Raw genomic sequence first — 57,044 nt, 5'->3', positions numbered from 1 at the left:
CAACCCGCGCTTCGTCGCAGAGAAGATGGTCGATCCCGGCGCGCTCAACATGGGTGTCACGGCCGAGCGCATCTTCGATCGCTTCCCGCATCTGACCAAGGAGCGCTCCGACCGCTTCGGCATGCTGAGTCAGCACAAGGCGCAGACGGCGTACGACACCGGCAGGATCCAGCCCGATCTCGTGCCCGTCGCGATCAAGGACGCCGACGGCTCGTGGGGTCTGGCTACCGAAGACGAGGGACGGCGCCCGCAGACCACGATGGAGGATCTCGCGGGGCTCAAGACTCCCTTCCGCCCGCATGGACGCGTGACCGCGGGCACCTCCTCTCCCCTCACCGACGGAGCGACGATGTCGCTGCTGGCCGGTGGCGCAGCGGTCAAAGAGCTCGGCCTCGCCCCGAAGATGAAGCTCGTCTCGTTCGCGTTCGCCGGCGTGCAGCCCGAGATCATGGGCATCGGACCGATCCCGGCGACCGAGAAGGCGCTGCGCAAGGCCGGCCTGACGATCGCCGACATCGGACTGTTCGAGCTCAACGAGGCCTTCGCCATCCAGGTGATCTCGCTGCTCGATCACTTCGGCATCGCGGACGACGATCCCCGCGTCAACCAGTGGGGCGGTGCGATCGCCATCGGCCATCCGCTCGCCGCGTCCGGCGTGCGGCTGATGATCCAGCTCGCGGCCCAGTTCGCCGAGCGCCCCGACGTCCGCTACGGCCTGACCGCCATGTGCGTCGGACTCGGCCAGGGCGGCTCGGTCATCTGGGAGAACCCGCACTACGACGGCAAGCGGAAGAAGTAGGGGCTCGCTGGAATGACGAACTACGAAGAGATCGACTTCTCCCCCATCCAGGCACTGACCGATGGCGAGGTCGTCACGCACTCGCGCGTACGCGACATCCGGCTTCCGTCCGGCAAGGTGCTGGCGCTCATCACGCTCGACAACGGGCGCGACCACACCCGGCCGAACACGCTCGGTCCCGCCACGCTCACCGAACTCGGCAAGACCCTCGACGGCCTGCGCACGCGCGCCGGCAAGGGCGAGATCCAGGCGGTCGGCATCACCGGAAAGCAGTACATCCTTGCTGCGGGAGCCGACCTCTCCGACATCTCGAAGGTCGGCTCGAAGGACAACGCCCGCCTGATCGCGCAGCTCGGCCACCACGTGCTCGGCAAGCTGTCCGATCTCGGCGTGCCGTCCTTCGCCTTCGTCAACGGGCTCGCGCTCGGCGGCGGGCTCGAGATCGCGCTGAACTCCACGTACCGGACGGTGGATGCCTCGGCCGCGGCGATCGCGCTGCCCGAGGTGTTCCTCGGCATCATCCCCGGCTGGGGCGGCGCCTACCTGCTGCCGAACCTCATCGGCATCGAGAACGCCCTCGAGGTCGTGATCTCGAACCCGCTCAAGCAGAACCGCATGCTCAAGCCGAACCAGGCACTGGACTACGGCATCGTCGATGCGATGTTCCCCGCGGCGAACTACCTCGAGGACTCGCTCCGCTGGGCAGACGGCGTGCTGGGCGGCGCGGTCAAGGTCGAGCGGAAGCACGAACCCGGCAAGATCGAGCGCCTCACCAAGTGGCCCATCGCCGTGAAGATGGCACGCGGCATGCTCGAATCCAAGATCGGCACCGTGCCGCGCTCGCCCTACGCGGCCCTGGAGCTGCTCGACAAGGCCAAGAGCGGCACCAAGGCGGAGGGGTTCGCACGCGAGGACGAGGCGCTGGCCGACCTCGTCACGGGCGATCAGTTCGCGGCCTCCATGTACGCCTTCGACCTCGTGCAGAAGCGCGCCAAGCGTCCTGTCGGCGCTCCCGACAAGGCCCTTGCGAAGAAGGTCGCCAAGGTCGGCATCATCGGCGCAGGGCTCATGGCCAGCCAGTTCGCGCTGCTGTTCGTGCGCAAGCTGCAGGTCCCGGTGCTCATCACCGACCTCGACCAGGCTCGTGTCGACAAGGGCGTGGCGTACATCCACGATGAGATCGGCAAGCTCGAGGCGAAGGGCCGCCTGGACGGCGACGCGGCGAACCGCCTGCGGGCGCTGGTGACCGGCACCACCGACAAGGCGCTGTACGCGGACTGCGACTTCGTGATCGAGGCCGTCTTCGAAGAGGTCGGAGTCAAGCAGCAGGTGTTCGGCGAGATCGAGCAGATTGTCGCCGAAGACGCCATCCTCGCCACCAACACCTCTTCGCTGTCCGTGGAGGAGATCGGCGCCGAGCTCACGCATCCCGAGCGGCTTGTCGGCTTCCACTTCTTCAACCCGGTGGCCGTGATGCCGCTGATCGAAGTGGTGAAGACGCCGCAGACCTCGGATGCCGCCCTCTCGACCGCGTTCGTGGTGGCCAAGAGCCTCGGCAAGAACGCGGTCCTCACAGCCGATGCTCCCGGATTCGTCGTCAACCGGCTGCTCGCGAAGGTGATGGGCGAAGCGGCTCGCGCGGTGTACGAGGGCACGCCGGTGGCCGATGTCGAGAAGGCATTCGCCCCGCTCGGGCTGCCCATGGGACCCTTCCAGCTCATCGATCTCGTCGGCTGGAAGGTCGCCGCGCACGTGCAGGACACCATGGTGCGCGCCTTCCCCGACCGCTTCTACGCCAACGAGAACTTCCACGCCCTCGCGGAGCTGTCCGAGGTCGTCGAGAAGGACAAGGGCGGCCGCGTCACGGGCTGGACGAAGGCAGCCGAGAAGATCCTCAAGCCGGCGCTGGGCTCGTCTCCGGCATCCTCCGCCGTGATCCTCCAGCGCGTCCAGGACGGCCTCGCGCAGGAGATCAGGATCATGCTGGACGAGGGGGTCGTGCCCGAGGTCGAGGACATCGACCTGTGCCTCATCCTGGGCGCGGGCTGGCCGTTCATCGACGGCGGCGCATCGCCCTACCTCGACCGCGAAGGCGCCTCCGAGCGGGTGTTCGGCGACACGTTCCACCACCCCGTGATCAAGGGCATCGGCTCGTAACGCCCTCGGATCGGCGAAGGGGCACGTTCTCCGCGTGAGAACGTGCCCCTTCGGTGTCCGGACCGCTAGTCGCGGGCGTCGCGCGTGCGAGCGAGGTCGCCGATCGTGGGGATCTCGCTGGTGGGAGTCGGTTCGCCGTTCTGGGCGCCGCGTGCCACGGGGATGCGGGTGCCCAGCACCTGGGACACCACGTCCTGGGCGATCTTGGCCGGCGTGAGCCCGGCATCCTCGAGAATCTCCTCGCGGGTGGCATGGTCGATGAACTCGTCGGGTACACCCAGCTCGTCGACGGCTGTATCGACTCCGGCCTCGCGCAGCACCTGGCGCACGCGCGTGCCGATGCCGCCGACGCGGATACCGTCCTCGATCGTGATCACGAGGCGATGGGATGCCGCGAGATCGACGATCGACGGCTGCACGGGCACGACCCACCGCGGGTCGACGACCGTCGCGCCGATGCCCTGTGCACGCAGCCTGCGCGCCACATCGACCGCGATGTGCGCCATAGGGCCGATGCCGACCAGCAGCACATCCTGTGCGGTGGAACGCACCAGGACGTCCACGCCGTCGGCGAGCCGCTCGACGGCCGGCAGCTCCGGGCTGACGCTGCCCTTGGGGAATCGCACGACCGTGGGGCCGTCGTCGACGGCGACGGCCTCGTGCAGGGTCTCGCGCAGTCGCACCCCGTCGCGCGGAACCGCAATGCGCACGTGCGGCACCAGCTGGAGCATCGCGAGATCCCAGATGCCGTGGTGGCTCGGGCCGTCCGGGCCCGTGACGCCGGCGCGATCGAGCACGAAAGTCACGCCCGCCCGGTGCAGGGCGACATCCATCAGCACCTGGTCGAACGCACGGTTCATGAAGGTCGCATAGATCGCCACGACGGGATGCAGTCCCCCGAACGCGAGCCCCGCCGCCGACGCGACGGCGTGCTGCTCGGCGATCCCGACGTCGTAGACCCTGTCCGGGAACCGCTGCGCGAACGGCAGCAGGCCCGTGGGACGCAGCATGGCGGCGGTCATGGCGATGACGTCGTCGCGCTCGTCACCGATTGTGACGAGCTCGTCGGCGAAGACATCGGTCCACGCGAGGCCGCTGCCGCCGCCGACCGCCTCGCCGGTGAGGGGGTCGATCTTTCCGACGGCGTGGAACTGGTCCGCCTCGTCCTCGAGGGCCGGGGCGTACCCACGGCCCTTCTCGGTGATCGCGTGCACGATCACCGGGGCGCCGTACTCCTTGGCGAGCTCGAGCGTCTCGATGAGGGTCGGCAGATCGTGCCCGTCGACGGGGCCGAGGTACTTGATGTCCAGGTTGGAGTAGAGCGCGGCGTTGTTGGTGAAGCGCGAGAGGAAGCCGTGCGTGCCGCCGCGGACTCCGCGATAAACGGCACGCGCCGCCGGCCCCAGCTTGCGGAACAGATTGTCGGAGCCGCGATGCAGCGAACGGTACGTCTCGGCGGTGCGCACGCGGTTCAGATAGCGTGCCATGCCGCCGATCGTGGGGGCGTACGAGCGGCCGTTGTCGTTGACCACGATGATGAGGTTGCGATCGTTGTCGTCGGAGATGTTGTTCAGCGCCTCCCACGTCATACCGCCGGTGAGCGCACCGTCGCCGACGACGGCGATGACGTGGCGATCCTTGCGGCCGGTGCGCGTGAGAGCCCGTGAGACGCCGTCCGCCCAGCTGAGCGAACTCGAGGCGTGTGAGGACTCCACGACGTCGTGGGCGCTCTCGGCGCGCTGCGGGTAGCCGGCCAGACCACCCCGAGCGCGGAGCTTCGAGAAATCCTGCCTGCCGGTCAGCAGCTTGTGGACGTACGACTGGTGCCCGGTGTCGAAGATCATCGGGTCGGCCGGCGAGTCGAAGACGCGGTGCAGCGCGATGGTGAGCTCCACGACGCCGAGGTTCGGGCCGAGATGACCGCCGGTCCGCGAGACGTTCTCGACGAGGAATCCGCGGATCTCGTCCGCGAGCTGCTCGAGCTGATCGAGGCTCAGTGCGTCGAGATCGCGAGGCCCGGTGATGGACGACAACAACGACATCCCGGCTCCTTTCCGGCCCCGGAAGGGCTCTGCAAGTCTACCCGGGCATGAAGCGGGGACCGGATGCCGTGGCATCCGGTCCCCGTGAATCAGCTGTCAGACCAGCGAGCGCAGCACGTACTGCAGGATGCCGCCGTTGCGGTAGTAGTCGGCCTCACCGGGTGTGTCGATGCGCACCACGGCGTCGAACTCGACGGTCTCCTTGCCGGGCGCCGAGAACTCGCTCGGAGCCGCCGTGACGTGGACCGTCTTGGGCGTGACGCCCTCGTTGAGCTGCTCGAGCCCCGTGATGGAGACGATCTCGGTGCCGTCCAGTCCGAGCGATCCCCAGCTCTGCCCGGCGGGGAACTGCAGCGGCACGACGCCCATGCCGATGAGGTTCGAGCGGTGGATGCGCTCGAAGCTCTCGGTGATGACGGCCTTGACGCCCAGCAGGCTCGTGCCCTTGGCCGCCCAGTCGCGCGACGAGCCCGAGCCGTACTCCTTGCCGCCGAAGATCACCAGCGGAGTGCCCTGGGCCTGGTAGTTCTGGCTCGCGTCGTAGATGAACGACTGCGGGCCGTCGGACTGCGTGAAGTCCCGCGTGTAGCCGCCTTCGACGATCTGGCCGTCGTTGACGGCCGCCACGAGCTCGTTCTTGAGGCGGATGTTCGCGAACGTGCCGCGGATCATGACCTCGTGATTGCCTCGACGCGAGCCGTAGGAGTTGAAGTCCTTCTGCGCGACGCCGTGCTCGGTGAGGTACTGCGCTGCCGGCGTGCCCGCCTTGATGTTGCCTGCGGGCGAGATGTGGTCGGTGGTGACCGAGTCGCCGAGCGTCGCGAGCACGCGTGCCCCCTGGATGTCGGACACCGGGGTCAGCTCCATGGTCATGCCGTCGAAGTACGGAGGCTTGCGCACGTACGTCGAGGATTCGTCCCATTCGAAGACGTCGCCTGTCGGGGTCGGCAGGTTCTTCCAGCGGTCGTCGCCCTCGAACACGGTGGCGTACTGCTTGGTGAACATGTCCTTGCTGATCGACGAGTCGATCGTCGCCTGGACCTCGGCGGCGTCCGGCCAGATGTCCTTCAAGAAGACGTCGTTGCCGTCCTGGTCCGTGCCGAGCGGGTCGGTCTCGAAGTCGAAGTGCATCGAGCCGGCCAGCGAGTACGCGATCACGAGCGGCGGGCTCGCGAGGTAGTTCATCTTGACGTCGGGGTTGATGCGGCCTTCGAAGTTGCGGTTGCCCGAGAGGACGGCGGTCACGGCGAGGTCGTGCTCCTGCACGGCCGCCGACACCTCCTCGATGAGCGGACCGGAGTTGCCGATGCACGTCGTGCAGCCGTAGCCCACCGTGTAGAACCCGAGGTCTTCCAGGTCCTTCGTGAGACCAGCCTTCTCGTAGTAGTCGGTGACGACCTTCGAGCCGGGTGCGAGCGTGGTCTTGACCCACGGCTTGGCCTTGAGGCCCTTCTTCACCGCGTTGCGGGCAAGCAGGCCGGCGGCGAGCATGACCGACGGGTTCGACGTGTTCGTGCACGAGGTGATCGCCGCGATCGTGACCGCGCCGTTGTCGATGATGTACGGGCTGCCGTCCTCGGGGGTCACCGTGACCGGCTTGGATGCTGCGGCCGGCCCGCCGCTGGCGATGTGCACGGTACGCGTGACCGGCTCCTCCTCGCCGGGAACCGCGCCCGGGTCGGAAGCCGGGAACGAGTGCTTCGACTCGAGGTCGACGATCGAGGTCGACTCGGTCGCGTTGGCGTAGTTGACGATGTCCTTCTCGAACTGCGACTTGGCATCGGTCAGCCGGATGCGGTCCTGCGGACGCTTCGGTCCGGCGATCGACGGAACGACCGTCGACAGATCCAGCTCGAGGTACTCGCTGAACACCGGCTCGACCGCGGGGTCGTGCCACAGGCGCTGCTCCTTGGCATAGGCCTCGACGAGGGCGAGGCTCTGCGCGCTGCGCCCCGTCAGCCGGAGGTAGTCGATCGTCACGTCGTCGATCGGGAAGATGGCGGCGGTCGAGCCGAACTCGGGGCTCATGTTGCCGATGGTCGCTCGGTTCGCGAGCGGCACGGACGCGACGCCCTCGCCGTAGAACTCCACGAACTTGCCGACGACGCCGTGCTGGCGCAGCATGTCGGTGATCGTGAGGACGACGTCCGTCGCGGTCACGCCCGTCGGGATGCTGCCGGACAGCTTGAAGCCCACCACGCGCGGGATGAGCATGGACACCGGCTGGCCGAGCATCGCGGCTTCGGCCTCGATGCCGCCGACGCCCCAGCCGAGCACGCCGAGGCCGTTGACCATCGTGGTGTGCGAGTCCGTGCCGACGCACGTGTCGGGGTACGCACGCAGCACACCGCCCACCTCGCGGTCATAGATGACCTTGGCGAGGTGCTCGATGTTGACCTGGTGGACGATGCCGGTCCCGGGCGGGACGACCTTGAAGTCGTCGAAGGCCGTCTGACCCCAGCGGAGGAACTGGTACCGCTCGCCGTTGCGCTCGTACTCGATCTCGACATTGCGCTCGAGAGCGTTCTCGGTGCCGAACAGGTCGGCGATCACCGAATGGTCGATCACCATCTCCGCCGGAGACAGCGGGTTGATGCGCTTGGGGTCGCCGCCGAGGGTCTCGACGGCCTCGCGCATGGTGGCGAGGTCGACGATGCAGGGGACGCCGGTGAAGTCCTGCATCACCACGCGGGCCGGCGTGAACTGGATCTCGGTGCTCGGCTCGGCGTCGGCATCCCATGCCCCGAGCGCCTGGATCTGCTGCTTGGTGACGTTCGCACCGTCCTCGGTGCGAAGGAGGTTCTCGAGGAGCACCTTCAAGCTGAACGGGAGCCTGTCGTAGCCCTCGACGGTGTTGATGCGGAAGATCTCGTAGTCGGTGCTGCCGACCGTCAGGGTGCTCTTGGCACCGAAGCTGTCAACCGTGGACACGTGTGTCTCCTTCGTCGGCGGCGGGATCGGGCCGAGGCCCGGCATTCCCATCTTCCCCCGCCTCGGAGCCGTCGGCTAGTGAGGTCGACCTAATCCACGAGGGGAAGAATTTATCTCGATATCAAGATAAATGTATCACTTCGCGGCCGGCGGGTAGAGCGCTCGCACGGCGAGCCACGTCACCGCCACCAACGGCGCGAAGAGCGGGAGTCCCATCACGAGCTTCAATGTGCCGAGCGCGGTGATCGCACCCGGCTCCCCCGCCAGATCGGCCAGGTACAGCGGGAGCTGCACCAGAAGGCGTGCCGCGAACAGCGACGCCCACGCGATCGCGAGCCAGAAGAACACCCGCCGCTTGCGCTTGTCTGCGCGCCACGCGGTGCCTTCCCCCATCAGGAAGCCGACCGCGAGACCGATGAGCGACCAGCCCACGAGCGCCGAGATCAGGAACGCGGACCCGTACAGAGCATTCGTGATGAAGCCGGGGATGAAGTTGTTGCCGGCCTCGCCGGTGAAGGCGGCGAACGCCGCGGCCGCGCCGGCGGCCACCAGTCCGCCGATCGCGGCGGTGACCGGCTGCCGGGCGATCAGCCGCACGACGGTGAAGACCAGCGCGATGCCGACTGAGAGACCGAGCGAGAGCCACAGGTTGCCGTCGCCGGTGGCCGGATCGATCGTCACCGTGTAGACGACGATGAACACCAGACCCGGCAGGACCGATTCCAGGATGCCGCGCCACCCGCCCATCGCCGCCCACACGACATGGCCGGTGCTCTTGTGCTCGGCGGGGTCGAGGCCGGCTCGCCGCGCGGCGCCCCCGAGAGCGGCGCCGAACAGATCGGATGCCGACGGCTGCTCGGGCGCGGACTCCGGGCCGGGAGGCGAAAGGTCGGGGCGCTCGCTCACGCGGAGCCCGGGGTGGCGGGCATCCGCAGCGGGATGAGGTCGCGCGGCGGCATCGGTGATCCGCCACGCACCACGACGATCGAGCGGAAGAGATCCTCCACCTTTTCGGCGGCCTCCACGTCGCTGGTGGCGGCCCCCCCGATGACACCGCGCAGGAACCACCGCGGGCCGTCGACCCCGATGAAGCGCGCAAGGCGCTTGCCCGCGGTGCTGTCAGGACCCGAGACGACGGGGACCTCGGCGAGCAGCTCGGGACCGAGCGGGCCTTCGCGCTCCTCGACGCGGCCGCCCTGCTGGCGGATCTGCTGGCGGATCTGCTCGCGCGTCTCTTCCCAGAGGCCGGCCGATCGCGGCGCCGCGAACGGCTGTACCTGCAGAGTGGATTCTGCGTAGTCGAGGCCGACGGCCACGATCCGCTTGGTCTGCTCCTCGACCTCGAGGCGCAGGTTGAGGCCCTCGCGAGGGAGGATCTTGATCCCGCCCAGGTCGATGTAGGGCCGCACCGGATTCGCCTCGGATTCGTCGAACGGTCCGGTCTCGGTGCGGTTCGCCGGTGCCACCTTGCGCGGTGCGTCGGCGGGCGTGGGGTCGGTCATGCCAGGACTCCGTCCTTCTTGTCTCGATCGCGGGGAGCCCCCCGCGAGGACTCGCCGGCGCTGGTCGGCGGCTCCGCCGCACCCCCGTTGTAGCCGGTGGAGCCGAAGCCGCCTTCACCGCGGGCGCTCTCGGGCAGCGAATCAACCGCGATGAACCGGACGCGCGGCACCGGCATGACGATCATCTGAGCGATCCGATCCCCCGCCGCGATGTCGTGGGCGTGCTCGGTGTCGGTGTTGAGCAGGATGACCTTGATCTCTCCGCGGTAGCCGGCGTCCACGGTGCCCGGCGCGTTGACGACGGTGATCCCGTGCTTGGCTGCCAGACCGCTCCGCGGAACGACGAAGGCGACGAAACCCTCGGGAAGAGCGATGCGGATGCCGGTGCCCACGACAGCGCGCTGTCCGGGCTCGAGACGCACGGCCTCGGAAGCTACCAGGTCGGCCCCCGCGTCACCGGGGTGCGCGTAGGCGGGGGCATCGGGGGCGATAATGGGGACGTCCACCGTTTCAGTCACCCCACGAGGGTAATGCAGATGACAGCGCGCAGTGTCGGGTCCGACGTCTATCGCGAACGGCTCAGCCCGTCGCTGTGGATCCTCGGGTCCGCCGCCGTGGCTGCGCCCATGGCGGCACTGGTGTTCTCGCCCATCGACACGACGATCGCTCTCGTCGTGGGAGCCGTCGTCGGCATCGCGATCGTCGGGCTCCTGCTCGCGGCCTCGCCTGTCGTCGAGGTGCGCGACGGAGAGCTTCGAACAGGCCGCGCGCACATCGGCGTCGAGTTCCTCGGGGGTCCCGAGGTGCACCGGGGTGATGCCGCGCGGCACGCGCGCGGGGCAGGTCTGGACCCGCGCTCGTGGCACCTGATCCGAGGGGGGATCGACGGGGTGGTCGTGATTCCGGTGACGGACCCCGACGACCCGACGACGGCGTGGACGATCTCGACGCGAACGCCGGATCGCCTCGCCGCCGCGGTGAGGCGTGCTCAGGCTATGCGGAGCACTCCGAGCAGATAGGCCCGTCGGCGCTGTCGTGATCGAGCTGTGAGCGGTGCTTCACGAGGAAGCAGTTCGCACACGTGAACTCATCCTCCTGCGGAGGGAGCACCACGACGTCGAGCTCGAGATCCGACAGGTCGGCTCCGGGCAGCTCGAAGCCGGACGGGTTGTCGGCGTCCTCCACATCGACAGAGCCCGAGAGCTTGTCGGGCACGCGCTCCTTCAGAGCCTCGATCGACTCGCTGTCGTCCTCGGTCTTGCGGGGGGCGTCGTAATCGGTGGCCATGCGTGAAGGTCTCTACTTCCGGGTATCGCGGGTTGCGCTCGCCCTTGCGGGGCGGCGATAGTTTGCACGACCGCCTGTCATTTCGCAAATGCGATCCGGCGGGGGCTGTCGGTGCGTGGCGTGAAACTCGCGCCACGCGCTGGATATTCCCGGTGCACGCTACTCGCTGTGACACCATGGGGCGCACACGCAGGGATCGGAGGGGCGTTTCGCATGGAACAGCTCAAGGTCATCGGAACCGAGGACGACAAGCTCATCCTGGCGACCGACTCTGGCGAGAGGTTCTCGCTCGCGGTCGACGATGTGCTGCGCGCGGAATTGCGCCGTGCTCGCCGCGATCGCGATGCGGATCCGCAGGCGGATCGCCCCAGCCCGCGCGAGATCCAGGCTCACATCCGCGCCGGCCTGTCCGCGCAAGAGGTCGCCGATCTGCTCGGCGCCCGCGTCGAGGACGTCACCCGCTTCGAGGGGCCCGTCCTCGCCGAGCGTGAGCACATCGTCGGGCAGGCGCTGGCCGTGCCGGTGCTGCTCGGCGCGGACTTCGACACCGATGGGCCCGCGACGTTCGGTTCCGCAGTGCGGGCGAAGCTCGCCGAAGCCGGGGCCGGTGGCGAACGCTGGACCAGCTGGAAGGAGCCGACCGGCTGGGTGGTGAAGCTCGAATTCGCTTCGAACGAGGTCGAGCACGACGCGCGGTGGGGCTTCGACCCGCGCCGCAGCACGCTGTCGCCTCTCAACGCCGATGCGATTCAGCTCTCACGGCAGGGCTCGTTGCCCGAGGGGCTGATCCCGCGACTGCGCGCGCTCGACAGCGTGCAGCCCAAAGACGATTCGCGGTTCGACAGCGGGGCGTTCGGCCCACGACGTCTTCCCGACGCCGACCTCGAGTCGCCCGATCTTCCCGCGCCCGCCGCCCCTGCCGTGCAGCAGGCTGCGATCAAGCGCGCAGACGAGCCTCTGGTGACCTCGGCGGAGACAGCCGACCTGCTCGAGGCGCTGCGCCGGCGTCGCGGTCAGCGCGAGCCGCTTCCGGACGCCGAAGAGATCGCCGCAGCTCCCTCCCGAGCCACGGCACCGGTCGCTCTGTTCGACGCTCTCGAGCCCGGCTATGACGAGGTGCCCTCGGACAACGAGCCCGAGCCCTCTGACGACTCCCCCGGCTACCCCGCATCGACTCCGGCGGTCGCCGAGGCGGGTCGCCGCAAGGGCCGGACCTCGATGCCATCGTGGGATGAGATCGTCTTCGGAGCGCGCACCGAAGACTGAGCGACGCGAGCGGACGCCTCAGGCGAACGCACCGAGGCGGATCAACGGCACGATCCGCTCGTCGTGCGTCAGCGATCCATGCTGGCCGACCATGCGCTGCGGCGCCTTGTCGGCCACGCGATCGTCGTAGTACGCGATTCCCGCCCGGGGAGCGACGACCACGTGACCGATCCGCTCGATGACCTCGGGCGCCACCGCGCCCATCAGACCGGAGGTCACGACCTCGTCGCGCGCGAAGACCCACGATCGGGCGCCCTCCGCGTCGCGCCATCGCGCCAGCACGCCTGCCTCCTCCCCCGGCTCGGCGTAGAGATGCAGCATCCGGGGCTCGCCCCCGATCAGCCGCACGCCGTCGAGCCGCTCATCGCCGTCGCCGAGCAGCACGTGGCGGTGTCGCGGCACGTCGACCATGCCGTGGTCCGAGGTGACGATGACCCCGGTGTCCGGCGTCAGTGAGGCGGCGAGGGTGCGTGCGGCCGCATCGACGGTCTCGAGGGCCGAGATCCATTCGTCCGATTCCCAGCCGCGCTTGTGCCCGACCGAATCGAGATCCGGCGCGTAGAGATAGACGATCGATCCCGGATGCCGCGCCGCGAGGTCGGCGGCCACACGAACACGATCGGTCAGATCGTCGACGCCGTGGAACTCCGCCCCGCCGAGCGTCACGGCCGTGAATCCGGTGCCGGCGTACTCCGAGCGCGACACGGTGAAGAACGGACGGCCGAGCGAGTCCGCCAGCGGCGTCGCACGCTGGAAGGTCAGCGGGAGTCCGTCGGTATCCCAGCCGCGCAGCTGGTTGAGGACGTCGTCGGTGCCGGGCACGCGCGCGCGATAGCCGACGAGACCGTGCTGGCCCGGCGTCGTGCCGGTCAGCAGACTCGTGAGCGCCGCCGCTGTGGTCGACGGGAAGACGGTGCGCGCGGCATCCTTCTTCCCGCGCGCGCCGGCGAGGAAGCGCGCGTGGCCGGCCCGCGACGCCAGGTTGTGCGCGCCGAGGCCGTCAAGCACCCAGATGACCGCGCTGCGTGCCGGCGCGAACCAGTCGGAGCGACCGTCGAGCGCCGCCGAGATCTCCGGGACGACACGGGTGAGGCTCCGGGCGTGCGGCGGGTCCGCGGGTAGGCTGAGGGACATCGGGGCCAGTCTCGCACACCGCCAGAAGCCCCCCGCCGCTCCGCCGTCACCCGAGGCCCCATTCGTCTATGCCCGCTTCCCGCACCGAATCCGTACCCGCCGACCACGGCCGCATCGAGGACATCGACGTCTCGTCAGAGATGCAGACGTCCTTCCTCGAGTACGCGTACTCCGTCATCTATTCGCGCGCCCTGCCGGACGCGCGCGACGGGCTCAAGCCGGTCCAGCGCCGCATCCTCTTCCAGATGGCCGATATGGGCCTGCGGCCCGACCGTGGCCATGTGAAGAGCGCCCGCGTCGTCGGCGAGGTGATGGGAAAGCTGCATCCGCACGGCGACGCGCCGATCTACGACGCACTCGTGCGCCTTGCCCAGCCCTTCTCGCTGCGGGTGCCGCTGGTCGACGGTCACGGCAACTTCGGATCGCTCGACGACGGGCCGGCGGCCCCTCGATACACCGAGGCCAGGCTGGCGCCGTCTGCACTGGCGCTGACGGAGAACCTGGACGAGGATGTCGTCGACTTCATCCCGAACTACGACGGGCAGTTCCAGCAGCCCGAGGTGCTTCCCTCGGCGTTCCCCAACCTGCTCGTCAACGGCACCACCGGCATCGCCGTCGGCATGGCGACCAATATGGCGCCGCACAACCTCATCGAAGTCGTGGGTGCCGCCACGCACCTGCTCGACAATCCCGACGCGACGGTGGAAGAACTCATGGAGTTCGTTCCCGGCCCCGACCTGCCCGGCGGCGGCATCATCGTCGGGCTGGACGGCATCAAGGACGCGTACACGACCGGCCGTGGCAGCTTCCGCACGCGGGCGAAGGTCGCTGTGGAGCCCCTGGGGCCGCGCCGCACCGGGCTGGTGGTCACCGAGCTTCCGTACCTGGTCGGACCTGAGCGGATCATCGAGAAGATCAAAGACGCCGTGACGGCCAAGAAGCTGCAGGGCATCGCCGACGTCACCGACCTCACGGATCGGCACAAGGGCCTGCGGCTCGTCATCGGTATCAAGACCGGGTTCGATCCGCAGGCGGTGCTCGAGCACCTGTATCGCCTCACGCCGCTCGAAGACTCCTTCAGCATCAACAACGTCGCCCTGGTCGAGGGTCAGCCGCAGACCCTGGGCCTCAAGGAGCTGCTGCGGGTCTACCTCGACCACCGTCTGAGCGTCGTGACGCGTCGCAGCCAGTTCCGCCTGGCACGCCGCAAGGAGCGACTGCACCTCGTCGAGGGGCTGCTGATCGCGATCCTCGACATCGACGAGGTGATCCAGGTCATCCGCACGTCCGACGACGGCGAGCAGGCGCGTGCACGCCTGATGGACGTCTTCGACCTGTCCGATCTGCAGGCGGAGTACATCCTCGAACTGCGCCTGCGTCGCCTCACCAAGTTCTCGCGCATCGAACTCGAGGCCGAGCGCGACAAGCTCAAGGCCGAGATCGCCGAACTCGAGACTCTGCTCGCCAGTGACGTGCTGCTGCGCGCGCAGGTGGCCCGCGAACTCGATGCCACCGCCGAGCAGTTCGGCACGCCGCGACGCACCCTGTTGCTCAACGGCGGCCCCGTGGCGCCGCGCTCCCGCGCCGCCGCGGCCGCGGCCGACCTGCAGATCGCCGACGAGCCGTGCCGTGTCTTCCTCTCGGCCACAGGACGCATGGTCCGCGCGGCGCTCGCCGCCGACGCGGCGGGCGGCGCGATCGTGCCGCCGTCGCGGCGGTCCAAGCACGACGCGGTCCGCTCGGCGGTCGATTCGACCACGCGCGGCGACGTCGGCGCTGTGACCAGCGCGGGTCGCCTCATCCGCTTCTCCCCCGTCGACCTGCCCTCGGTTCCCGGCAACTCCGTCCAGCTGGCCGCGGGCACGCGTGCCGACCAGTACCTCGGGCTGACCGGCGGTGAGCATGTCATCGCACTGGTGCCCCTCGTCGAGTCGCCGCCCATCGCGATCGGCACCCAGCAGGGCATCGTCAAACGCGTCGCGGCCACCGAGCTCGGCACGAAGCACGACATCGAGATCATCGCGCTCAGGGACGGCGATCGCGTCGTGGGTGCAGCTCCCGCGTCGGACGGCGCCGAGCTGGTGTTCGTCGCCAGCGATGCGCAGCTGCTGCGCTTCGACGCCTCGTCAGTTCGGCCGCAGGGGCGATCGGCGGGCGGCATGGCGGGGATCCGCCTCAACGACCGCGCCCAGGTGATCTCGTTCGACGTGGTCGGCCCCTCCGACTTCGAGGCCGTGGTCGTCACCGTCGCCGGCTCCACCACCGCGCTCGCGGGAACGGATGCCGGCAGCGCCAAGGTCTCGCTCTTCAGCGAGTTCCCCGCGAAGGGCCGGGCCACGGGGGGCGTGCGCGCTCAGCGCCTGCTGAAGGGCGAGGACGCACTGACGCTCGCATGGGCCGGCACCGATCCGCGCGCCGTGGGCACCGATGGCGCGACACGTGCGCTGCCGTCGGCCGGTGCGAAGCGGGATGCCTCCGGGGTGCCTCTGGACGGTGTCATCGGCGCGGTGGGCACCGGCGTCCGGTAGGAGCGGCTGCGCCTCGCGCGAACAGCGTCAGGCGTCGATGCGGTCCCGTGCGAGGCGGTCACTGGAGTCGACGATGAACTCCTTGCGGGGCGCGACGTCGTTGCCCATGAGCAGTTCGAACACGGATGCCGCAGCCTCGGCATCCTGCATCCGCACGCGCCGCAGGGTGCGGCCGGCACGATCCATGGTCGTGGTGGCGAGCTGGTCGGCATCCATCTCGCCGAGCCCCTTGTACCGCTGCACCGGCTCCTGCCAGCGCTTGCCGGACCTGGTGAGCTTGGTGAGCAGCGCGTGGAGCTCCTGCTCGGAGTACGTGTAGATCGTCTCGTTCGGCTTGGTGCCCGGATTCATCACCACCACGCGATGCAGCGGCGGGACGGCAGCGTACACGCGGCCGTCGTCGATCAAGGGCCGCATGTAGCGGAAGAACAGCGTCAGAAGGAGGGTCCGGATGTGGGCGCCGTCGACATCGGCGTCGCTCATCAGGATGATCTTGCCGTAGCGGGCGGTATCGAGGTCGAAGGATCGGCCCGATCCTGCGCCGATCACCTGGATGATCGCGGCGCACTCGGCGTTGGAGAGCATGTCGCTCACGGACGCCTTCTGCACGTTGAGGATCTTTCCGCGGATGGGCAGCAGTGCCTGATACTCGCTGTTGCGCGCCAGCTTGGCGGTGCCGAGCGCGGAGTCGCCCTCGACGATGAACAGCTCGGACTCGGCCACGTCGGTCGACCGGCAGTCGGCCAGCTTCGCCGGCAGCGACGAGGACTCGAGCGCATTCTTGCGTCGCTGGGTCTCCTTATGGGTGCGCGCGGAGATGCGCGCCTTCATCTCGGAGACCACCTTGTCCAGCAGCAGCGCGGTCTGCGCCTTGTCGTCGCGCTTGGGAGAAGTGAACCGGGCCGTGAGCTCGCGGCTGACGACGTTCGTGACGATCTGGCGGACGGCCGGTGTTCCGAGGACCTCCTTGGTCTGGCCCTCGAACTGAGGCTCGGGCAGACGCACCGTCAGCACCGCGGTGAGCCCCGCGAGGATGTCGTCCTTCTCGAGCTTGTCGTTGCCCACCTTCAGGCGCCGGGCGTTCTGCTCGACCTGCGTGCGGAGCACCTTCATCAGCGCCTGCTCGAAGCCGGCCTGATGGGTGCCGCCCTTGGGCGTCGCGATGATGTTGACGAAGGACCTCGTGACCGTCTCGTAGCTCGTGCCCCAGCGCACCGCGACATCGACCTGGCACTCGCGTTCGATCTCGGTGGGCACCATCGCGCCCGTGGCCTGCAGCACCGGCACCGTCTCGGTGAAGGTGCCCGAGCCGCTCAGCCGCCATGTGTCGGTGATGGCGCTGTCGGGAGCGAGGAACTCGGTGAACTCCGAGATACCGCCGTCGAAGCGGAAGCTCGTCTCGACGGGCTCCTCGCCTCGCTCGTCGCTGATGACGATCTCGAGCCCGGGCACGAGGAACGCGGTCTGGCGGGCTCGCTGCTCGAGCTCCTGCACGTTGAACGTGGCGTCCTTGGTGAAGATCTGGGGGTCGGCCCAGTAGCGGATGCGCGTACCGGTGACGCCGCGGGCGGCCTTGCCGACGACCCGGAGCTCGGAGCTCTTCTCGAAGGGTGTGAACGCGGAACTCGGGCTGCCGTTCGCGAAGACGCCGGGCTCGCCGCGGTGGAACGACATCCCCCACGTCTTGCCTCCGCGGTCGACCTCGACGTCCAGCCGCTCGGACAGGGCGTTGACCACCGAGGCGCCCACACCGTGGAGCCCGCCCGACGCCGCATACGAGCCGCCGCCGAACTTGCCGCCGGCGTGCAGCTTCGTGAACACGACCTCCACGCCCGAGAGCCCCGTGCGCGGCTCGATGTCCACCGGGATGCCGCGCGCGCGGTCGCGGACTTCGACGCTGCCGTCGGCGTGGAGTACGACGTCGATTCGCGTGCCGAAGCCGCCCAGGGCCTCGTCGACGGAGTTGTCGATGATCTCCCACAGGCAATGCATCAGCCCGCGCGAGTCCGTCGATCCGATGTACATGCCCGGGCGCTTGCGGACCGCCTCGAGCCCTTCGAGCACCTGCAGATGATGGGCGGAGTACTCGGAGGTCACAATCTCTCATCGTAATCGCGGTCGAGGACAGCCCTGCGGCGACACGCGTCCGCGGGCGCCCACGTACGCGCTCAGCGAAATGTGAAGGCTTCCGGGCATTCTCGGAACCTGGGCGTGGTTGTATTTCATGACCGCGACGGAGTTCTACGCATACGAGGAGGCAACGAGATGAACACGCTATCGACAACCCCAGAGCAGGGCGCCCTCCTCGAGTACCGTCTCACCGCGGCGGATCGCTGCGATTCGTGCGGCGCACAGGCCTACATCGCCGCGGAGGTCAACGGCAGCGAACTGCTGTTCTGCGCGCACCACGGTCGCAAGTACGAAGAGAAGCTGCGCTCGATCGCCACGTCGTGGCACGACGAGACCGCTCGCCTGACCGAAGCGGTCTGACGTCCGTCAGGCCCCGTTGTAGTGGCGGGGCACGAGCGGCGAGACCCTGACGGCGATCTCCTCACCGATGGTGCCGATCAGTTCGGCCAGATCGGTCGCCGTGAGCTCACCCTGCAGACCCGGCCCGTAGACGGTCACGGTGTCTCCGACGGCCACACCCGGCCATGTCTCCACCACCGAGACCGATCCTCCGACGACGCGCAGAGCGCGTCGCCCCGCCGGCGTCCCGACCGTCGCGCCTCCCTGGAGCGACGACGGGAGGCCGTCCAGCGCGCCGATGCCGATCCGCACATCGCCGGCGTCGACGGCCACGACGTCGGTCTCGAGTCGAGCCGCAGGCACGAGTCCGAGGTCCGCGGCCGACGGACCCCCGGCGGAGCGGATGCCGTAGCAGAAGGCCCCGACGCGGACCATGTCGTAGCGGAACTCCGGGCGAGCGAACGCGGCTGCGCTGGCGGCGAGATGGCGCCTCGTGGGCCGCAGGCCTGCGGACGTCGCTTCGCGCAGCGCCCTGTCGTATACGGCTCGCGCCTGGTCGTCCTCGGCGTCTGACGCCTCGGCGATGTGGCTCCATACGCCCACGATCTCGATCGCGCCCTCGAGCTCGAGTTCGGCGGCCCGAGCGACGAACGCGGGCCAGGCCTCCGGACGCACGCCGTTGCGGTGCAGCCCCGTGTCGATCTTCAGATGCACGCGTGCGGTCCTATCGGCCTCGCGCGCAGCATCCGCGAGTTCTTCGAGCAGTCCGGCGTCGCCGACGCCCATGTCGAGCCGGGCGGCGAGGGCGGCATCGAGGTCGGCCCGCGACGCCGCGATCCACGCGAAGATGCGGGCATCGTCGCCCGCCGCCGCGCGCACGGCACCGCCGGTACGCACATCGAACGCGCCGAACCATTCGACCCCGGAGGCCTGAGCCCGACGCACGACCGCCTCCAGGCCGTGCCCGTAGGCGTCGTCCTTCACGACGAGCATGAGATCTGCCGGGCCGACGGTCGCGCGCACCCGGGCGATGTTCGCGGCGAGTGCCGTGAGATCGACGTGAAGTCGTGCGGTCATGGCGTGTCCTGGCGGACGGCGCGGAGCCCGACCGTCGTGATGAGCTCCATGACAGACAGCCCCGTTACCCGCGCCCAATCGCGGAGCGAAGGCTCGCCCTGGGCTGGGTCGCCGAAGAACACGACCTCATCGCCTCGCCGGACGGCGGCATCCCGGATCTCCACGACGCACACGTCCATCGCGACGCGCCCGATGACCGGATGCCGTTGCGCCCCTATGGCGACCTCCGCCGCGCCGCCGAGCGCGCGCACGACCCCTTGCGCGTAGCCGCCGGTGACAAGCGCCACGCGTGTGTCAGCGGCAGCGCGATAGGCGTAGCCGTACGAGACGCCCTCACCGGCGCGCAGGTCCTTGACCGACAGCACTGTTCCCGTCATCCGCATCACCGGCTTGGTGGGGCGAGGACCCGGCAGACCGAAGAGCGTCTGGGGCGCGATGGCTGTGCTGCGCTGTGCGGTCGGGGCTTCGACTCCGATAGCGGGTGTGCTCGCAAGCACGTCCCGCGCGGGGGCGAAGCCTTCGGTCGCGAGTACCTCCGCCACGAGGTCCGCGCCATGACCCCAGGCATCCGCCGCCATGATCGCCGGAGAGAAGAGACGGATGCCCTCGCTCCGAGCCGCGCGCGCGTTCACTGCCAGCGCGGAGCGCGAGATCCACGCCACCGGCGAACTGAGGGGTGCGGCTCCCTCCGCCCACACGTCGGGGCCAGGATCGGGGGAACTCACGCCTTTAGACTATCCGGATCCCCCGTTCCCGACCCGGAGTACGCATGCCCTCTCACGGCCTCGGCCTCGCGCCCCGCCTTCGCTACCTCGCCGGCCGAGCCCGCCGCATCGACGTGGGGTCGGTGTTCGCCCGCGCCAGAGAGAGCGCGCGTGATCACGGCCGCTGGATGCCCGCGGTGCTCGTCGACATGCTCTGGTCTGCGGGCTTTCGGCAGGTGGGATTCCAGGACTACGTCGACTACGACTTCGCGATCCTCAAGCGCGCCGAGCGCGAGACGTACATGACGCACCCGGTGTCGAATCAGCTGTCGCAGAAGTACGACCACCCCGACTTCCGTCACATCTTCCAGGACAAGATCGAGTTCGACCGCGTCTTCAGCGACTTCCTGCGCCGCGACTGGATGGTGGTCGAACCGGGCAACGCGGATGCCGTGCGCGGGTTCGTCGAGGACCACGGCACCGTGGTCACGAAGGAGCCCGTCGGCCAGGCCGGAACGGGTGTGCACCGCTATCGCGCGGCAGAGGTGGAGGACTGGGATGCCTTCCACCGCGGGCTGCTCGAGCGCGGCGAACTGCTGATCGAAGAGGTGATCCGCCAGCACGCGGACCTCGCGGCGGTCTGCCCCGGCACGGTCAACACCACCCGCGTGACGGCGTTCTTCGACGGCAGGCAGACGCACATTCTCGCCATGGCCCAGAAGTTCGGCCGAGGCGCCGTGAGCGACCAGATGACGTTCGGCGGCTTTTACACGATGCTCGACGACGACGGTAGGGCCGTCGGTCCGGGATACGACTCGCACGGTCACACTCATGAGCGCCACCCCGACAGCGGGTTCGTGATCGCGGACTTCCAGCTGCCGATGATCGAGCAGGTGCGCGCGTTCGTCGACGAGGTGGCACGCGTCGTGCCGCAGGTGCAGTACGTCGGATGGGACATCGTGGTTACCCCCGAGGGCCCCGTCCTCGTCGAAGGCAACTGGGGCGCGGGCGTCTACGAGAACAAGCCCAGCGTCACCGGCATCCGCACCGGCCACAAGCCGCGCTACCGCGCCGCCATCGGCTTCTGACGCACGTCTGAGGGGTGTCGTACCCCTGGCGGCATGCTTCGGCCGCACGTCGTGATCTACAGCGCCGTCAGCATCGACGGTCGCATCACCGGGTACGAGAACGACCCCGCGGGCCGTACTACCGCTACGGGTTCGGGAACCCGGCCGACGGCGTGATCCGCGGGACATCGGGTTCCACCGAACCGGCGCGGAACAGCTGGGTGGCGGCGAGGTCGTGCTGCGCTATGCGGCGACCGCGCGCACGACGCCGAGCGGCGTCGATTCGTGACCCTGACCGAGCGGGTTGTCTTTGAGGATCGCGACCAGCCGCTTCTCCCCCGCCTTGTCGAGCGTCGAGCCGAGGATGTTGCCGCCGAGGTCGTTGATGTCGACCACTGCGACCTCGGGGACGTCGCCGAGCAGGCTCTTCAAGTGAGCGGCGACCTCGCGCGGGCGCTCGGGGCCGAGGACGACCGCCTTGTTGTAGGGCGGGATGGTGCCGCCGGTCGGACCGTCGATGGCGCGGGCCTTGTCGCCGGCGATGCGGTAGAAGTCACCCTTGCGCCCGAACGCCTTCGTGACGGCGGACACCGCCGCAGCGAACAGGATGCGGATCGTGCCGCATTCGCGCAGCGCCATCTCCATCGTCTCGGGCATGCCGAGGCCGATGCCGTACGGAGTGCGAGTGACGTACTTGGAGAGGAAGAGCGCGAGCCGACGGGGTTTGATCTCCTCGACGAGGTACGAGCGCCCCTGCGTGATCGCCACGATCTTCTCGGTGACGAACAGCAGGTCGCCCGGAAGGACGATCTCCTCGGCGTACTCCCGCACAAAGGCATCCAGGTCGTCGCCCGGCATCACGACCCGCGTACGGATCGGGATGCGGGCGTACGACGAGCCCTCGATCGAGACGGTGAGCGCCTTGCCGGCGTTCGCCTCACTCACTCGAGGTAGTCCCGCAGCGACTGCGATCGTGACGGATGCCGGAGCTTGGCCATGGTCTTGGACTCGATCTGGCGGATCCGCTCACGGGTCACACCGAATGTGTCGCCGATCTGGTCGAGCGTCTTGGGCTGACCGTCGCCGAGTCCGAAGCGCATGCGGATGACACCCGCTTCGCGCTCCGAGAGCGAGTCCAGGAGAGACTCGAGCTGACGCTGCAGCATCGTGAAGCCCACCGCGTCGGCCGGGACGACGGCCTCGGTGTCCTCGATGAGGTCACCGAACTCGCTGTCGCCGTCCTCACCGAGAGGCGTGTGCAGCGAGATCGGCTCGCGGCCGTACTTCTGCACCTCGATGACCTTTTCGGGGGTCATGTCGAGTTCGCGGCTCAGCTCCTCGGGAGTGGGCTCGCGCCCCAGATCCTGCAGCATCTGCCGCTGCACGCGGGCGAGCTTGTTGATGACCTCGACCATGTGGACCGGGATGCGGATCGTGCGGGCCTGGTCGGCCATGGCGCGCGTGATCGCCTGGCGGATCCACCACGTCGCGTATGTCGAGAACTTGAAGCCCTTGGTGTAGTCGAACTTCTCGACGGCGCGGATCAGTCCGAGGTTGCCCTCCTGGATCAGGTCCAGGAACTGCATGCCGCGACCCGTGTACCGCTTGGCGAGCGAGACGACGAGGCGGAGGTTCGCACCGAGCAGGTGGCTCTTGGCACGCTGGCCGTCACGGGCCACCCACTGCAGGTCCAGACCCAGCTGGGACGACTTCTCGGTCGCCGACATGTGCGACAGCTTCTCTTCGGCGAACAGGCCGGCCTCGATGCGCATCGCGAGCTCGACCTCTTCGGCCGCGTTCAGCAGTGGCACCTTTCCGATCTGCTTGAGGTAGTCCTTGACCGGGTCGGCCGTCGCGCCGGTGATCTGGGTCGAGTAGACGGGAACGTCGTCCTCGTCGCTCGACGAGATGACGATCGCGCCGGTCGGGAGGGGCTCCGTGAACGCCGGCTTGGTGCTCTCCTCGTCCTCGTCGTCGTCGTCGGTCGCGCCGGCGGCATCGCCTGCGGCCTTCGCATCGCCCTTCGCGGGCTGCTCGGTGTCATCGTCCGCGGTGACCTCGGCGACGTCGTCGGCGGTCTCGAGTTCGACGTCCTCGTCGATCTCTTCGACATCGTCCTCGAACTCGTCGTCCGTCTTCGCGGCGCGCTTGGAAGCGGTCTTGGAGGTGGCCTTCCCCTTGGCAGCCGCCTTCTTGGCGGGCGCCTTGGCGGCCGTCTTGGCGGGAGCCTTCGCCACAGTGGCCGTGGTCTCCTCCGCCTCGGTGTCCTTCGCGGCCGCTCGGGCCTTGGTGTTCGTGCCTGGAGTCACGTTTCGCCTTTCACCGGTGGGCGTGCGCCTCACGCCCCGGTCGATTTCGGACACTAGTAAGACCCTTGTCAAGTCCACGTTTCGATGAGAAGCCTCACCGAGACGGTTGACAACGGGTCAGGGCATCCAGTATCTCATACTTGCCGTGCGCCGCCAGCATCACCCCTGCCGGCCCCGCGCACCTCTGTCTCTGCAGGGTGACAACGCCCGGCAGGGTCGTGGCATTCCGGATCAGATGCCGCGTTTGTCGTCGTCACCGGACCGCGTGGCCAGGAACCGTTCCAGTTCCGCGGCGAGCTCGTCCGCGCTGGGCAGATCGCCGGTGTGGATCATGGGCGTCGCCAGGGTCGATCCCGCCATGTAGGCGTCGTAGCGTTCCTCGAGCCCCTGCACCATCCGGGCGAGCTCTTCGCTGCCTTCGATCTGTTCGCTGACCTTCGCCAGGTACACGCGGTTCTCATCGCGCAGCTCGTCACCGGCGAAGACGAGGCCGGTCGCCACGGTGAGGCTGTCCAGCGCCGCCAGGGCTGCCGCCGGGTACTCGGTGTCGCCCAGATAGTGCGGCACCAGCAGCACGAATCCCGCGATGCGCACGCCCGCCGCCGAGAGGCGGTACTCGAGCAGGTGCCCCGCGGTCGCCGGAACCTGAGTGTGCGGCTGCCACACGGAGTGCGCCTCGGTGAGCTCGGCGCGCGTGCCGCTGACCGTGGTGCCGATCGGTCGGGTGTGCGGAACGGGCATGGGAATCGCGTGCACCCACGTCACCGTCGAGATGCCGTACGTGTCGACGAAATCGACGACGGCCTGCGTGAAGGCATCCCACCCGAAGTCTGGCTCGTAGCCCGCGAGCAGCAGGAACGGCTGGCCGAGCGCGTCGTGCGCGAACGACAGCTCGAGCCGTTGCGGGCGGTAGTCCGTAAGGTGATCCTTCTCGAACGAGACGACCGGGCGGCGCGCGCGGTAGTCCAGCAGTGCGTCGTTCGAGAAGACGACCAGCGGCGTCGGCGACAGTTCGTCGCGGAAGTAGTCGATCACTCGGCTCACCGCGCTCCCCGCGTCGGTGAAGCCCGTGAGCGCGATGACCAGGGGCAGCCCGCGCGGGACCGGCGGTGCAGAGGCCGAGCGCTCGAAGAGCGGACCGGGGAAGGGCATGCCTCCATGCTACGAGCAGCGGGTGCGGGGCGGGTCGCGGCCGTGGCGCTCAGAGCGAACACGTCGCGTCCCTAGGATGGACGTCATGTCGTTTCCCGACCTCGAGTACCGCACCGTCCCGATCCGAGAGACCGACGCCGACGCGCTCGTGCTGGGGCTTCCCCCGCTCGAGGGCGACGAGGCACCCGATCTTGCCGAATGGCCCGGGCTTCGCGACGCCCTGCTGGCGGTGGGCTTCACGGGGGGTGTGGGCAGCTTCGTCCGCGTCTACGCCCCGGAGATCACGACGCGACCGCTCGCCGTGGTGGGCACGGGAGCCACGCCGGATGCCTCGGCGCTGCGTGATGCGGTCGGTGCAGCGATCCGGATCCTGACCGGGTTCACGACCGTCGCCGTTGCGGCGCCCTATGCGGATCCAGAGCTGTGGACGGCCGCGGCCGAAGGCGCCGCTCTCGGCGGCTACCGCTTCGACGGCTACAAGACCGAGCCCCCGAAGGCACGCGCGTCACGCGTCGTGGTGCACGGCACGGCCCCCGCCGATGACGCGGCGCTGACCGTCGTCACCGAGACGGCGGCCGCGGTCGCGTTGGTGAAGGATCTCGTCTCCACGCCGGCCGAATGGCTGGGTCCCGCCGATTTCGCCCAGCGGGCCGCGGAATCGGTCGAGAACCTCGCAGTGACGGTCGAGGTGCTCGACGAGGTCGCCCTCCGGGAGCGGGGCTACGGCGGCATCCTCGGCGTCGGACAGGGCTCTGATCGGCCGCCTCGCCTGGTGCGACTCGAATACGCGCCGAGCGATGCTCGACGCCACATCGCGCTCGTCGGCAAGGGCATCACGTTCGACACGGGTGGCCTCTCGCTCAAGCCCGCCGCATCGATGGTCGGGATGAAGTACGACATGTGCGGCGCGGCAACGGCTCTTGCCGTCCTGCGCGGCGTCGCGGCCATCGGCGCACCCGTGAAGCTCACCGCGTGGCTGTGCATCGCCGACAACATGCCGTCGGGTCGCGCCACGCGGCCCGGGGATGTGCTGCGCATGCTCGACGGGACGACCGTCGAGGTGCTCAACACCGATGCCGAGGGACGCCTCGTCCTCGCGGACGGACTGGTCGCTGCAAGCCGTGAGCAGCCCGACCTGCTGATCGACGTCGCGACCCTGACGGGCGCGATCACGATCGCCCTCGGCACGCGCCACGCCGGCGTCATGGGCGACGACGAGGCGGTCGCCGAGTACCTCGCCGCCGCCGCCCAGGCGGGCGAGCCCGCCTGGCAGCTGCCGCTTCCGCCCCACATGGTCGACGAGCTCGACTCGCCGATCGCCGATCTGCAGAACGCCAAGATCGGCGACCCCGCGGGAGGATCGCTGTTCGCCGGCCTCTTCCTGCAGCACTTCGTCGGACGTGTCGGCGAGGACGCCGACGCTCCGCGCATCCCGTGGGTGCACCTGGACATCGCCGGGGTCGGGATGAACAAGGGCGGCGCGTACGGCTACATCGACAAGGGACCGACAGCAGCCACGGTCCGCAGCCTCATCCGCCTGGCCCTTGCAGAGGAGTCCCGATGACCGACCACAGCTTCGATCTGGTGATCCTGGGCGGCGGAAGCGGCGGATACGCTGCGGCCCTCCGCGCTGCAGAGCTGGGCAAGACCGTTGCGCTCGTCGAGAAGGACAAAGTCGGCGGCACCTGCCTGCACCGCGGCTGCATCCCGACCAAGGCGCTGTTGCACGCCGCCGAGGTCGCCGACCTGGCTCGGGATGCCTCGGCCATCGGCATCCGCGCATCCTTCGACGGCGTCGACCCGGCGGGGGTCCGCGCGTATCGCGAGGGCATCGTCGCCAAAAAGTTCAAGGGCCTGGAGGGTCTGGTCAAGGCGCGCGGGATCACCGTCGTCCACGGCGAGGGGCGGCTGGAGGCAGGACCGGCTGTCCGGGTGGGCGACGACGTCTACCGCGGCGCGGATGTCGTCCTCGCCACCGGCTCGTACAGCCGCACCCTGCCCGGTCTCGAGATCGGCGGGCGGATCCTGACGAGCGAGCACGCGCTCGAACTCGACGAGATTCCCCGCCGGGTCCTCATCCTCGGCGGCGGGGTCATCGGCGTGGAGTTCGCGAGCGTCTGGCGGTCCTTCGGCGCCGAGGTCACGATCGTCGAGGCGCTGGACCACCTCGTCCCCAACGAGGACATCGCGCTGAGCAAGGGGCTGGAGCGGGCGTTCCGCCGTCGCGGGATCGCCTCGTCGCTGGGCGTGCGCTTCCAGTCGGCGACACAGTCTGCCGATGACGTGACCGTGACGCTCGAGGACGGGAAGACGTTCGAGGCGGACTACCTTCTCGTCGCGGTCGGGCGCGGCCCGGTGACCGGCGGTCTCGGCTACGAGGAGGCCGGAATCACCCTCGATCGCGGCTTCGTCATCACTGATGAGCGCCTGCGCACCGGGGTCGACCACGTCTGGGCGGTCGGCGACATCGTGCCGGGGCTGCAGCTGGCACACCGCGGGTTCCAGCAGGGCATCTTCGTCGCCGAAGAGATCGCGGGCCTGTCCCCCGCCGTCGTGCCGGACACGCAGATCCCGAAGGTGACGTACAGCCACCCCGAAGTCGCCTCCGTCGGCCTCACCGAGGCGCAGGCAGCAGAGGCCCACGGCGAGGACGGCGTCGTGGCGTACGAGTACAACCTCGCGGGTAACGGCAAGAGCGAGATCCTCGGCACGAGCGGACTGGTGAAGGTCGTGCGCGTCAAGGACGGCCCCGTGCTGGGAGTGCACCTGATCGGCGATCGGGTCGGCGAACTCATCACCGAGGGCCAGCTCGTCGTGGGCTGGGAGGCACACCCCGAAGACATCGCACCGCTGGTCCACGCACATCCGACACAGAGCGAGGCTCTGGGCGAGGCCTTCCTCGCGCTGGCGGGCAAACCACTGCACGCGCTGTGACGCCCGGGGGCGCTCTCGCCATCACTAAGCTAGATCCGATATCCATTCCGAAGGAGACATCGTCATGAGCACTTCCGTGGTCCTCCCTGCTCTCGGTGAGAGCGTCACAGAGGGAACGGTCACCCGCTGGCTCAAGAAGGTCGGCGACACGGTCCAGGCGGACGAGGGCCTGCTCGAGATCTCCACGGACAAGGTCGACACGGAGATCCCGTCGCCCGTCAGCGGTGTGATCGAGGAGATCCTGGTCCAGGAGGACGAGACCGTCGAAGTGGGTGCAGTGCTGGCCAAGATCGGCGACGGCTCCGGTGCGCAGGCCGCGCCCGAGGCACCGGCCGCCGAAGCGGCAGAACCCGCGGCGGCCCCCGCCCCGGAGGCGCCCGCGGCCGATGCTTCAGCCCCCGCCGCGGAGACACCTGCCGCAGAAGCCCCCGCCCCCGCTGCGCAGGAACCCGCTGCGCCCGCACCCGCTGCACCCGCCGGAGGCGGCAAGGACGTCGTGCTGCCCGAGCTCGGCGAGAGTGTCACAGAGGGCACCGTGACCCGCTGGCTCAAGAAGGTCGGCGACGACGTCGCGGCCGACGAACCGCTGCTCGAGATCTCGACCGACAAGGTCGACACCGAGATTCCCTCGCCTTTCGCCGGAGTGCTCCAGGAGATCCTCGTCCAGGAGGACGAGACGATCGCCGTCGGCTCCCCGCTCGCCCGTATCGGTGAGGCGGGCGCCGCCGCTCCGGCAGCAGAGCCCCCGGCAGCAGAGACCCCGGCAGCTCCGGCACCGGCCGCGGCGGCTCCCGCGCCGGCGGCAGAGGCTCCGGCCCCGGCAGCACCCGCTCCCGCTTCGCCCGCTGAAGCGGCTCCTGCGCCTGCCCCGGCAGCAGAGGCTCCGCAGGCACCTGCTCCCGCGGCTCCGGCACCCGCCGCTTCCGCACTCGGAGCCTCTGACGACTCGGACGGCGTCGCCTACGTGACCCCGCTCGTGCGTCGACTGGCGCAGCAGCAGGGTGTGGACCTCGCGAAGGTGAAGGGAACCGGCGTCGGAGGACGGATCCGCAAGGAAGACGTCCTCAAGGCGGCCGAAGCGGCATCCGCTCCCACGCCCGCTCCGGCAGCGGCGTCCGCCCCTGCCCCCGCACCGCTCGAGGTCTCGCCGCTGCGCGGCACGACCCAGCCGATGTCGCGCTTGCGCAAGGTCATCGCCGAGCGTGCCGTGGCCTCGATGCAGGCGACCGCCCAGCTCACGACGGTCGTCGAGGTGGATGTGACGAAGCTCGCGGCCTACCGGGATGCGGTCAAGGCCGACTTCCAGGCGAAGACCGGCGACAAGCTGTCGTTCCTTCCGTTCTTCGCGGTCGCGGCCGTCGAGGCGCTGCAGGCATACCCGATCGTCAACGCCACCGTCGACGGCAACGACATCGTCTACCCCGCGAGCGAGAACATCTCCATCGCGGTGGACACCGAGCGGGGTCTGCTGACTCCGGTGGTGAAGGATGCCGCAGGCAAGAACCTCGCGCAGTTCGCTCGTGAGATCGCCGACCTGGCCGCCCGCACGCGCGACAACAAGCTGAAGCCCGACGAGCTCGCCGGAGGCACCTTCACGCTGACCAACACGGGTTCGCGCGGGGCGCTCTTCGACACCCCGATCGTGTTCCTGCCGCAGTCCGCGATCCTCGGACTCGGTGCCGTCGTCAAGAAGCCGGGTGTGGTCGTGGTCGACGGCAAGGACGCGATCTCCGTACGGTCCTACGTCTACTTGGCGTTGTCGTACGATCACCGCATCATCGACGGGGCGGACGCGGCCCGCTTCCTCGGTGCCGTCAAGGCAAGGCTCGAGGCGGCCGACTTCCAGGCTCAGCTCGGCATCTGATCCGCCCAGGCGGACCACCTAGGGCTGCTGCGCGACGTCATGGACGTCGCGCAGCAGCCATTCCTCGTCCTGACGCACCAGCACGGTCAGCTGCGCAGGCAGCGAGCCGTCGCCCGCGTCGACTCGCAGCACCGCGACGTCTCCGAAGTCGTCCAGCAGGGTCACGACCCGTGCGGAAGACGGCAGATCGATCGCACCTCCTCCGAGCGGCGTAGAAGGATCGGCGAGAACCGTCTCAAGACAGTCGAGGTCATCTCCGCACGCGGTGCGTTCATCGAGCAACGCCGATGCGACCGTCGCGAGATCCGCCGGGGCCGCCACCGACGCGGGATCGTCCACGGCGGGATCGGTCGGCGCAATCGAGGTCGATGGCGCGGGCAACCCTTCGACTGCGGTGGAGCCCGAGGAATCCGGCTGGGACGACCCGGACTGCGTCTCGCCGTCAGCCGCGGTGGTCTCGCCCCCTGCCGCGGGCCAGAGTGTCCCGCCGGCGAGGACCGCGGCGGCGACCGCACCACCGAGGATCCACGGTGCGCCGTCTCGGGCGTTCCGAGCCGCGCGCGCGCCGCCAGAGCCCGGTCGTGACGCGCGACACCGTATCGGCAAGATCCGAGTCCACGTGGCCGATGAGCATTTGCCAGGTGGTGCGTGGGCGTTCCACGTCGGGCACCTCGATGCGGTCCCTCGACGGCTGTGTCGTCTCCGCGGCGCTGCGCGGGCTCAGAGTCACGGTCGTGAGCGGCTCCGGTGCCGCCGCGCCGAAGAGGGCGTCCTCCGCCTCGAGCAGATCGTTCACCGAGACCCGCTCGGCGCCGATCGCGCGACGCGCGTGCTCCCACACGCGGTCCAGCGGAGGACCCACCACGAGCGACCCGAGCGCGTCGGCGGCGGCGTCCAGCGCCCGGCGGGCGGAGAGATCCGGCGCGAGCACCGGGCGGCCGGCATCGTCAAGCCACCACTCCCCGTTCGTGTCGGGGTTGGCCGCCAGTTCGGCGCAGCCCCGCAGGAGGCTCACGGCGAGCGTGACCGCCTCGCCGGGACGGAGTGGCATGCGGCTCGCACGGCGACGAAGGAACACATCGAGCGGCTCCGTGCACACCGGGAGGACGACATCATGCCCATCGACGCGGCGCACGACATCCAGCGGCGACAGCACATGACCCCCGGGTGCGGCATCCCATCCGCTCCAGGCGCCGCCGAGCACGTCCGCATCGACGAGTACGCGCGTCTCGCCCCCGGCTGCGCGCACGAGCCGGCCCGGCCACGGGCTGTCCTCGGGAGCACGCACGGCGCGCACCGTCCGGTACGGCGAGCTCAAGGGGCCTTCGGCAGTCACGTCGCCAGTCTCGATGCTGGACACGGTGCTTGCGGCTCGACGGAGCGAAGCTGTGGGCGAACAGCGGGAGACGGCGCCTGTGGAGGAGCCGAGCCGAGGCGACGCAAAAGGTAGGCTGGGGGCATGGCCGCCCGCAGTACCGCTCCCGAGAAGCGCCCCGGCTTCTTCTCGCAGATCCGCACCCTCTACACCTTCACGCAGAAGGAGTTCCGCTGGCTTCCGTTCCTGCTGGCCGGCATCCTCCTGCTCGGCATCGCCGTAGGAGTGGGCGTCGGGTTCGCGATTCCTCCCGTGGCGCCGTGGAGCGTCGTGCTGTGGGGCATCACCGGCCTCATGCTGGGCGTCCTCGGGTCGCTCATGACCATGACGCGAATGTCGACGCGCGCAATGTACAAGAAGATCGACGGGATGCCGGGTGCGACCGGGCACGTGCTGTCGACGTCGCTCGGCCGGCGCTGGCAGGCCAGCGACATGCCGGTCGGCATCAACCCGAAGACCCAGGAGGCGGTCTATCGCGCCGTGGGACGTGGAGGTGTCGTCATCATCGGCGAGGGCGCCCGCGGGCGTCTCACACGCCTCGTGAACGACGAGCGTGCGAAGGCGCAGCGTGTCGCGTCCGGGGTGCCCATCACCGTGCTGTACGTCGGCCATGGGCCGGATGAGGTCCCCATCGCGAAGCTCGCGTCGACGATCAAGGGTCTTCCCAAGAAGATCGACCGCGCCACGATGGCGGCCGTGATCAAGCGGATCGAGTCCGTGTCGCAGTCGCTCACGTCCCTGCCGATCCCGAAGGGCGTCGACCCGACGAAGGTGCGCGCGCCCCGCCCTCGCTGACGGCGCGGGACCGGTCAGGAACGCACGAGCACCGTTCCGGCCACCTTGTCGTGCAGACCACGCTGGTCGGCATCCCAGATCACCGCGGGGATGACGACGATGAGCAGAGCCGTCCGCACGACGGGGCGCCACAGCCCCACCCATCCGCCTACGCGACCGGCGGCGGCATCCGCCCGCACCAGGCGCAGGCCGAACAGCCGGTGCCCGGGGCTCCCCTGCAGGGTTGGCAGGAACACGATCTGGATCGCGGCGAACAGCGCGAGGATGGCCAGCGGGTCCCAGCCGAAGAAGCCGGAGATCAGGTACGCGGCACCGTAGTCGACGAAGAGGGCGCCGACGCGACGGCCGACACGGCCGATCGATCCGGTGCCCTCCCGGGGAAGACCGAGCCGTTCCCCGGGATACTCCTGCGCGCTCTGTGTCACCCCATCAGCGTATCCAGGCGCCTGTAACATGCCGGAAACATAGGTGACACTGCCGGGCAATCCCCTGCGGGTACGTTGCCAGCAAGTCCGCGCCCCGCGCGGGCGGTCCCGAATGCCCTACCTCTGGAGTCTTAATGTTCAAAGATTCATCCGAGGTGCTGAAGTTCATCAAGGACGAGGACGTGAAGTTCCTCGACATCCGGTTCACGGACCTTCCTGGCGTGCAGCAGCACTTCAACATTCCGGCAGCCACCGTCGACGAGGAGTTCTTCACCGTCGGCCAGCTGTTCGACGGCTCCTCCATCCGGGGCTTCGCGAACATCCACGAATCGGACATGCAGCTGATTCCCGATGTGTCGACCGCCTACCTCGACCCGTTCCGCGAGGCGAAGACGCTCATCATGATCTTCGACATCTACAACCCGCGCACGGGTGAGATCTACGGCAAGGACCCGCGTCAGGTCGCCAAGAAGGCCGAGAAGTACCTCGCATCGACCGGCATCGCCGACACCGCCTTCTTCGCCCCCGAGGCGGAGTTCTACATCTTCGACGACGTCCGCTACGAGGTGAAGCAGAACCAGAGCTTCTACTTCGTCGACTCCGAAGAGGGCGCGTGGAACAGCGGCCGCGTGGAAGAAGGCGGGAACCTCGCCAACAAGACCCCGTACAAGGGCGGCTACTTCCCGGTCTCGCCCGTCGACAAGCAGGCCGACCTGCGTGACGACATCTCGCTCAAGCTCATCGAGTCGGGGCTGCACCTCGAGCGCGCGCACCACGAGGTGGGCACGGGTGGCCAGGCCGAGATCAACTACCGCTTCGACACCATGGTGCACGCGGCCGACGACATCCTGAAGTTCAAGTACATCGTCAAGAACACCGCGCTCGAGTGGGGCAAGGTCGCGACGTTCATGCCGAAGCCGCTCTTCGGAGACAACGGCTCGGGCATGCACACCCACCAGTCGCTGTGGCTCGAGGGCAAGCCGCTGTTCTTCGACGAGAAGGGCTACGCGCAGCTCTCCGACACCGCTCGCTGGTACATCGGCGGCCTGCTCGCGCACGCCCCGGCGGTGCTGGCGTTCACGAACCCGACGCTCAACTCGTACAAGCGACTGGTCAAGGGCTACGAGGCTCCGGTCAACCTGGTGTACTCGGCGGGCAACCGCTCGGCGGCCGTCCGCATCCCGATCACGGGCTCCAACCCGAAGGCCAAGCGCATCGAGTTCCGCGCGCCGGACGCCTCGGGCAACCCGTACCTCGCGTTCGCCGCGCAGCTGATGGCCGGCATCGACGGCATCATCAACCGCATCGAGCCGCACGAGCCGGTCGACAAGGACCTCTACGAGCTGCCGCCCGAGGAGGCCAAGAACATCCCGCAGGTGCCGAACTCGCTGCTCGATTCCCTCGAGGCGCTGCGCGCAGACCACGAGTTCCTCACGCGCGGCAACGTGTTCACGCCCGAGCTGATCGAGACCTGGATCGAATACAAGATCGAGAACGAGATCCAGCCGCTCAACGCCCGTCCTCACCCGTTCGAGTACGAGCTGTACTTCAGCGTCTGAGCACGCTCCAGCAGTGCGAGGGCTCCGGGAGACCGGGGCCCTCGTGCTTTGCCGACGGATGCCTCCGGCCCGGGTGACGCCCGTCGCCGCGTGGCAGGATCAACCGTAGAAGAGCTTCTCGAACACGCGCCGCGCGCGACGGGTGGTGCCCAGGTAGTCCTCCTCGACCTGCGTCGCCGAGCGGGGCGCGTACTCGAGGAGTCTGCCGATGCCGTCGAGCTTGTTCCGATCCACCGGCAGGACGTCGCTCGTCTGCCCGGACAAAAGCGTGTTCGCCGAGCGGAGACGGCTCGCGAGCCGCCACGCGTCGGCGAGACGGTCGGCCGCCGTCGGGGCGATGAGTCCAGCTTCCTGCGCGGCTCGCAGGGCTCCGAGCGTCGACGTCGTGCGCATCGCGGGGACCGTGTGCGCGTGCTGCAGCTGCAGCAGCTGTACGAGCCATTCCACGTCGCTGAGCGATCCGGGTCCGAGCTTGAGGTGCCGGGTCGGGTCGACGCCCTGCGGCAGCCGCTCGCTCTCGACGCGCGCCTTGATGCGCTTGATCTCGCGTACGGCCGCGAGATCGATACTCGCCGGATACCGCACCCGGTCGGCCATCAGGGTGAACGCGTCGATGAGCTTCACGCTGCCTGCCATGCCGCGGGCGCGCAGCAGCGCCTGCGCCTCCCACGGCGCCGCCCAGCGCCGATAGTACTCCTCGTAGGCGTCGAGAGAGCGGGCGATCGGTCCGTTGCGTCCTTCCGGCCGCAGGTCGGCGTCGAGCTCGAGCGGGACCCGCTGGTCCTCGGAGTACGAGCGCAGCGCCGAGACCAGCTTGACGGCGAGATCGTGCGCCCGCTGCGGCTCCACGCTGTTCGCGCGGTAGACGTACATGACGTCGGCGTCCGACCCGAAGCCGAGCTCTGCGCCACCGAAGCGCCCCATCGCGATGACCGAGAAATCAAGGTCGGCATCCCCGGGTGGGACGATCTCTCGACGGACCGCGCGCAGGGTGGCCTGGATCGTGACGTCGGTGATGCTCGTGAGGGCGGCGGCGAGCTCGTCGATCGTGATCGTGCCCAGGATCGCGCCCATCGCGATCCGCAGCTGTTCGCGGCGGCGCAGCGCACGCACAGCGCGCATCGCTTCGTCGATGGTGTCGTGCCGCGTCTGGATGGCGCGCGCCTCGTCCTGCAGCGCGACGCCGGAACGCGGCCGCAGGAGCGCGGCGTCATCGAGCCAGGCCGCCGACTCCGGGATCCACTCCATCAGCTCGCCCACGTAGCGAGACCCCGACAGCACGCGCGAGAGGCTCTCGGCCGCCCCGGAAGAGTCCCGCAGCATGCGAAGGAACCAGTGCGTGTCTCCGAGCTTCTCGCTGAGCCGGCGGAACGCGAGCAATCCGTAGTCCGGGTCGACGCCGTCGGCGAACCACCGGATCATGACGGGCATGAGGTGGCGCTGGATGGTGGCCTTGCGGCTGAGTCCGCTGGTGAGCGCGGCGATGTGACGCAGGGCGCCCGCTGGATCAGCGAATCCGATCGCTGCGAGGCGGTCGTGCGCCTGCGCGGTCGACAGCGCGCGCTCGTCGGCGGGGAGAGCGGCGACCGCCGACAGCAGCGGGCGGTAGAACAGCCGCACGTGGATGTCGCGCACTTCGCGTTTGACGGACTCCCACAGCTCCCACACGCCTTCGCCGGTCTCGGCCAGGGCTGAGGACCGGGCCAGCACGCGCAGCTCCTCCGGTCGCGCGGGCATCAGGTGGGTGCGACGGAGGTGTCGCAGCTGTGCGCGGTGCTCGAGGAGCCGCAGCACCCGGTAGTCGTGAGAGAACGCGGATGCCTCGGCCCGGCCGATGTAGCCTTCCGCCACGAGCGCGTCCAGCGCCACGAGCGTGCCCCGTTGGCGGATGCGATCGTCGGTCAGCCCGTGAACGAGCTGCAGGAGCTGCACCGTGAACTCGATGTCGCGGATCCCTCCAGGACCGAGCTTGATCTGATAAGCCACCTCCTGCGCCGGAATGTGCTCGGTCACGCGCTCTCGCATGCGCTGCACGCTGTCTACGAAGTTCTCCCTCGCCGCACTCGTCCACACCTTCGGCTGCACGGCGTCGATGTACGTGCCGCCCAGTGCTTCGTCACCGGCGATGGGGCGGGCCTTGAGCAGAGCCTGGAACTCCCAGCTCTTCGCCCATCGTTCGTAGTAGGCCTCGTGCGAGTCGACCGTGCGCACGAGAGCGCCCTGCTTGCCCTCGGGGCGCAGGTTGGCGTCCACCTCCCACAGCGGTGGCTCACGCTCCACCTCCGAGATGCCGCGCATCGTCTGGACCGCCAGCCGTGTGGCGATGTCGACGACGCGGCTCTCCCCCAGCTCCTCGGTCGTGGCATCGTCGGCGCCGGCGACGAAGATGACGTCGACATCGCTGACGTAGTTCAGTTCGCGGGCGCCCGTCTTGCCCATGCCGATGATCGCCAGCCTCGTGCGCGCCACCTGAGCGCGGGGGAAGAGGCCGACGCCGGCGACACCACCCGAGATCCGCGTACGGGCGACGGCGAGGGATGCTTCAAGAGCAGCGCCCGCGGCATCCGCCAGTCGTGCCGAGACCGCTGCGACCTCGTCCACGGGTGAGGCGCTGAGCAGATCGAACGCGGCGATGCGGGCCAGGGTGCGGCGGTATCGCACGCGCAGGGCGATCCAGGCGGCTTCACTGCTGTCGGCGGCGAAGCCGTCCACGGCTCCCACGGACTCGAGCAGCGTCGCGCGCATCTCATGTTCGGACGGCAGGCTCAGTCCGGCGTTGCGAAGTTCGGCGACCTCGTCGGGATGCCGGAAGAAGAAGTCCCCGAATCCCGTGGACGCACCCAGCAGGGCCCACAGCGCCCTCCAGCCGCGCGGGTCGACACTGATCGCCCGCACCGCCTCCGCGTCCCGTCGCGCCAGCCTCGTGAGCGCGCTGACCGCCTCGTCGGGATCGGCGGCATACGTCGCGCCCTCCAGCGCCGCCTCCCGTGGCACCCCGGCCTCTTCGGCGAGCTCGCGCAGGAAGGCGTCGGCTTCGCGGAGACGGCTGAAGCCGAGCTTCGCGAGAGGGGTGAGGGACCCGGACCGTTCGCTCGCGGACATGCGTCAGCCGGCGGTCAGAGCATCTCGAGGTTGCTCTTGAGCTCGAAGGGCGTCACCTGCGAGCGGTACTCCTGCCACTCGCGCCGCTTGTTCAGCAGCACGTAGTTGAAGACCTGCTCACCGAGGGTCTCGGCCACGAGCTCGGACTCCTCCATGTACTCCAGAGCGTGGTCCAGGCTCGCCGGCAACGGCGCGTAGCCGAGCGCGCGCCGTTCGGCATCCGTCAGCGACCAGACGTTGTCTTCGGCCTCCGCCGGGAGCTCGTACTCGTTCTCGATGCCCTTGAGACCAGCGGCGAGCATGAGCGCGAAGGACAGATACGGATTGGCGGCCGAGTCGAGCGCCCGGTACTCCACACGGGACGACTGACCCTTGTTGGGCTTGTACAGCGGAACGCGCACCAGCGCGGAGCGGTTGTTGTGTCCCCAGCAGATGAAGCTGGGCGCCTCGTCGCCGCCCCACAGTCGCTTGTAGGAGTTGACGAACTGGTTGGTGACTGCCGAGATCTCGTTGGCATGCCGCAGCAGACCCGCGATGAACTGACGGCCGACCTTCGACAGCTGGTACTGCGCGCCCTCCTGATAGAACGCGTTGACATCGCCCTCGAAGAGGGACATGTGCGTGTGCATGCCGCTCCCGGGCTTGCCGGTGAGGGGCTTCGGCATGAAGGTCGCGTAGACACCCTGCTCGATCGCCACCTCTTTCACGACGGTGCGGAAGGTCATGATGTTGTCGGCGGTGGCCAGCGCGTCGGCGTATCGCAGATCGATCTCGTTCTGACCCGGCCCGCCTTCGTGATGGCTGAACTCGACGGAGATCCCGAGGTCCTCCAGCATCCGGACCGATCGCCGGCGGAAGTCGTGCGCCGTGCCGCCGGGAACGTTGTCGAAGTACCCTGCGGAGTCGACGGGCTCGGGTCCTTCGGCGCCGAACGACGATGACTTCAGCAGGTAGAACTCGATCTCGGGGTGCGTGTAGAAGGTGAAGCCCGCGTCCGCCGCCTTCGCGAGAGTGCGCTTGAGGACGTGTCGCGGGTCCGCGACCGCCGGCTGACCGTCCGGCGTCGTGATGTCGCAGAACATCCGCGCGGTCGGGTCGATCTCGCCCCGCCACGGCAGGATCTGGAAGGTCGTCGGATCGGGGTGGGCCAGCAGATCCGACTCGTACGAGCGAGTCAGCCCTTCGATCGCGGAGCCATCGAATCCGAGGCCCTCGCTGAACGCGCCCTCGACCTCGGCCGGTGCGATCGCGACGGACTTGAGCGTGCCGATGACGTCGGTGAACCAGAGGCGGACGAACTTCACGCCCCGCTCCTCGATCGTCCTCAGAACGAAGTCACGCTGCTTGTCCATCGCATCCTCTCCGGCGCCCGCTCCACTGGGTGCCCGCGCGGCCCGCAGGGCTGCGCGGCGCGGCCGATGCCAGACTACTGGTCGTCGCGCGCGACACCTGACACGCCGCTCCCCCAGTCGTTGTCGCGAGACTCCTCCTCCGCCCAGGCACGTGAGCGCTCGCGCATGATCTCCGGCGCCCTCGCCGCCTCTTCGGGCGTCTCGAAGGGTCCCGCGCGGTCGACCGCGGGCGACTCGAATCCCTTCTCGACCTCGCCGGTCTTGAGGTTGTACCAGTACTTCTCGTTGTCGCCGGTCATGGCGTGCTCCTCACATCGCGGCAGTGATGCTCCGTCGGCTCGATCCTAGTGACGCCCCCGATCCGAGACGCCAGGTCTGGATAGGGTGTTGGCATGGCATCACTCGCGACGCGCGCCGTGGGCGTGGACATCGGCGGCACGGGCATCAAAGCGGGGATCGTGGATCTGGACCGCGGTGAGCTCATCAGCGATCGCGTCAAGGTCGCCACTCCCGAGGGCGCGCAGCCGCCGGACGTGCTGGCCGCGGTCACCGAGGTGCTCTCGACTCTGGGCGTCGCCGATGACGAGACGGTGCCGCTGGGCGTCGCGTTCCCGGCCATCGTGAAGAACGGCATGACGCTGTCGGCCGCGAACGTGTCGGATCGGTGGATCGGCTTCGAGGCCGAGAAGTTCTTCGAGAAGGGCCTCGGGCGCGACATCCATTTCGCCAACGACGCCGACGTCGCCGGGGTGGCAGAGATGCGCTACGGCGCCGCCAAAGACCAGCGGGGTCTGACGATCCTCACCACGCTCGGCACCGGCATCGGGTCCGCGCTGTTGTACAACGGCGTGCTCGTACCCAATTCCGAGCTCGGGCACGTGCAGAGGGCGAAGCACGGCAAGGACGCCGAGGCCTACGCCGCGTACTCCGCGATGGAGCGGGACGAGCTCTCATGGGAACAGTGGGCCGAGCGGCTGCAGTGGTACTACAGCCACATCGAGTTCCTGTTCAGTCCCGACCTCTTCGTCGTCGGCGGCGGCGTGTCCAAGCACGCCGACAAGTTCCTGCACCTGCTCGACCTCAAGACGCCGATCGTGCCGGCCGTGCATCGGAACAACGCCGGGATCATCGGCGCCGCCGCGCTCGCACGGGACTGACGCGCACGGGCTGACGAGAGGGCGAATGGGCCGGCCTGTACGCCGGGTTCTGTCCGGGGGCCGGAGCCCCGTGGACGGTCATCTCTCTCGGCGACACGTTGCCGTGCCGCTCCAGCGGCCTACCCGGGGACTCGGCGGGCCGCGTCATCATCCCCTGTCTGGCCTTGCACCGGGCGAGGTTTGCCGTGCGGGTCGTGTCACCACGACCCCGGTGGTCTCTTACACCACCCTTTCACCCTTACCGGGACGGATGCCCCGGCGGTCTGCTCTCTGTGGCACTGTCTCGCGGATCGCTCCGGGTGGGTGTTACCCACCGCCCTGCCCTGTGGTGCCCGGACGTTCCTCGGCGCGAGACGGCGAACCGTCCGCGACGCGACCGTCCAGCCGACCCATTCGCGTGCCCGAGCCTAAGGCATCCGCCTGGGCGAATGTGTCAGGATCACCGGCGCGATCGCCGTTCAGGGTGTAGCATGGCGCCATCAGTCGGCTGGGGAGTTTGACTGTATTCGCCTGCTGGGGAGGCACCGATGAAAACTATGGCATCCGCCGTGCTCGCGTTGAGCGCGCTGCTGATTCTGGGAGGGTCGGCCGCTGCGAACGCGGAGGCCGACGATTACACGCCGACGGATCCTGGGACGCCGACGCTGGCGGGGTCGACGGCGGTCGGCGAGTGCGACCGCGACGTCCCGTGGATCTCGTACGACATCTCGCTGATCGATCCTGACGGGCAGTTCACGACCGCTCAGGCAACCCTCGTGCTGACGAACGGACAGCAGTCCACGAGCATCGCACTGGGCGCGCTCGTCGGAGGCGAGCTGTCAGGACGTGTGCTGTGGCCCGGAGCGTCGATCGATGCCGGGGGCAACGCCACCGGCTGGCCGGGCTGGGCGTTCGAGAACGGGCAATGGGTCGAGACCGAGGGCAACTTCCGGTGGACGCGCGGTGCCATCACCGCCACCATCGAGGTGAACCCGTCCGTCGTCGTGCCGGTCTCGTATCCGCCGTCGACCCCGATGTGCGCGGCCGATCCGCCCGGACGCGGAAGCGCAGCAGCACTGCCGGCGACCGGTGTGAGCGCGATCGTCCTGCCGATCGCCGTGGTCGGCGTGCTCGCCGCCATCACCGGGATCCTGCTCGTCGTCGGTCGGCGCCTCGCGCGACGCTGACATGCTGTCTTCGAAAGCGGCGCCGCATCGGCGACGCTGGCTTCTGTTCGCTCTGGCAGCCGTCACGCTCGCGCTGGTCGCCGTCGTCGGCTGGATCGGTGTGCGTGCACTGATGGTGAAGTCGGAGCTGGATGCGCTCTCGCAGCTCGCCGAGGCGGCGCAGACCGCCGTCGGCGACACCGACTTCCCGCGGGTGACGGCGATCGTGACGGACATCGAGCGGCATGCAGAGCGCGCCTCCGGGCTTTCGAGCGATCCGGTCTGGCGCGCGGCTGAAGCGCTTCCCGGCGTCGGGGAGAACCTTCGGGCGGTGCGCGTCGTCTCCGTCGAGCTCGCAGCGGTCGCAGGCGCGGTTCCCGAGGCGCTCGAGGTCATCGGCCCGCTCCAGGAGCGCGCCTCGGGCGCCGTCGTGGACATCGAAGCGCTGGCCGCGGCGGCCGGCGGCCTCGAGCGTCTCGCGGCCGCGACGGAGCATGCATCCGCAGAACTCGGGACGCTCGACGCCGATGCCCTGGTGAGCCCCGTGTCGAGCGGGGTGCTGCGGATGCGAGACATCATGGACACCCTTGCACCGACGTCGGCCGCCGCGGCGCAAGCGGCGCGACTCCTTCCTTCCGTCCTCGGCTCTGATGGTCAGCGGACGATTCTCGTCATGGTGCAGAATCCGGCGGAGCTCCGGACGGCCGGCGGGATCACGGGTACATTCGCGGAGGTGAGCGCGGACGGGGGCACGCTCTCGCTCGTGCGACAAGCGGATTCCGCAGAGTTCCCCGTCGAAGCCGCGCCTGTCGCGGAGGTTCCCGACAGCACCATCTCGCTGTATGGCGACGGAGTCGGACGGTACGTCCAGAACGCGTCCATGACGACCGACTTCGCAGTAACGGGTTCACTCGCAAGCGCGTGGTGGTCTCGGGTGGGCGGCTCCACGCCAGACACTGTCATCGCCGTCGACCCCTTCGTGCTGCAGGCAGTGCTGGCTGCGACAGGCCCGGTCACGTTGCCGACGGGCGCGTCGCTCAGCGCTGACAACGCGATCGACACGCTCCTCGTCGAACCGTACCGATCGATGGCTGCGGAGGGGCAGTCCGCGCTGTTCCGCGGCGCTCTTGACGCGGTGTTCGCGCGGACCACCGGCGGCGATGTGAACGCGTTCGCGCTGCTGCAGGCGCTCGACAAGCCCGCCCGCGAGGGCCGCATCTCACTGTGGAGCGCGCACGAGGATGAGAATGCGGTCTTCGCGGCGTCTGGTCTCGGTGGACCGGCGGCGCGTCAGGCGGCGGCGGGGGACGGCGCGTTCGGCGTGTACTTCAACGACGCGACCGGCGGAAAGATGGCCTCCTACCTCCGGGTGTCGCTCGCGACGACCGTCCTCGCGTGTCGCGCGGACGGCCTGGCTGAGGTCGCTGTGACGGTCGGCATGGGCAGCGACGCGCCCGCCGACGCCGAGGCACTCCCGATGAGCGTCACCGGCGGCGGTTTGTTCGGCGTCGGCGCTGGAGACATCGGCACGAACGTCACCGTCTCGGCGCCGTCGGGCTCGTATCTCGGGGCGGTTGTCGTCAAGGGAGAGCGCTACCCGGCGGCGACCGCGATCGATCGCGGACGGGCGGCGAGCACTGCCCGCGTGAACCTGTCACCGGGTGAGGTCAACGAGTTGGAGTTCCGTTTCCTGATCCCCGCCGCCGCCGCGCAGGAGCCGGCGATCGTCCACACTCCGCTCATGAACGAGCCCGCGATCGATATGAACGCCCGTGCGTGCAAGGCGACCGCCTCCGCGACCACGGCCGCTCCGTGACGGCGGTCAGTCTTTCAAGGCGGTCTCTGCCACGCGGACATCGAGCGGGAAGTCGATCGGGAAGCCACCGAACAGGATCCGTCCCGCGGTGGTCGCGGCATCCGTCACCGCCTGCGCGGCGGACTCGGCCTGCTCTGCCGGCGCATGCACGATGACCTCGTCATGGAGGAAGAATGCGAGATGCGCCCGCCGCTCGAACACGGCACCGGAGCGCCCGGCGGCGTGGTCGGCGGGAATCGGGTCCAGGGCGTTGAGCCGGGCCCGAAGGTCGGCCATCCACGCCAGCGCCCACTCGGCCGCCGTTCCCTGGACGACGAAATTGCGCGTGAATCTGCCGCGATCGCGGGCCCACCTCCGAGCGCGAGTCTCGTCCGCCCCGGATGCCTCGGCCTCCGTCGCGCGTGACTGTGCCACCGACCACTCGGCCGAGGGCGCCGGCGACGTCCGGCCGAGCCAGGTCGAGACCAGACCGCCGTCCTCGCCGACGCGCGCGGCGTCGTCCACGAGGCCCATCGCGCGGGGGTAGGCACGGCGCAGTCGCGGCACGAGCCGGCCGGACTCCCCCGTCGTCGCACCGTACATCGCGCCGAGGAGCGCGATCTTCGCCTCCTGCCGTGTCGCGACTGCACCGCTGTCGACGATCCCCGCATAGAGGTCCCGACCGCGGGCCGCGCCGGCGAGTGCGTGATCTCCCGACATCGCGGCCAGCACGCGAGGCTCGAGCTGGGCGACGTCGGCGACGACGAGCCGCCATCCCGGGTCGGCGCGCACCGCCTCGCGCAGCTGACGCGGCAGCTGCAATGCCCCACCGCCCGATGAGGCCCACCGTCCGGTGACGACTCCCCCTGGCACGTACACGGGGCGGAATCGCCCGTCGTGCACCCATTCGTCGAGCCAGGCCCATCCGTTCGCCGAGAGGAGGCGCGAGAGCTTCTTGTACTCGAGGAGCGGCTCGATGACGGGATGCCGCTGCTCGGCCAGCTCCCAGCGGCTCGTGGATTCGACGAGAACGCCCACGCGGTGAAGCGCCCGCAGCAGCTTCGGCTGCGAGTCGAGGCTCGCCGCGGGATCGCCGAGCGCATCGCGGACACGCGCTGCCGCTGCCGCGAGGAGTGCCGGCTGACCGCCGCCGGTGGGCCGCTCCCCCAGCGCCTCGGTGAGGATCCGGTCGTGCTCGGCCGCATCCCACGGCAGCCCCGCCGCACGCAGCTCCACGGCGATGAGCGCTCCCGCCGATTCCGCGGCGGTGAGCAGGCGGAGCCGTCCGGGGTCGGCGCTGTCGGTGACGGCCTCGCGTTGCCGTGCGAACTCCGCGAGAGCAGCGTCCACATCCGAGGGAGTCCCCGCCGCAGGCCCCGAGTCCTCGAGGTCGAACAATCCCGGCGCCGGGGTGTCCGGCTCGACGTACGGCACCGCGTCCCAGCCGACGGAGCCGCGCACCGGGGCGTCCGGCTGCACGAGTGCGGACCCGCGGAGAATCGCGTGACTCAGACGGAGATCGTGACAGCGGGCCACTCGCGCGCCGTGGTCGAGGATGCCGCCGTACCACTGAGGCGTGTCGTTCCAGACCCACCGCGGAGACCACGACGATTCCTCGCGTGCGACCCACTCGGCGAATCCGGATGCCGCGATCCGGCGCCGGTCAGTCTCCCGGCCGGTCGCGTCCAGATCGACGGCGACCACATCTTCGCCGCTGCGCCCGAGGACGATCCATGCGGGCGGGTCAGCGGCGCCCACGGTGCGTCACAGACCGGACTCCTCATCCCGGACGAGGATGCAGCCGCACTCGGGACACGTGACGACGGCGTCCTCAGCGGCGTGCCGCAGGGTGTTGAGGTCGCTTCCGGAGAGAACCATGTTGCAGCCCTCGCATGTGCGCCGGCGCAGCAGCGCGGCACCGGAGCTGCGCACCGCGAGCTTCTCGTAGAGCGCCAGCAGGTCGGCGGGCACGGTGCCGGCAACGGCAGACCGGTCCCGCGTGGCGGCGCCGAACGCCGCAGTGGCCTCAGCGACGGCTCGCTTGCCCTCGGCACTGAGGTCGGCGCCCTCGGCGTTCGTCGCCGCGATGAGCGCCTCCTGCTCGGCGACGGCGGCGTCTGCCTCTTCGAGGCGTTCCATCACCGCCAGCTCGGCATCCTCGAGGTCGCTCTTGCGCCGGGCGAGGGCCTCGAGCTCGCTCTGGAACCCCTGCACCTCCTTGGAGTTGCTCGACGCGGCGAGCCGTTCGGTATCGCGAGCGGCGCGCGCGTCCACGACGGCGACATCGGACTCGATGCGCGACAGCTCGGTGCGCAGGTCATCGCGCGTTCCCAGACGCACGCTCAGTTCCTGCGAGAGCTGCTGACGGCGCGCGAGCAGCTCCTGTACACGAGACGCCTGCGGCGGGCTCTTGCGGGCGTGCTCGGCCTGACGGATGCGAGCGTCGAGCTGCGCGAGGTCGATGAGGCGGCGCTGGTCGGCGGGGCTGGCGTTCACGGACCCAACCTACCGCGGGGTGTCGACCCCGCGATGCTGTCTCGGCCGGGCCTGCCTGTGGGATCGGCCACGTCCTGGGTATCGGGACTCAGAATTCGTGGGCCAGGAAATCCTCAGGATCGGAAGCAGGACCGGTGGTGAAGAAGATGCGCGACTCGTCTCCCGGCGTCGAAGGATCGTAGAGAACCGTCACCGGCGCGCCGACTGGCGGCACCTCCGTCGTCCGGTATCTCACGACTCGCTTCACCCAGCGATCAGTACCGCTGAGGTCCGTGAAGGTCACCGTCAGGCTGAAGATCATCTGCGATGCCTCGCTCGAGGGCACCGTGGACTCGGTGACCGAGCCCTGCACGCGACGCCCCGAGACGATGAGGCGCGACACCAGCTCCCGCCGGCGCGTCGCCCGGCGTCGCCCGCCGATGCCCAGCAGGAAGAAGAGCACCGCGAACAGCGCGAACAGTGCCGGCAGCCACCACTGGGCGGAATAGAAGATCCAGGCGCCCATCCCCCACGGCTCATGCTCGCCGAAGGTCGGATCGATCTGCATCCCGACCTGGTCCGGCGCCGTCCAGGACAGGCAGCCGATCCACACGCCGCCCGCCAGCCCCGCAGTCAGCAGGGTGAGCGGCCCCACCCCGGCGAATCGCATCCTGTCCCCGGTGTAGCGGTGATTCCACGTGGAGTAGAGCCACCAGGAGAAGATCGACGCGACGATGCCGATCGGCAGCCAGACGAACGGCGAGCTCATCTGCGACTCCCAAGTGGAGAAGACGCTGTTCAGCTCCATCAATCGGAACGTGTCGAGGAAGCCCGCGAAACCGAACCCGGCGACCGCCCCCGTCGCGATGATCAGGATTCCGGAGAACACGGCGGCGACGGCCGCTCCGGTGGTGCCGCGGTGCCGCTCGAAGCGTTCGCGGCGGGCTGCGGCCGGATCGACGGTGCTCACGGCGCACAGCCTAGCGGGACCTCCGCCGGGTGATGCTCGCCGGCAGATGCGCGGAGGCACCGCCTCCGGTGCAGTGCTCTTGTGGGCCCTGCCGGGATCGAACCGACGACATCCACGGTGTAAACGTGGCGCTCTACCAGCTGAGCTAAAGGCCCTCGCCGGCCAGTCTACGAGGTGCGTCCGCCAGCCCTCGAACTCGGTAGGCTGGCAGATGGTGCGTTGTGCACGGCTGACAAAGCCTGCGCCGCTCCGGTAGCGATTACCTGGCACGATCTGCCAGACGACGAAAGGTCATCTGTGACTGTCAACGATCAGGATCCGTACTCGCAGGAACCCCTCGACAGCGATCCCGATGAGACCTCCGAGTGGCAGGAATCCCTGCAGCAGCTCGTGCAGGCGAAGGGCCACGGTCGTGGCCGCGAGATCATGCTGAGCCTGCTGCAGACCTCGCACGAACTGCAGCTGAATGTGCCGCAGGTTCCCACCACCGACTACATCAACACCATCGCGCCCGACAATGAGCCGGAGTTCCCCGGCGACGAAGAGCTCGAGCGGCGCTATCGCCGATGGATCCGGTGGAACGCCGCGCTCACGGTCCATCGCGCGCAGCGCCCCGGGATCGGCGTCGGCGGCCACATCTCGACCTACGCCTCGTCGGCGTCGCTCTACGAGGTCGGCTTCAACCACTTCTTCCGTGGCCTGGACGACCGGAACGGCGGCGACCAGATCTTCATCCAGGGGCACGCCTCCCCCGGCATCTATGCCCGCTCGTTCCTCGAGGGACGCCTCACCGAGACGCAGCTCGACGGCTTCCGTCAGGAGAAGTCGAAGGCGCCCGACGGACTGCCGTCCTACCCGCACCCGCGGCTCATGCCCGAGTACTGGCAGTTCCCGACGGTGTCGATGGGACTCGGCCCGATCAACGCCATCTACCAGGCGATGACGAACAAGTACCTCACCAATCGCGGGATCAAGGATCTGTCGAACTCGCGCGTGTGGGCCTTCCTCGGCGACGGCGAGATGGACGAGGTCGAGAGCCGCGGGCAGCTCCAGGTCGCTGCCAACGAGGGCCTGGACAACCTGACGTTCGTCGTCAACTGCAACCTGCAGCGCCTCGACGGACCCGTCCGCGGCAACGGCAAGATCATCCAGGAGCTCGAGAGCTTCTTCCGCGGTGCCGGCTGGAACGTCATCAAGGTCGTCTGGGGCAGCGGCTGGGACGAGCTGCTGTCGAAGGACGTCGACGGCGCCCTCGTGCACCTGATGAACACGACTCCCGACGGTGACTTCCAGACCTACCGTGCCGAGGACGGCGCCTTCATCCGCGAGCACTTCTTCGGGCGCGACGAGCGCACCGCCGCGCTCGTGAAGGACTGGTCCGACGAGGACATCTGGGGCAACCTGCGCCGCGGCGGCCTCGACTATCGCAAGGTGTACGCCGCTTACAAGGCTGCGACCGAGCACAAGGGCCAGCCCACCGTCATCCTTGCGAAGACCATCAAGGGCTACGGCCTCGGTCATCACTTCGAGGGCCGCAACGCGACCCACCAGATGAAGAAGATGACGCTGCAGGACCTCAAGTACTTCCGGGACTCGATGCGCATCCCGATCACGGACGCGCAGCTGGACGAGAACCCGTACCAGCCGCCGTACTACAACCCCGGTCCCCAGGACGAGACGATCCAGTACATGCTGGAGCGCCGTCGCGAGCTGGGCGGGTTCCTGCCCGAGCGCCGTACCCACCACGTGGGTCTTCAGCTGCCGGGCGATGAGGCGTACGCGCTGCCCAAGAAGGGCTCGGGCACGCAGGAGATCGCCACGACCATGGCGTTCGTGCGGCTCCTGAAGGACCTGCTGCGCGCCAAGGACTTCGGGCACCGCATCGTGCCGATCATCCCCGACGAGGCACGCACGTTCGGCATGGACGCGTACTTCCCGACGGCGAAGATCTACAATCCCCACGGCCAGAACTACACCTCGGTCGACCGCGAGCTCCTCCTTGCGTACAAGGAGAGCCCGCAGGGCCAGATCATGCACGTGGGCATCAACGAGGCGGGCGCCGTCGCGGCGTTCACCGCCACCGGCACGTCGTACTCCACGCACGGCGAGCCGCTCATCCCGGTGTACGTCTTCTACTCGATGTTCGGCTTCCAGCGAACCGGCGACGCACAGTGGGCGGCAGGCGACCAGATGGCGCGAGGCTTCATCATCGGAGCCACCGCCGGCCGCACCACGCTGACCGGCGAAGGCCTGCAGCACGCGGACGGTCACTCTCAGCTGCTCGCATCGACGAACCCTGCGACGCTGTCGTATGACCCCGCGTACGGCTACGAGATCGCGCACATCGTCCGGGCCGGTATCGAGCGCATGTACGGCGGCAATCACCCCGACCCGAACGTCATGTACTACCTCACGGTGTACAACGAGCCTCTCGTGCAGCCTGCCGAACCGGAAGGCGTGGACGTGGACGGCATCGTCCGCGGCATCCACCGCATCTCGACGCCCGAGGGCGACGGGCCGCGCGCTCAGATCCTCGCTTCGGGTGTCGGTGTGCCGTGGGCTCTCGAGGCGCAGCAGCTGCTGCGCGACGACTGGGGCGTGCAGGCCGATGTGTGGTCGGTCACCTCTTGGACCGAGCTGCGCCGCGACGGCCTGGCCGCCGACGAGCACAACTTCCTTCACCCGGAGGCAGAGCCGAAGACGGCGTACATCACGCAGAAGCTGAAGGACACCCCGGGACCGGTCGTCGCCGTGAGCGACTTCATGCACGCGGTGCAGGACCAGATCCGGCCGTGGGTCGAGCACCGATTCGTGACCCTCGGCGCCGACGGCTTCGGCTTCTCGGACACCCGCGCGGCCGCACGTCGCTTCTTCAAGATCGACGGCCCCTCGATCGTCGTGCGCACCCTTCAGGCCCTGGCCGCGGACGGCGTCGTAGACCGCGGCCTCGCGGCACAGGCGATCGAGAAGTACCGGCTGCACGATGTGACCGCGGGAACGAGCGGGAACGCCGGCGGCGAGAGCTGATCCGCCCGATGCCCTCGACCGCAGCGATGGACAAGGACGACACGCTCGCGTGGCTGCGCCGCATCTCGGGCGACATCGCGACCGTCACCATCAAGCGGCTCGAGGACACCCTGCCCTGGTATGCCGAGATGCCCCCGGCCCGACGCTCCGCCGTCGGGCTGGTGGCACAGGCAGGCATCACGTCGTTCATCCAGTGGTACGACGATCCCGAGTCGACCCCGTGGATCGCGTCCGACATCTTCGCCGCCGCGCCCCGCGAGCTCCTGCGCAGCGTCAGCCTGCAGCAGACGCTGCAGTTGATCCGGGTGACCGTCGAGGTCACCGAGGAGCGCGTTGCGGGACGGGGTGAGCACCTTCGCGAGGCGATCCTCCTCTATTCGCGCGAAGTCGCTTTCGCGGCGGCGGATGTCTACGCCCGCGCCGCTGAGGCGCGCGGGTTGTGGGATGCCCGGCTCGAGGCACTCGTCGTCGACTCCATCCTCACCGGCGAGGCCGATGAGGAGCTGCCCAGCCGCATCGCCGCCCTCGGCTGGCATGGCCACGGCGAAGTAGCGGTGCTGGTCGGAACCACTCCGCCCCAGTTCGACGTCGACCAGCTGCGCCGAACCGCACGCAAGCTCGGCGTGGACGTGCTGATCGGCGTTCAGGGCTCTCGCCTGGTCCTCGTCCTCGGCCGCGCCGAACTGTCGGCACGGCCCGACGAGCCCGATACCGATTTGCCCTTCGGCGAGATCGCGAAACGGCTCGAGCCCGGTTTCGGCGGCGGATACCTCGTGCTCGGACCGACGGTGCCGGCGCTGGTCGACGCCGGCCAGAGCGCCCGCGGGGCTCTCGCGGGTTTCGCCGTCGCGCGCGCATGGCGTCACGCTCCGCGCCCCGTGGAAGCCGACGATCTGCTGCCGGAGCGAGCGCTGGCCGGGGATCCGCTGGCCAAGCAGACCCTCGTGGAGCGCATCTACCGCCCACTTCAGTCGCACAGCGCCGACCTGGTGGCGACGCTGTGGGCTTATCTCGACAACGGCCGTTCTCTCGAGGCGACCGCACGCGAGCTGTTCGTGCACCCCAACACGGTGCGCTACCGGCTCAAGCGGGTGTCCGAGGTCATCGGCTGGGATGCGACAGGACCGCGTGAAGCGCTGATCCTGCAGACGGCCCTGATCCTGGGATCGATCGGAACGGATGCCACGCGCCGGCGCCCGGCCCCGACCCGGCGCGGCACGTCCTGACGCAGGATCGCCCACACCGTGTGTACGGCACGCACAAAGCCTTCCGGCATTCTTGTGACGATACCGCCAGAACCCGCTCCGTGATCATTGACAGGATGGAACAGTGAGAATTGCGGTCTTCCCCGGACAGGGCTCCCAGTCCCCCGGCTTCCTCGCCCCCTGGCTCGCCGTGGACGGCGCGCGTGAGCGTCTCGCCCAGTACTCCGAGTGGTCGGGGATCGACCTCGTCGCGGCGGGAACCGAATGGGATGCCGACCGCATCCGCGATACACAGGTGGCGCAGCCACTGATCGTCGCCGCGAGTCTGCTGTCGTGGAACGCCCTGCCCGGCCGTGAGCGCGTCGGCGGCGTCGCTGGTCACTCGGTCGGCGAGTTCGCCGCCGCCGCCGCCGCCGGCATCCTCAGCGAGCAGGCGGCGCTCAGCCTCGTCGGCATCCGTGGACGCGCGATGGCCGATGCCGCCGCCGCCGCCCGGACCGGCATGAGCGCTGTGATCGGCGGGGATGAGGCATCCGTCCTCAGCCGCCTCGCAGAGCTCGAACTCGCGCCGGCCAACTACAACGGCGGCGGACAGCTTGTCGTCGCGGGCGCCGCGGAGGCTCTGCAGGCGCTGGCTGCCGAGCCGGTCTCCGGGACCCGCGTGATCCCGCTCCAGGTCGCCGGTGCGTTCCACACGCACTACATGGCGCCGGCTGTCGAGACGCTCCGCGCCGCCGCCGACGAAGTGGCGGCCTCCGACCCCGCTGTGACCGTCTGGACCAACAGCGATGGGACGGCCGTCACCTCGGGCGCCGTGTTCGTCGAGCTGCTGGTCGATCAAGTGGCATCACCCGTGCGCTGGGACCTGTGCATGTCCTCGTTCGCCGATGCGGGCATCGACGGACTCGTCGAGCTCTCGCCCGCCGGTACGCTGACGGGACTCGCCAAGCGCGCGCTGCGCGGCGTGCCGGCCGTGGCGGTCAAGACTCCCGACGACCTGGACGCTGCGGCAGCCCTGCTCGCCGCCGACGTGTGACCGGAGACACCATGACTCGAACCATCGTTCAGCCCACCGGGGCCGCTCACACGCGCATCTACGCCTACGGTGCCGCCCGCGGCGAGATCTCCGTCCCCAACGACGACCTCGTCGGACCGATCGACTCGAGCGATGAGTGGATCCGCCAGCGCACCGGAATCGTGACGCGTACTCGTGCCGTGCCTGAGACCGACGCGATCGATCTGGCGACGGATGCCGCGCGTGAGGCGATCGAGCGCTCCGGAGTCGACCCGTCGCAGGTGGACGCCGTGATCGTCGCGACGGTGAGCAATCCCAAGCAGACGCCGTCGGTCTCGGCGATCGTCGCCGACCGGGTCGGAGCCAATCCCGCCGCCGCGTACGACGTCAACGCGGCGTGCGCCGGCTTCGCCTACGGCGTCGCCCAGGCCGACGCGCTCATCCGGGCGGGAGCCGCGCACTACGCGGTCGTCGTCGGCGCCGAGAAGCTCAGCGATATCGTGGATCCCACCGACCGCAGCATCTCATTCCTCCTGGGTGACGGCGCCGGAGCAGTCGTCATCGGACCAAGTGACACGCCCGGTATCGGCCCCACCGTGTGGGGATCGGACGGCTCGAAGGCCGACGCCGTCGGGATGAACCACACCCTCACCGAGTTCCGCGACGGCCTCGCCCCCTGGCCGACGCTGCGGCAGGAGGGCCCCACCGTCTTCCGCTGGGCCGTGTGGGAGATGGTGAAGGTGGCACGTCAGGCGCTCGAGGCGGCCGGCGTGGAAGCATCCGATCTCGCCGCCTTCGTGCCGCACCAGGCCAACATGCGCATCATCGACGAGTTCGCCAAGCAGCTCGGGCTTCCCGACACGGTGGTCGTGGGCCGCGACATCGAGACGACCGGCAATACATCGGCGGCATCGATCCCGCTGGCCACCCACCGCCTGCTCGAGGAGAACCCCGGGCTGAGTGGCGGGCTCGCGCTGCAGATCGGGTTCGGAGCCGGGCTCGTCTTCGGCGCCCAGGTCGTCGTCCTTCCGTGAGCCGGCGGCGCGCGACTCTAGACTGAGACCCGCCCGCCCGGGCTGTCGTACCCCCAAGAAACAGGAGAAACCATGGCATTCACCACCGACGAGGTCCTCGCCGGGCTCGCCGAGCTCATCACCGATGAGACGGGCATCTCGGCCGACGAGGTCGCGCTCGAGAAGTCGTTCACGGATGACCTCGACATCGACTCGATCTCGATGATGACGATCGTCGTCAACGCCGAGGAGAAGTTCGGGGTCACGATCCCCGACGACGAGGTCAAGAACCTCAAGACCGTCGGCGACGCCGTCAGCTACATCACGTCGAACCAGGCGTAGCAGCCCCGGTGGGGGCTGCGGCCCCCACCGGCTCACCCACGAGGATCTGGACCACATGAGCAACTCCCGCATCGTCGTCACCGGCATCGGCGCATCGTCGCCCCTCGGTGGCACGGCACCCGAGAGCTGGTCGGCGCTGCTGGACGGCGCCTCCGGCACCAGCACCCTCGAGCACGAATGGGTCGAGCAGTATCAACTGCCCGTCACCTTCGCCGCTCAGGCGAAGGTGCGGCCCGACACCGTCCTCGACCGTCCTGTCGCGAAGCGACTCGATCCCGCCTCGCAGTTCGCGCTGGTCGCGGCGATGGAGGCCTGGGCGGATGCCGGAAGCCCCGACGTCGAGCCGGAACGGCTCGGTGTGGACTTCGCCACCGGTATCGGCGGCGTGTGGACACTCCTGGACGCGTGGGACACACTGCGCGAGAAGGGTCCGCGCCGCGTCATGCCGATGACGGTGCCGATGCTCATGCCGAACGCCGCCGCGGGCAACCTCTCTCTGCACTTCGGCGCCCGCGCGTACGCCCGGACGGTCGCGAGCGCGTGCGCCTCGAGCACCGAGTCGATCGTGAACGCGGTCGAGCACATCCGCGCGGGCCTTGCCGACGTGGTGATCGCCGGCGGAACCGAGTCCGCCATCCACCCGATCACGATCGCGTCGTTCGCCTCGATGCAGGCGCTCTCGCGCCGCAATGACGACCCGGCCAGGGCGTCACGTCCCTGCAGCGTCGACCGAGACGGCTTCGTGATGGGCGAGGGAGCCGGTGCGCTCATCCTCGAGACCGAGGAGCACGCGCGTGCGCGCGGCGCCAAGATCTACGGCGTCGTCGTGGGCGGCGGTGTCACGGCCGACTCGTATCACATCACCGCGAACGACCCCGAGGGGCTCGGCGCCGCCCGCGCCGTGCGCATGGCGTTGGCGATGGCGGATGCCTCGCCCGACGACGTCACGCACATCAACGCGCACGCGACCTCGACGCCGGTGGGCGATCCCAACGAGTACCAGGCGCTCAAGGCCGTCTTCGGCGCCCGAGTCGACGAGATCCCCGTCTCGGCGACGAAGGCCTCGACCGGCCACCTGCTGGGCGGCACCGGAGCGCTCGAAGCGATCTTCACGATTCTCGCCCTGCGCGACGGCATCGCTCCCCCGACGATCAACATCACGACCCAGGATCCCGAGATCCCGTTCCGCATCTCGGGCTCGACGACTCCGCTCGGCGACGGCCCGCAGCTCGCGATCAGCAACTCGTTCGGCTTCGGCGGACACAACGCCGTCGCGGCATTCGCCTCGGCCTGACGCGGCCGCACGCACGAAGACGCCCCCGGTGAAGCCGACCGGGGGCGTCTGTCGTTCTCAGGCGGTGGCGATTCGCTTTCCCAGCTGCCAGGAGTGTCGTCACCGGCATCCGGTAATCGCGCCGCGCCCCGCCTGACGTCTATCGGACCGTCGCGCCTACCCGACCTTGTGCAGCCACACCACCGGGGCGTCGTCGCTGGCGTGCCGGAAGGGCTCGAGCTCGTCGTCCCATGCCGCCCCGAGCGCGACCTGAAGCTCGCGCTGCAGCTCCAACGCGTCCCCGCCGGCGATGTCCATGGCGTACCGGATCCGGTCCTCGCCGATGACGACGTTGCCTGCGGAATCGGTCTGCGCGTAGTGGATGCCGAGACCCGGCGTGTGCAGCCAGCGCCCGCCGTCGCTGCGCGGAGTGGGGTCTTCGGTCACCTCGAAGCGCAGGTGTTCCCACCCGCGGATCGCCGTGGCCAGCGCCGCACCCGTGCCGGCGGCGCCCTCCCAGTAGAACTCGCAGCGGCGGCTGCCGTCGAGGACAGGCTGGTCGGCCCAGTCGAAGTTCACGGCACGCCCGAGGGCGCGGCCGACAGCCCACTCGAGGTGGGGGCACAACGCTCGTGGCGCTGAGTGAATGTAGATCACTCCGCGCGCCTGTGGTGTCGCCATGATCTCTCCGTTCGTCAGGTGCGTCTTCCCCTACGACCTGACTCACCGGTGGCGAGCTCATAGCATGCTGTTCGGTTGTGCTGCCGCCATTATCGCCGAAAGGGCGGCCGAATCACAAGAGTGTGATTCGGCCGCCCTCTCAGCGGCAAGAGATGAGGCTCAGGCCTCGCTCATCGCCTGGACCTCGACCTGGCCCTTGGCCGCGTAGTAGGCGGCGCGAGCGGCATCCTTGCGGGCCTGCTCCGCGTACCCCGCCTCGAGCACTTCCTGCGGCACCTCGACGCTGTCGACCTTGTTCACGCCGTGGTGCTTCTCGATGTACGCGTCCAGCTCGGGACCTGAGGTCCACGAAGTGATGAGGCAGTAGCGGGGCTCGTCGCCGACGTGCGTGGCGGCATGCCAAAGCCGCTGAGTGTCGATGATGAGCTGCGCGCCGGCGGGGAGCGCGATACGCACCTCACCCGCCGGGTCCGTGCGGTTCTCACGCAGCACGAAGAAGCTGTCCTTGTCGTCGGTCAGGTTGAAGAACCCGCGCACGACCCAGCCCGTCCCGTCGGGGTTGAGCCGGTTGTTGTCGTCCTGGTGCAGGTTGTACAGGCACTCGCCATAAGGGGTCGGCTGCAGCTCGATGACGCGGCAGCGACCGACGTTGGCGCCGGGCTCCTGAGCGCGGCGCACGAGGTTCGGGGCTTTCTCGACCTGCGAGTCGATCCAGACGCCGTCCTTGTCGGTGCGCGGCGGCTTGTGGTTCCAGAAGCCGTTGCACTCGATCTCGCCGAAAGCGCTGGCCAGCGGCGCGAACCGCGTATCGCCCGACGACTTCCAGTCGTTGTACTCGATGTCGAGCCACTCCTTGGGGTCGAGCTCCTGGTTGTAGCGGTCGAGGACGACGTAGCCGGTCTCCTCGAGGGCGGCGGACTTGATGTAACCCATGACGAATCATGCCTTTCGGTCAGCGGGCCAGCACGTTTTTACAGGCCCAACTTAGGCAAGCCTACATCGCGGCTCTGCGGGGTCCCGGTGACGCTCCGGGCAACTCTCGTGGCCGGCATCCGGACCATAGACTGGTGTTGCCATGGTCAGTGCCACGAATGTCGACGCCACCGCAGTCAACACGATCGGGTGGCTGTCGGCAGCCGATTGGACCATCGTCGTCCCGGTGTACCAGCGCCAGTACCGGTGGGACATCGGCGCGTGCGAGCAGCTGCTCTCCGACATCCGTGCGGTGGCCGATCTCGATGACGGGCACATGCATTTCATCGGGTCGATCCTCTCGTCGGCGGGAGGGCACGGCGACGCCGCAGAGCTCGTGCTCATAGACGGGCAGCAGCGCACGACGACGCTCATGCTGCTCGTCGCGGCCCTGCATCACACCGTCCGCGGGTCCGACCCGGCACTCGCCGATCAGCTCGCGCGGGTGCTCGTGCATTCCGACGACCCGTCGCTGACGAAGCTGCGCCCGCATCACGCGTGGGCGTCGGTCTTCGAGCGCGTGGTCCTCGACCGCGCGCTCCCCGCCGGCCAATCCCGCGACTCGCGCTTCGACGACAACTACGCGTTCTTCCGCAGCCAGATCAGCCGTGACGAGGCACCGCACATCTGGCGCGGCTTGCAGAAACTCGAGCACGTGTCGATCACCCTCGGCGCCGGTGCGAACGCCCAGCAGATCTTCGAGAGCCTCAACTCCACGGGAGAGCCGCTGCGCGACCACGAACTCATCCACAACTACGTGCTGATGGGGCTCGGGCATGCCGAACAGCGCCGGATCGAATCCGAGTACTGGCACGCGATCGAGCAGAACACCGGTGAGTCCATCGCCGACTTCTGGCGGCAGTACCTGGTCATGAAGACCGGTCGCGAGGTCTCCGTCGTCGGCGGCCGCGGCGTGTACGACGCCTTCCGCCACGAGTTCCCGCGTCTCGAGCTCGCCGACCTGATCCGCAACGCCGAGGAATGGCGCGCGCTGTCTCGGGTGTACCGGACGCTGCTCGTCCCCGCGGAGGCGCCGGATGCCGAGATCGCGCGTCACCTGGGGTACCTCAACACCTTCGGCACGACGATGTATCCGCTGGTCATGCTCGCGTACCGCGATTTCGATCGGGGCGTGATCGGGCGGGACGATCTGATCGAGACGCTCGAGATGGTTCAGGCGCTTCTCGTTCGACGTTCCGTCGTCGGCACCGGCGTCGACCGTCTGGTTGCGCGACTGTGCCGCGCTCGGGCGCAGGGCGCGGCTGCCCTGGTTTCGGCGATTTCGCGGATCACGCCCTCCGACGAACGTGTCGCCGCGGCGCTGAAGTATGTCGACCTCCCCCACCCGCATTACGTGCTGGGCCGGATCGCCGGTGTGGACGGCGCCGGAGCTCTCGACCTCGAGCACATCGTGCCGCTCGCGCCCGGAGACACGTGGACCGGTGACGGCGTTCGCGAGTGGTCCGCGTACAGCGAGGACGAGCAGAACAGCCACCGTGCGCTTGCAAAGACGATCGGCAACCTCGCCCTGCTCGAAGAAGACCTCGCGGTGCGTGCGTTCGACCGGTCTTTCCCCGACAAGCGTGAGCTCTACGCGCGGAGTGCGGTGGCCACGACCGGGCCGATCGCCTCCCTCGACCGCTGGAACACGGCGGCGATCTCCGCACGGTCGGCACAGCTCGCCGCGCGTTTCGTCGAGATCTGGCAGCGCCCGGGAGGCCCCGCCATCGACGATGACGGCCTCACGCCCATTCTCGATGCGGTCAGGCGGCGCGGGTGGCCGCCCGGTTGGCAGCGCGAGTGGTCGTACGTGGAGTACTGCGGCGAGCACTGGGAGGTCTACGACGTCAAGTACCTCTTCAACCGTGTCTTCAAGCGCCTGTGGGCCGACTCGCGCGAGGCCGTCCTCACCTACAGCGGCCGGCGCGGTGGCCCGGTGTACACGGCGCAGTCCTGGAACGGCCAGTGGGACCGTCTGGACGACGAGCACTCGCTCTACATGGGCTGGGACTCCAGTTACATGCTGAGCGCTGTGCAGGGCGTGCTCGAAGAGGCGGGTCTGGCACCCGAGGTTTTCGTCAAGTACTCCTACATCGGCAACGCGATGTGACATGCGGTGGCGGATGCCTCGGCCGAGGCATCCG

47 protein-coding genes, 1 tRNA gene and 1 other RNA gene (1 of these 49 running past the window's edge) are annotated in these 57,044 nt (G+C 69.0%); 23 read left to right on the top strand and 26 right to left on the bottom strand.

Annotated features, from left to right (window positions below; all coding sequences use genetic code 11):
• On the top strand, positions 1 to 799 hold the 3' portion of the coding sequence (locus tag ACLKM7_RS11290; protein ID WP_436447274.1) for a thiolase family protein. 407 nt of this gene lie to the left of the window's left edge; only the last 799 of its 1,206 coding nucleotides appear in the window; its start codon lies beyond the left edge, outside the window; it ends in the stop codon at positions 797 to 799.
• Positions 800 to 811: 12 nt separating this feature from the next.
• Positions 812 to 2,956 carry a 3-hydroxyacyl-CoA dehydrogenase NAD-binding domain-containing protein gene (locus ACLKM7_RS11285; RefSeq protein WP_436447273.1) on the top strand — a complete coding sequence of 715 codons (2,145 nt, stop codon included), beginning with the start codon at positions 812 to 814 and terminating at the stop codon, positions 2,954 to 2,956.
• Positions 2,957 to 3,021: 65 nt separating this feature from the next.
• Here the strand turns inward: ACLKM7_RS11285 and dxs are convergent, their stop codons facing one another.
• The 5 genes from dxs to dut all read right to left on the bottom strand — a co-directional run bounded on the left by dxs (position 3,022) and on the right by dut (position 9,949).
• Positions 3,022 to 4,998, bottom strand: a complete 1,977-nt coding sequence (gene dxs, locus ACLKM7_RS11280) for a 1-deoxy-D-xylulose-5-phosphate synthase (protein ID WP_436447272.1) — start codon at positions 4,996 to 4,998, stop codon at positions 3,022 to 3,024.
• Between the two features lie 96 nt (positions 4,999 to 5,094).
• Positions 5,095 to 7,929 (bottom strand): aconitate hydratase, encoded by a 2,835-nt coding sequence (locus ACLKM7_RS11275; RefSeq protein ID WP_436447271.1) that lies wholly within the window; start codon positions 7,927 to 7,929, stop codon positions 5,095 to 5,097.
• Between the two features lie 135 nt (positions 7,930 to 8,064).
• Positions 8,065 to 8,835 carry a DUF3159 domain-containing protein gene (locus ACLKM7_RS11270; RefSeq protein WP_436447270.1) on the bottom strand — a complete coding sequence of 257 codons (771 nt, stop codon included), beginning with the start codon at positions 8,833 to 8,835 and terminating at the stop codon, positions 8,065 to 8,067.
• On the bottom strand, positions 8,832 to 9,431 hold the full coding sequence (locus ACLKM7_RS11265) for a DUF3710 domain-containing protein (protein WP_436447269.1): 600 nt from the start codon (positions 9,429 to 9,431) through the stop codon (positions 8,832 to 8,834). Before ACLKM7_RS11265 ends, ACLKM7_RS11270 begins: the two co-directional genes overlap by 4 nt.
• Positions 9,428 to 9,949, bottom strand: a complete 522-nt coding sequence (dut, locus tag ACLKM7_RS11260; RefSeq protein WP_436447268.1) for a dUTP diphosphatase — start codon at positions 9,947 to 9,949, stop codon at positions 9,428 to 9,430. The genes ACLKM7_RS11265 and dut overlap by 4 nt, the downstream gene beginning before the upstream one ends.
• A gap of 12 nt (positions 9,950 to 9,961) precedes the next feature.
• On the opposite strand from dut, the gene ACLKM7_RS11255 reads away from it, so the two are divergent.
• Entirely contained in the window at positions 9,962 to 10,450 is a 489-nt protein-coding gene (locus ACLKM7_RS11255) for a DUF3093 domain-containing protein (RefSeq protein WP_436447267.1), read from the top strand.
• On the opposite strand, the gene ACLKM7_RS11250 is transcribed toward ACLKM7_RS11255, so the two are convergent.
• Positions 10,425 to 10,718 carry a DUF4193 domain-containing protein gene (locus ACLKM7_RS11250; protein WP_168913958.1) on the bottom strand — a complete coding sequence of 98 codons (294 nt, stop codon included), beginning with the start codon at positions 10,716 to 10,718 and terminating at the stop codon, positions 10,425 to 10,427. The genes ACLKM7_RS11255 and ACLKM7_RS11250 overlap by 26 nt on opposite strands.
• Positions 10,719 to 10,931: 213 nt before the next feature.
• Between ACLKM7_RS11250 and sepH the strand changes: the two genes are divergently transcribed.
• Complete coding sequence (gene sepH / locus ACLKM7_RS11245; RefSeq protein WP_436447266.1) at positions 10,932 to 11,984, top strand: septation protein SepH; 1,053 nt, start codon at positions 10,932 to 10,934, stop codon at positions 11,982 to 11,984.
• A gap of 18 nt (positions 11,985 to 12,002) precedes the next feature.
• Here sepH and ACLKM7_RS11240 read toward each other — a convergent pair whose 3' ends face one another.
• A complete protein-coding gene (locus ACLKM7_RS11240; protein ID WP_436447265.1) occupies positions 12,003 to 13,118 on the bottom strand; it encodes an alkaline phosphatase family protein in 1,116 nt (371 codons plus the stop codon).
• A gap of 68 nt (positions 13,119 to 13,186) precedes the next feature.
• On the opposite strand from ACLKM7_RS11240, the gene ACLKM7_RS11235 reads away from it, so the two are divergent.
• Positions 13,187 to 15,646: a DNA gyrase/topoisomerase IV subunit A gene (locus ACLKM7_RS11235; protein ID WP_436447264.1), complete on the top strand. Its 2,460-nt coding sequence runs from the start codon at positions 13,187 to 13,189 to the stop codon at positions 15,644 to 15,646.
• A 27-nt stretch (positions 15,647 to 15,673) separates the two neighbouring features.
• Here ACLKM7_RS11235 and ACLKM7_RS11230 read toward each other — a convergent pair whose 3' ends face one another.
• The gene (locus ACLKM7_RS11230; RefSeq protein ID WP_436447282.1) at positions 15,674 to 17,746 is read right to left on the bottom strand and encodes a DNA gyrase/topoisomerase IV subunit B; all 2,073 of its coding nucleotides are present in this window, start codon (positions 17,744 to 17,746) and stop codon (positions 15,674 to 15,676) included.
• Between the two features lie 165 nt (positions 17,747 to 17,911).
• On the opposite strand from ACLKM7_RS11230, the gene ACLKM7_RS11225 reads away from it, so the two are divergent.
• On the top strand, positions 17,912 to 18,136 hold the full coding sequence (locus ACLKM7_RS11225; protein WP_436447263.1) for a DUF7455 domain-containing protein: 225 nt from the start codon (positions 17,912 to 17,914) through the stop codon (positions 18,134 to 18,136).
• A 6-nt stretch (positions 18,137 to 18,142) separates the two neighbouring features.
• Here ACLKM7_RS11225 and ACLKM7_RS11220 read toward each other — a convergent pair whose 3' ends face one another.
• Both ACLKM7_RS11220 and ACLKM7_RS11215 read right to left on the bottom strand, forming a co-directional pair.
• Positions 18,143 to 19,192 carry an alanine racemase gene (locus ACLKM7_RS11220; protein WP_436447262.1) on the bottom strand — a complete coding sequence of 350 codons (1,050 nt, stop codon included), beginning with the start codon at positions 19,190 to 19,192 and terminating at the stop codon, positions 18,143 to 18,145.
• On the bottom strand, positions 19,189 to 19,917 hold the full coding sequence (locus ACLKM7_RS11215) for an alanine racemase C-terminal domain-containing protein (protein WP_436447261.1): 729 nt from the start codon (positions 19,915 to 19,917) through the stop codon (positions 19,189 to 19,191). Before ACLKM7_RS11215 ends, ACLKM7_RS11220 begins: the two co-directional genes overlap by 4 nt.
• A gap of 44 nt (positions 19,918 to 19,961) precedes the next feature.
• Between ACLKM7_RS11215 and ACLKM7_RS11210 the strand changes: the two genes are divergently transcribed.
• Positions 19,962 to 20,984: a sugar-transfer associated ATP-grasp domain-containing protein gene (locus ACLKM7_RS11210; protein WP_436447260.1), complete on the top strand. Its 1,023-nt coding sequence runs from the start codon at positions 19,962 to 19,964 to the stop codon at positions 20,982 to 20,984.
• 33 nt (positions 20,985 to 21,017) lie between these two features.
• Positions 21,018 to 21,140 carry a hypothetical protein gene (locus ACLKM7_RS11205; RefSeq protein WP_436447259.1) on the top strand — a complete coding sequence of 41 codons (123 nt, stop codon included), beginning with the start codon at positions 21,018 to 21,020 and terminating at the stop codon, positions 21,138 to 21,140.
• A 66-nt stretch (positions 21,141 to 21,206) separates the two neighbouring features.
• Here ACLKM7_RS11205 and ACLKM7_RS11200 read toward each other — a convergent pair whose 3' ends face one another.
• The 3 genes from ACLKM7_RS11200 to ACLKM7_RS11190 form a co-directional block, all read right to left on the bottom strand.
• Positions 21,207 to 21,908, bottom strand: coding sequence for a coenzyme F420-0:L-glutamate ligase (locus tag ACLKM7_RS11200; protein ID WP_436447258.1), 702 nt, complete (start codon positions 21,906 to 21,908; stop codon positions 21,207 to 21,209).
• Positions 21,905 to 23,272 carry an RNA polymerase sigma factor gene (locus ACLKM7_RS11195; RefSeq protein WP_436447257.1) on the bottom strand — a complete coding sequence of 456 codons (1,368 nt, stop codon included), beginning with the start codon at positions 23,270 to 23,272 and terminating at the stop codon, positions 21,905 to 21,907. Before ACLKM7_RS11195 ends, ACLKM7_RS11200 begins: the two co-directional genes overlap by 4 nt.
• 231 nt (positions 23,273 to 23,503) lie before the next feature.
• A complete protein-coding gene (locus ACLKM7_RS11190) occupies positions 23,504 to 24,424 on the bottom strand; it encodes a proteasome assembly chaperone family protein (protein ID WP_436447256.1) in 921 nt (306 codons plus the stop codon).
• A gap of 85 nt (positions 24,425 to 24,509) precedes the next feature.
• On the opposite strand from ACLKM7_RS11190, the gene ACLKM7_RS11185 reads away from it, so the two are divergent.
• From ACLKM7_RS11185 to sucB, 3 genes are all read left to right on the top strand, one after another.
• The gene (locus tag ACLKM7_RS11185; protein ID WP_436447255.1) at positions 24,510 to 25,988 is read left to right on the top strand and encodes a leucyl aminopeptidase; all 1,479 of its coding nucleotides are present in this window, start codon (positions 24,510 to 24,512) and stop codon (positions 25,986 to 25,988) included.
• Complete coding sequence (gene lpdA / locus ACLKM7_RS11180) at positions 25,985 to 27,358, top strand: dihydrolipoyl dehydrogenase (RefSeq protein ID WP_436447254.1); 1,374 nt, start codon at positions 25,985 to 25,987, stop codon at positions 27,356 to 27,358. The genes ACLKM7_RS11185 and lpdA overlap by 4 nt, the downstream gene beginning before the upstream one ends.
• A 64-nt stretch (positions 27,359 to 27,422) precedes the next feature.
• Positions 27,423 to 29,222: a 2-oxoglutarate dehydrogenase, E2 component, dihydrolipoamide succinyltransferase gene (sucB, locus tag ACLKM7_RS11175; protein WP_436447253.1), complete on the top strand. Its 1,800-nt coding sequence runs from the start codon at positions 27,423 to 27,425 to the stop codon at positions 29,220 to 29,222.
• A gap of 18 nt (positions 29,223 to 29,240) precedes the next feature.
• Here the strand turns inward: sucB and ACLKM7_RS11170 are convergent, their stop codons facing one another.
• Together ACLKM7_RS11170 and ACLKM7_RS11165 are read right to left on the bottom strand one after the other, a co-directional pair.
• Entirely contained in the window at positions 29,241 to 29,561 is a 321-nt protein-coding gene (locus ACLKM7_RS11170) for a hypothetical protein (protein WP_436447252.1), read from the bottom strand.
• Positions 29,562 to 29,664: 103 nt separating this feature from the next.
• Positions 29,665 to 30,558 (bottom strand): hypothetical protein, encoded by an 894-nt coding sequence (locus tag ACLKM7_RS11165; protein ID WP_436447251.1) that lies wholly within the window; start codon positions 30,556 to 30,558, stop codon positions 29,665 to 29,667.
• A 123-nt stretch (positions 30,559 to 30,681) separates the two neighbouring features.
• On the opposite strand from ACLKM7_RS11165, the gene ACLKM7_RS11160 reads away from it, so the two are divergent.
• Positions 30,682 to 31,392: a DUF4191 domain-containing protein gene (locus ACLKM7_RS11160; RefSeq protein WP_436447250.1), complete on the top strand. Its 711-nt coding sequence runs from the start codon at positions 30,682 to 30,684 to the stop codon at positions 31,390 to 31,392.
• A 14-nt stretch (positions 31,393 to 31,406) separates the two neighbouring features.
• Here the strand turns inward: ACLKM7_RS11160 and ACLKM7_RS11155 are convergent, their stop codons facing one another.
• Complete coding sequence (locus tag ACLKM7_RS11155) at positions 31,407 to 31,817, bottom strand: RDD family protein (protein ID WP_436447249.1); 411 nt, start codon at positions 31,815 to 31,817, stop codon at positions 31,407 to 31,409.
• Positions 31,818 to 31,951: 134 nt separating this feature from the next.
• Between ACLKM7_RS11155 and glnA (ACLKM7_RS11150) the strand changes: the two genes are divergently transcribed.
• Complete coding sequence (glnA, locus tag ACLKM7_RS11150; RefSeq protein WP_436447248.1) at positions 31,952 to 33,376, top strand: type I glutamate--ammonia ligase; 1,425 nt, start codon at positions 31,952 to 31,954, stop codon at positions 33,374 to 33,376.
• A 99-nt stretch (positions 33,377 to 33,475) separates the two neighbouring features.
• Here glnA (ACLKM7_RS11150) and ACLKM7_RS11145 read toward each other — a convergent pair whose 3' ends face one another.
• The 3 genes from ACLKM7_RS11145 to ACLKM7_RS11135 form a co-directional block, all read right to left on the bottom strand.
• Positions 33,476 to 36,478, bottom strand: coding sequence for a bifunctional [glutamine synthetase] adenylyltransferase/[glutamine synthetase]-adenylyl-L-tyrosine phosphorylase (locus ACLKM7_RS11145; RefSeq protein ID WP_436447247.1), 3,003 nt, complete (start codon positions 36,476 to 36,478; stop codon positions 33,476 to 33,478).
• A 14-nt stretch (positions 36,479 to 36,492) separates the two neighbouring features.
• A complete protein-coding gene (gene glnA / locus ACLKM7_RS11140; RefSeq protein ID WP_168913977.1) occupies positions 36,493 to 37,830 on the bottom strand; it encodes a type I glutamate--ammonia ligase in 1,338 nt (445 codons plus the stop codon).
• Positions 37,831 to 37,904: 74 nt separating this feature from the next.
• Entirely contained in the window at positions 37,905 to 38,129 is a 225-nt protein-coding gene (locus tag ACLKM7_RS11135) for an SPOR domain-containing protein (protein ID WP_436447246.1), read from the bottom strand.
• Positions 38,130 to 38,222: 93 nt separating this feature from the next.
• Here ACLKM7_RS11135 and ppgK point away from each other — a divergent pair, with 93 nt between their 5' ends.
• Complete coding sequence (gene ppgK / locus ACLKM7_RS11130) at positions 38,223 to 38,987, top strand: polyphosphate--glucose phosphotransferase (protein WP_436447245.1); 765 nt, start codon at positions 38,223 to 38,225, stop codon at positions 38,985 to 38,987.
• A gap of 22 nt (positions 38,988 to 39,009) precedes the next feature.
• Here the strand turns inward: ppgK and rnpB are convergent.
• An RNA gene (gene rnpB, locus ACLKM7_RS11125) (RNase P RNA component class A) lies at positions 39,010 to 39,379 on the bottom strand.
• A 135-nt stretch (positions 39,380 to 39,514) separates the two neighbouring features.
• On the opposite strand from rnpB, the gene ACLKM7_RS11120 reads away from it, so the two are divergent.
• Positions 39,515 to 40,153 carry an LPXTG cell wall anchor domain-containing protein gene (locus ACLKM7_RS11120; protein ID WP_436447244.1) on the top strand — a complete coding sequence of 213 codons (639 nt, stop codon included), beginning with the start codon at positions 39,515 to 39,517 and terminating at the stop codon, positions 40,151 to 40,153.
• Position 40,154: 1 nt separating this feature from the next.
• Positions 40,155 to 41,948 (top strand): DUF4012 domain-containing protein, encoded by a 1,794-nt coding sequence (locus tag ACLKM7_RS11115; protein ID WP_436447243.1) that lies wholly within the window; start codon positions 40,155 to 40,157, stop codon positions 41,946 to 41,948.
• A gap of 6 nt (positions 41,949 to 41,954) precedes the next feature.
• On the opposite strand, the gene ACLKM7_RS11110 is transcribed toward ACLKM7_RS11115, so the two are convergent.
• The 4 genes from ACLKM7_RS11110 to ACLKM7_RS11095 all read right to left on the bottom strand — a co-directional run bounded on the left by ACLKM7_RS11110 (position 41,955) and on the right by ACLKM7_RS11095 (position 45,527).
• Positions 41,955 to 43,685 carry a bifunctional 3'-5' exonuclease/DNA polymerase gene (locus ACLKM7_RS11110; RefSeq protein ID WP_436447242.1) on the bottom strand — a complete coding sequence of 577 codons (1,731 nt, stop codon included), beginning with the start codon at positions 43,683 to 43,685 and terminating at the stop codon, positions 41,955 to 41,957.
• 6 nt (positions 43,686 to 43,691) lie between these two features.
• Entirely contained in the window at positions 43,692 to 44,423 is a 732-nt protein-coding gene (locus tag ACLKM7_RS11105) for a zinc ribbon domain-containing protein (protein WP_436447241.1), read from the bottom strand.
• 88 nt (positions 44,424 to 44,511) lie between these two features.
• Positions 44,512 to 45,372 (bottom strand): DUF3592 domain-containing protein, encoded by an 861-nt coding sequence (locus ACLKM7_RS11100; protein ID WP_436447240.1) that lies wholly within the window; start codon positions 45,370 to 45,372, stop codon positions 44,512 to 44,514.
• An 82-nt stretch (positions 45,373 to 45,454) separates the two neighbouring features.
• Positions 45,455 to 45,527 (bottom strand) — tRNA-Val (locus ACLKM7_RS11095).
• A gap of 142 nt (positions 45,528 to 45,669) precedes the next feature.
• On the opposite strand from ACLKM7_RS11095, the gene aceE reads away from it, so the two are divergent.
• The 6 genes from aceE (at position 45,670) to ACLKM7_RS11065 (ending at position 53,268) form a co-directional block, all read left to right on the top strand.
• The gene (aceE, locus tag ACLKM7_RS11090; protein WP_436447239.1) at positions 45,670 to 48,399 is read left to right on the top strand and encodes a pyruvate dehydrogenase (acetyl-transferring), homodimeric type; all 2,730 of its coding nucleotides are present in this window, start codon (positions 45,670 to 45,672) and stop codon (positions 48,397 to 48,399) included.
• A gap of 8 nt (positions 48,400 to 48,407) precedes the next feature.
• Positions 48,408 to 49,625, top strand: coding sequence for a PucR family transcriptional regulator (locus ACLKM7_RS11085; RefSeq protein WP_436447238.1), 1,218 nt, complete (start codon positions 48,408 to 48,410; stop codon positions 49,623 to 49,625).
• Positions 49,626 to 49,728: 103 nt separating this feature from the next.
• Positions 49,729 to 50,640: an ACP S-malonyltransferase gene (locus tag ACLKM7_RS11080; protein ID WP_436447237.1), complete on the top strand. Its 912-nt coding sequence runs from the start codon at positions 49,729 to 49,731 to the stop codon at positions 50,638 to 50,640.
• A gap of 11 nt (positions 50,641 to 50,651) precedes the next feature.
• On the top strand, positions 50,652 to 51,653 hold the full coding sequence (locus tag ACLKM7_RS11075; RefSeq protein ID WP_436447236.1) for a beta-ketoacyl-ACP synthase III: 1,002 nt from the start codon (positions 50,652 to 50,654) through the stop codon (positions 51,651 to 51,653).
• Positions 51,654 to 51,725: 72 nt separating this feature from the next.
• Positions 51,726 to 51,974 (top strand): acyl carrier protein, encoded by a 249-nt coding sequence (locus ACLKM7_RS11070; RefSeq protein ID WP_168913989.1) that lies wholly within the window; start codon positions 51,726 to 51,728, stop codon positions 51,972 to 51,974.
• 55 nt (positions 51,975 to 52,029) lie between these two features.
• Positions 52,030 to 53,268 carry a beta-ketoacyl-[acyl-carrier-protein] synthase family protein gene (locus tag ACLKM7_RS11065; RefSeq protein ID WP_436447235.1) on the top strand — a complete coding sequence of 413 codons (1,239 nt, stop codon included), beginning with the start codon at positions 52,030 to 52,032 and terminating at the stop codon, positions 53,266 to 53,268.
• 156 nt (positions 53,269 to 53,424) lie between these two features.
• Here ACLKM7_RS11065 and ACLKM7_RS11060 read toward each other — a convergent pair whose 3' ends face one another.
• Together ACLKM7_RS11060 and ACLKM7_RS11055 are read right to left on the bottom strand one after the other, a co-directional pair.
• Positions 53,425 to 53,928: a DUF3145 domain-containing protein gene (locus tag ACLKM7_RS11060; RefSeq protein WP_436447234.1), complete on the bottom strand. Its 504-nt coding sequence runs from the start codon at positions 53,926 to 53,928 to the stop codon at positions 53,425 to 53,427.
• 159 nt (positions 53,929 to 54,087) lie between these two features.
• On the bottom strand, positions 54,088 to 54,861 hold the full coding sequence (locus ACLKM7_RS11055) for a hypothetical protein (RefSeq protein WP_436447233.1): 774 nt from the start codon (positions 54,859 to 54,861) through the stop codon (positions 54,088 to 54,090).
• A 142-nt stretch (positions 54,862 to 55,003) separates the two neighbouring features.
• Between ACLKM7_RS11055 and ACLKM7_RS11050 the strand changes: the two genes are divergently transcribed.
• Positions 55,004 to 57,010, top strand: coding sequence for a DUF262 domain-containing protein (locus ACLKM7_RS11050; RefSeq protein ID WP_436447232.1), 2,007 nt, complete (start codon positions 55,004 to 55,006; stop codon positions 57,008 to 57,010).
• Positions 57,011 to 57,044 lie beyond the last annotated feature (34 nt).

The organism is Microbacterium sp. I2, assembly GCF_051364985.1.
Classification (GTDB): Bacteria; Actinomycetota; Actinomycetes; order Actinomycetales; family Microbacteriaceae; genus Microbacterium.
Note: the sequence above shows the minus strand (reverse complement) of the source record. Positions and strands in the feature narration are given on the sequence as shown.

What these genes read in the sequence shown, in the direction of transcription:
- ACLKM7_RS11235 (WP_436447264.1), top strand. Translation starts at nt 13,187, where the DNA reads ATGCCCGCTTCCCGCACCGAATCCGTACCCGCCGACCACGGCCGCATC.
- ACLKM7_RS11070 (WP_168913989.1), top strand. Translation starts at nt 51,726, where the DNA reads ATGGCATTCACCACCGACGAGGTCCTCGCCGGGCTCGCCGAGCTCATC.
- ACLKM7_RS11065 (WP_436447235.1), top strand. Translation starts at nt 52,030, where the DNA reads ATGAGCAACTCCCGCATCGTCGTCACCGGCATCGGCGCATCGTCGCCC.
- ACLKM7_RS11145 (WP_436447247.1), bottom strand. Translation starts at nt 36,478, where the DNA reads ATGTCCGCGAGCGAACGGTCCGGGTCCCTCACCCCTCTCGCGAAGCTC.
- ACLKM7_RS11120 (WP_436447244.1), top strand. Translation starts at nt 39,515, where the DNA reads ATGAAAACTATGGCATCCGCCGTGCTCGCGTTGAGCGCGCTGCTGATT.
- ACLKM7_RS11160 (WP_436447250.1), top strand. Translation starts at nt 30,682, where the DNA reads ATGGCCGCCCGCAGTACCGCTCCCGAGAAGCGCCCCGGCTTCTTCTCG.
- glnA (WP_436447248.1), top strand. Translation starts at nt 31,952, where the DNA reads ATGTTCAAAGATTCATCCGAGGTGCTGAAGTTCATCAAGGACGAGGAC.
- ACLKM7_RS11205 (WP_436447259.1), top strand. Translation starts at nt 21,018, where the DNA reads ATGCTTCGGCCGCACGTCGTGATCTACAGCGCCGTCAGCATCGACGGT.
- ACLKM7_RS11135 (WP_436447246.1), bottom strand. Translation starts at nt 38,129, where the DNA reads ATGACCGGCGACAACGAGAAGTACTGGTACAACCTCAAGACCGGCGAG.
- ACLKM7_RS11265 (WP_436447269.1), bottom strand. Translation starts at nt 9,431, where the DNA reads ATGACCGACCCCACGCCCGCCGACGCACCGCGCAAGGTGGCACCGGCG.
- ACLKM7_RS11085 (WP_436447238.1), top strand. Translation starts at nt 48,408, where the DNA reads ATGCCCTCGACCGCAGCGATGGACAAGGACGACACGCTCGCGTGGCTG.
- ACLKM7_RS11285 (WP_436447273.1), top strand. Translation starts at nt 812, where the DNA reads ATGACGAACTACGAAGAGATCGACTTCTCCCCCATCCAGGCACTGACC.
- sepH (WP_436447266.1), top strand. Translation starts at nt 10,932, where the DNA reads ATGGAACAGCTCAAGGTCATCGGAACCGAGGACGACAAGCTCATCCTG.
- ACLKM7_RS11210 (WP_436447260.1), top strand. Translation starts at nt 19,962, where the DNA reads ATGCCCTCTCACGGCCTCGGCCTCGCGCCCCGCCTTCGCTACCTCGCC.
- ACLKM7_RS11255 (WP_436447267.1), top strand. Translation starts at nt 9,962, where the DNA reads ATGCAGATGACAGCGCGCAGTGTCGGGTCCGACGTCTATCGCGAACGG.
- ACLKM7_RS11185 (WP_436447255.1), top strand. Translation starts at nt 24,510, where the DNA reads ATGTCGTTTCCCGACCTCGAGTACCGCACCGTCCCGATCCGAGAGACC.
- ACLKM7_RS11225 (WP_436447263.1), top strand. Translation starts at nt 17,912, where the DNA reads ATGAACACGCTATCGACAACCCCAGAGCAGGGCGCCCTCCTCGAGTAC.
- ACLKM7_RS11250 (WP_168913958.1), bottom strand. Translation starts at nt 10,718, where the DNA reads ATGGCCACCGATTACGACGCCCCCCGCAAGACCGAGGACGACAGCGAG.
- ACLKM7_RS11055 (WP_436447233.1), bottom strand. Translation starts at nt 54,861, where the DNA reads ATGGGTTACATCAAGTCCGCCGCCCTCGAGGAGACCGGCTACGTCGTC.
- ACLKM7_RS11050 (WP_436447232.1), top strand. Translation starts at nt 55,004, where the DNA reads ATGGTCAGTGCCACGAATGTCGACGCCACCGCAGTCAACACGATCGGG.
- ACLKM7_RS11060 (WP_436447234.1), bottom strand. Translation starts at nt 53,928, where the DNA reads ATGGCGACACCACAGGCGCGCGGAGTGATCTACATTCACTCAGCGCCA.
- glnA (WP_168913977.1), bottom strand. Translation starts at nt 37,830, where the DNA reads ATGGACAAGCAGCGTGACTTCGTTCTGAGGACGATCGAGGAGCGGGGC.
- ACLKM7_RS11240 (WP_436447265.1), bottom strand. Translation starts at nt 13,118, where the DNA reads ATGTCCCTCAGCCTACCCGCGGACCCGCCGCACGCCCGGAGCCTCACC.
- ACLKM7_RS11075 (WP_436447236.1), top strand. Translation starts at nt 50,652, where the DNA reads ATGACTCGAACCATCGTTCAGCCCACCGGGGCCGCTCACACGCGCATC.
- ACLKM7_RS11190 (WP_436447256.1), bottom strand. Translation starts at nt 24,424, where the DNA reads ATGCCCTTCCCCGGTCCGCTCTTCGAGCGCTCGGCCTCTGCACCGCCG.
- dxs (WP_436447272.1), bottom strand. Translation starts at nt 4,998, where the DNA reads ATGTCGTTGTTGTCGTCCATCACCGGGCCTCGCGATCTCGACGCACTG.
- ppgK (WP_436447245.1), top strand. Translation starts at nt 38,223, where the DNA reads ATGGCATCACTCGCGACGCGCGCCGTGGGCGTGGACATCGGCGGCACG.
- lpdA (WP_436447254.1), top strand. Translation starts at nt 25,985, where the DNA reads ATGACCGACCACAGCTTCGATCTGGTGATCCTGGGCGGCGGAAGCGGC.
- sucB (WP_436447253.1), top strand. Translation starts at nt 27,423, where the DNA reads ATGAGCACTTCCGTGGTCCTCCCTGCTCTCGGTGAGAGCGTCACAGAG.
- ACLKM7_RS11115 (WP_436447243.1), top strand. Translation starts at nt 40,155, where the DNA reads ATGCTGTCTTCGAAAGCGGCGCCGCATCGGCGACGCTGGCTTCTGTTC.
- ACLKM7_RS11220 (WP_436447262.1), bottom strand. Translation starts at nt 19,192, where the DNA reads ATGACCGCACGACTTCACGTCGATCTCACGGCACTCGCCGCGAACATC.